49 protein-coding genes and 1 riboswitch (1 of these 50 running past the window's edge) are annotated in these 57,533 nt (G+C 72.1%); of the genes, 16 read left to right on the top strand and 33 right to left on the bottom strand.

What is annotated here, in order from left to right; all coding sequences use genetic code 11:
• The 5 genes from JW592_RS20355 to JW592_RS20335 form a co-directional block, all read left to right on the top strand.
• On the top strand, positions 1-663 hold the 3' portion of the coding sequence (locus tag JW592_RS20355) for a hydrogenase maturation protease (protein WP_307805480.1). It extends 129 nt beyond the left edge of the window; the window shows 663 of its 792 coding nt (coding positions 130-792); the start codon falls outside the window, past its left edge; it ends in the stop codon at positions 661-663.
• The gene (locus tag JW592_RS20350) at positions 656-1,345 is read left to right on the top strand and encodes a helix-turn-helix domain-containing protein (protein ID WP_209266605.1); all 690 of its coding nucleotides are present in this window, start codon (positions 656-658) and stop codon (positions 1,343-1,345) included. The genes JW592_RS20355 and JW592_RS20350 overlap by 8 nt, the downstream gene beginning before the upstream one ends.
• 73 nt (positions 1,346-1,418) lie before the next feature.
• Entirely contained in the window at positions 1,419-1,823 is a 405-nt protein-coding gene (locus tag JW592_RS20345) for a DUF302 domain-containing protein (RefSeq protein WP_209266604.1), read from the top strand.
• 99 nt (positions 1,824-1,922) lie between these two features.
• A complete protein-coding gene (locus tag JW592_RS20340) occupies positions 1,923-4,613 on the top strand; it encodes a cation-translocating P-type ATPase (RefSeq protein ID WP_209266603.1) in 2,691 nt (896 codons plus the stop codon).
• Between the two features lie 113 nt (positions 4,614-4,726).
• On the top strand, positions 4,727-5,656 hold the full coding sequence (locus JW592_RS20335; RefSeq protein ID WP_209266602.1) for a universal stress protein: 930 nt from the start codon (positions 4,727-4,729) through the stop codon (positions 5,654-5,656).
• Between the two features lie 59 nt (positions 5,657-5,715).
• Here JW592_RS20335 and JW592_RS20330 read toward each other — a convergent pair whose 3' ends face one another.
• The 5 genes from JW592_RS20330 to JW592_RS20310 all read right to left on the bottom strand — a co-directional run bounded on the left by JW592_RS20330 (position 5,716) and on the right by JW592_RS20310 (position 11,805).
• Positions 5,716-6,648, bottom strand: a complete 933-nt coding sequence (locus JW592_RS20330) for a universal stress protein (RefSeq protein WP_209266601.1) — start codon at positions 6,646-6,648, stop codon at positions 5,716-5,718.
• A gap of 61 nt (positions 6,649-6,709) precedes the next feature.
• On the bottom strand, positions 6,710-7,378 hold the full coding sequence (locus tag JW592_RS20325) for a CBS domain-containing protein (RefSeq protein ID WP_209266600.1): 669 nt from the start codon (positions 7,376-7,378) through the stop codon (positions 6,710-6,712).
• A gap of 56 nt (positions 7,379-7,434) precedes the next feature.
• Positions 7,435-8,436 (bottom strand): Acg family FMN-binding oxidoreductase, encoded by a 1,002-nt coding sequence (locus tag JW592_RS20320; protein WP_209266599.1) that lies wholly within the window; start codon positions 8,434-8,436, stop codon positions 7,435-7,437.
• Between the two features lie 171 nt (positions 8,437-8,607).
• Entirely contained in the window at positions 8,608-11,019 is a 2,412-nt protein-coding gene (locus tag JW592_RS20315) for a glycoside hydrolase family 65 protein (protein ID WP_209266598.1), read from the bottom strand.
• A 219-nt stretch (positions 11,020-11,238) separates the two neighbouring features.
• Positions 11,239-11,805, bottom strand: a complete 567-nt coding sequence (locus JW592_RS20310; RefSeq protein WP_209266597.1) for a rhodanese-like domain-containing protein — start codon at positions 11,803-11,805, stop codon at positions 11,239-11,241.
• Positions 11,806-11,888: 83 nt separating this feature from the next.
• On the opposite strand from JW592_RS20310, the gene JW592_RS20305 reads away from it, so the two are divergent.
• Entirely contained in the window at positions 11,889-12,170 is a 282-nt protein-coding gene (locus tag JW592_RS20305) for a metal-sensitive transcriptional regulator (RefSeq protein WP_209266596.1), read from the top strand.
• Positions 12,171-12,203: 33 nt separating this feature from the next.
• Here the strand turns inward: JW592_RS20305 and JW592_RS20300 are convergent, their stop codons facing one another.
• The 4 genes from JW592_RS20300 to JW592_RS20285 form a co-directional block, all read right to left on the bottom strand.
• Entirely contained in the window at positions 12,204-12,956 is a 753-nt protein-coding gene (locus tag JW592_RS20300; RefSeq protein WP_209266595.1) for a sulfite exporter TauE/SafE family protein, read from the bottom strand.
• 187 nt (positions 12,957-13,143) lie between these two features.
• Complete coding sequence (locus JW592_RS20295; RefSeq protein ID WP_209266594.1) at positions 13,144-14,532, bottom strand: MBL fold metallo-hydrolase; 1,389 nt, start codon at positions 14,530-14,532, stop codon at positions 13,144-13,146.
• A 182-nt stretch (positions 14,533-14,714) separates the two neighbouring features.
• Positions 14,715-17,057 (bottom strand): heavy metal translocating P-type ATPase, encoded by a 2,343-nt coding sequence (locus JW592_RS20290; RefSeq protein WP_209266593.1) that lies wholly within the window; start codon positions 17,055-17,057, stop codon positions 14,715-14,717.
• A gap of 219 nt (positions 17,058-17,276) precedes the next feature.
• Positions 17,277-18,686: a C39 family peptidase gene (locus JW592_RS20285; protein WP_209266592.1), complete on the bottom strand. Its 1,410-nt coding sequence runs from the start codon at positions 18,684-18,686 to the stop codon at positions 17,277-17,279.
• Between the two features lie 286 nt (positions 18,687-18,972).
• Between JW592_RS20285 and JW592_RS20280 the strand changes: the two genes are divergently transcribed.
• Together JW592_RS20280 and JW592_RS20275 are read left to right on the top strand one after the other, a co-directional pair.
• A complete protein-coding gene (locus JW592_RS20280) occupies positions 18,973-19,614 on the top strand; it encodes a uridine kinase family protein (protein WP_209266591.1) in 642 nt (213 codons plus the stop codon).
• Between the two features lie 378 nt (positions 19,615-19,992).
• Positions 19,993-22,179, top strand: a complete 2,187-nt coding sequence (locus JW592_RS20275; protein WP_209266671.1) for an AAA family ATPase — start codon at positions 19,993-19,995, stop codon at positions 22,177-22,179.
• Here JW592_RS20275 and JW592_RS20270 read toward each other — a convergent pair.
• The 10 genes from JW592_RS20270 to ribD form a co-directional block, all read right to left on the bottom strand.
• Positions 22,100-23,302, bottom strand: coding sequence for a hemolysin family protein (locus JW592_RS20270; protein ID WP_209266590.1), 1,203 nt, complete (start codon positions 23,300-23,302; stop codon positions 22,100-22,102). The two genes, JW592_RS20275 and JW592_RS20270, sit on opposite strands and share 80 nt — an antisense overlap.
• Positions 23,299-24,738 carry a hemolysin family protein gene (locus JW592_RS20265; RefSeq protein WP_209266589.1) on the bottom strand — a complete coding sequence of 480 codons (1,440 nt, stop codon included), beginning with the start codon at positions 24,736-24,738 and terminating at the stop codon, positions 23,299-23,301. The genes JW592_RS20270 and JW592_RS20265 overlap by 4 nt, the downstream gene beginning before the upstream one ends.
• A gap of 205 nt (positions 24,739-24,943) precedes the next feature.
• Entirely contained in the window at positions 24,944-25,447 is a 504-nt protein-coding gene (locus JW592_RS20260; RefSeq protein WP_209266588.1) for a PH domain-containing protein, read from the bottom strand.
• Positions 25,448-25,467: 20 nt separating this feature from the next.
• On the bottom strand, positions 25,468-26,316 hold the full coding sequence (gene hisG / locus JW592_RS20255; RefSeq protein ID WP_209266587.1) for an ATP phosphoribosyltransferase: 849 nt from the start codon (positions 26,314-26,316) through the stop codon (positions 25,468-25,470).
• A gap of 74 nt (positions 26,317-26,390) precedes the next feature.
• Complete coding sequence (locus JW592_RS20250) at positions 26,391-26,663, bottom strand: phosphoribosyl-ATP diphosphatase (protein ID WP_209266586.1); 273 nt, start codon at positions 26,661-26,663, stop codon at positions 26,391-26,393.
• 34 nt (positions 26,664-26,697) lie between these two features.
• Positions 26,698-27,183: a 6,7-dimethyl-8-ribityllumazine synthase gene (gene ribH / locus JW592_RS20245; protein ID WP_209266585.1), complete on the bottom strand. Its 486-nt coding sequence runs from the start codon at positions 27,181-27,183 to the stop codon at positions 26,698-26,700.
• A gap of 60 nt (positions 27,184-27,243) precedes the next feature.
• Positions 27,244-28,596, bottom strand: coding sequence for a bifunctional 3,4-dihydroxy-2-butanone-4-phosphate synthase/GTP cyclohydrolase II (locus tag JW592_RS20240; RefSeq protein WP_209266584.1), 1,353 nt, complete (start codon positions 28,594-28,596; stop codon positions 27,244-27,246).
• The gene (locus JW592_RS20235; protein ID WP_229376474.1) at positions 28,593-29,339 is read right to left on the bottom strand and encodes a nicotinamide mononucleotide transporter family protein; all 747 of its coding nucleotides are present in this window, start codon (positions 29,337-29,339) and stop codon (positions 28,593-28,595) included. The genes JW592_RS20240 and JW592_RS20235 overlap by 4 nt, the downstream gene beginning before the upstream one ends.
• Positions 29,336-29,971: a riboflavin synthase gene (locus JW592_RS20230; RefSeq protein WP_209266583.1), complete on the bottom strand. Its 636-nt coding sequence runs from the start codon at positions 29,969-29,971 to the stop codon at positions 29,336-29,338. Before JW592_RS20230 ends, JW592_RS20235 begins: the two co-directional genes overlap by 4 nt.
• Positions 29,972-31,183 (bottom strand): bifunctional diaminohydroxyphosphoribosylaminopyrimidine deaminase/5-amino-6-(5-phosphoribosylamino)uracil reductase RibD, encoded by a 1,212-nt coding sequence (gene ribD / locus JW592_RS20225; RefSeq protein WP_209266670.1) that lies wholly within the window; start codon positions 31,181-31,183, stop codon positions 29,972-29,974. It lies immediately after the preceding gene.
• 213 nt (positions 31,184-31,396) lie between these two features.
• A riboswitch (FMN riboswitch) is annotated at positions 31,397-31,527 on the bottom strand.
• Positions 31,528-31,749: 222 nt separating this feature from the next.
• Between ribD and JW592_RS20220 the strand changes: the two genes are divergently transcribed.
• From JW592_RS20220 to JW592_RS20210, 3 genes are all read left to right on the top strand, one after another.
• Positions 31,750-33,093, top strand: a complete 1,344-nt coding sequence (locus JW592_RS20220; protein WP_209266582.1) for an MFS transporter — start codon at positions 31,750-31,752, stop codon at positions 33,091-33,093.
• 171 nt (positions 33,094-33,264) lie between these two features.
• Positions 33,265-34,656, top strand: a complete 1,392-nt coding sequence (locus JW592_RS20215) for a uracil-xanthine permease family protein (RefSeq protein WP_209266581.1) — start codon at positions 33,265-33,267, stop codon at positions 34,654-34,656.
• Between the two features lie 101 nt (positions 34,657-34,757).
• A complete protein-coding gene (locus tag JW592_RS20210; RefSeq protein WP_209266580.1) occupies positions 34,758-35,465 on the top strand; it encodes a DUF5995 family protein in 708 nt (235 codons plus the stop codon).
• Positions 35,466-35,521: 56 nt separating this feature from the next.
• Here JW592_RS20210 and JW592_RS20205 read toward each other — a convergent pair whose 3' ends face one another.
• The 11 genes from JW592_RS20205 to fmt all read right to left on the bottom strand — a co-directional run bounded on the left by JW592_RS20205 (position 35,522) and on the right by fmt (position 47,557).
• Entirely contained in the window at positions 35,522-37,249 is a 1,728-nt protein-coding gene (locus JW592_RS20205) for a flavin monoamine oxidase family protein (RefSeq protein WP_209266579.1), read from the bottom strand.
• A 61-nt stretch (positions 37,250-37,310) separates the two neighbouring features.
• Entirely contained in the window at positions 37,311-38,099 is a 789-nt protein-coding gene (locus JW592_RS20200) for a carbon-nitrogen hydrolase family protein (RefSeq protein ID WP_209266578.1), read from the bottom strand.
• Positions 38,100-38,228: 129 nt separating this feature from the next.
• Positions 38,229-38,684 (bottom strand): Lrp/AsnC family transcriptional regulator, encoded by a 456-nt coding sequence (locus JW592_RS20195; RefSeq protein WP_209266577.1) that lies wholly within the window; start codon positions 38,682-38,684, stop codon positions 38,229-38,231.
• Positions 38,685-38,828: 144 nt separating this feature from the next.
• Positions 38,829-39,533 (bottom strand): class I SAM-dependent methyltransferase, encoded by a 705-nt coding sequence (locus JW592_RS20190; RefSeq protein WP_209266576.1) that lies wholly within the window; start codon positions 39,531-39,533, stop codon positions 38,829-38,831.
• 128 nt (positions 39,534-39,661) lie between these two features.
• Positions 39,662-41,125 (bottom strand): GuaB1 family IMP dehydrogenase-related protein, encoded by a 1,464-nt coding sequence (locus JW592_RS20185; RefSeq protein WP_209266669.1) that lies wholly within the window; start codon positions 41,123-41,125, stop codon positions 39,662-39,664.
• Positions 41,126-41,258: 133 nt separating this feature from the next.
• Positions 41,259-42,533 (bottom strand): cation:proton antiporter, encoded by a 1,275-nt coding sequence (locus JW592_RS20180; protein WP_307805479.1) that lies wholly within the window; start codon positions 42,531-42,533, stop codon positions 41,259-41,261.
• A 39-nt stretch (positions 42,534-42,572) separates the two neighbouring features.
• Entirely contained in the window at positions 42,573-43,049 is a 477-nt protein-coding gene (locus JW592_RS20175; protein ID WP_209266575.1) for a cation:proton antiporter regulatory subunit, read from the bottom strand.
• A gap of 40 nt (positions 43,050-43,089) precedes the next feature.
• Positions 43,090-44,088 carry a sugar-binding transcriptional regulator gene (locus JW592_RS20170; protein ID WP_209266574.1) on the bottom strand — a complete coding sequence of 333 codons (999 nt, stop codon included), beginning with the start codon at positions 44,086-44,088 and terminating at the stop codon, positions 43,090-43,092.
• Positions 44,089-44,221: 133 nt separating this feature from the next.
• Positions 44,222-44,914 (bottom strand): ribulose-phosphate 3-epimerase, encoded by a 693-nt coding sequence (gene rpe / locus JW592_RS20165; protein WP_209266573.1) that lies wholly within the window; start codon positions 44,912-44,914, stop codon positions 44,222-44,224.
• 34 nt (positions 44,915-44,948) lie between these two features.
• The gene (locus tag JW592_RS20160) at positions 44,949-46,430 is read right to left on the bottom strand and encodes an RsmB/NOP family class I SAM-dependent RNA methyltransferase (RefSeq protein ID WP_209266572.1); all 1,482 of its coding nucleotides are present in this window, start codon (positions 46,428-46,430) and stop codon (positions 44,949-44,951) included.
• 179 nt (positions 46,431-46,609) lie between these two features.
• A complete protein-coding gene (gene fmt / locus JW592_RS20155) occupies positions 46,610-47,557 on the bottom strand; it encodes a methionyl-tRNA formyltransferase (protein WP_209266571.1) in 948 nt (315 codons plus the stop codon).
• Between the two features lie 420 nt (positions 47,558-47,977).
• On the opposite strand from fmt, the gene JW592_RS20150 reads away from it, so the two are divergent.
• On the top strand, positions 47,978-48,646 hold the full coding sequence (locus tag JW592_RS20150) for a hypothetical protein (protein WP_209266570.1): 669 nt from the start codon (positions 47,978-47,980) through the stop codon (positions 48,644-48,646).
• Positions 48,647-48,773: 127 nt separating this feature from the next.
• On the opposite strand, the gene JW592_RS20145 is transcribed toward JW592_RS20150, so the two are convergent.
• The 3 genes from JW592_RS20145 to JW592_RS20135 are packed head-to-tail and all read right to left on the bottom strand — an operon-like array spanning position 48,774 to position 51,771.
• Positions 48,774-50,939 (bottom strand): primosomal protein N', encoded by a 2,166-nt coding sequence (locus tag JW592_RS20145; protein ID WP_209266569.1) that lies wholly within the window; start codon positions 50,937-50,939, stop codon positions 48,774-48,776.
• On the bottom strand, positions 50,936-51,133 hold the full coding sequence (locus tag JW592_RS20140) for a hypothetical protein (protein WP_209266568.1): 198 nt from the start codon (positions 51,131-51,133) through the stop codon (positions 50,936-50,938). Before JW592_RS20140 ends, JW592_RS20145 begins: the two co-directional genes overlap by 4 nt.
• Positions 51,130-51,771: a TetR/AcrR family transcriptional regulator gene (locus tag JW592_RS20135; RefSeq protein ID WP_209266567.1), complete on the bottom strand. Its 642-nt coding sequence runs from the start codon at positions 51,769-51,771 to the stop codon at positions 51,130-51,132. The genes JW592_RS20140 and JW592_RS20135 overlap by 4 nt, the downstream gene beginning before the upstream one ends.
• A 288-nt stretch (positions 51,772-52,059) precedes the next feature.
• Here JW592_RS20135 and JW592_RS20130 point away from each other — a divergent pair, with 288 nt between their 5' ends.
• The 4 genes from JW592_RS20130 (at position 52,060) to JW592_RS20115 (ending at position 57,378) form a co-directional block, all read left to right on the top strand.
• The gene (locus tag JW592_RS20130) at positions 52,060-53,370 is read left to right on the top strand and encodes an NsdA family TPR-like regulatory protein (RefSeq protein WP_209266566.1); all 1,311 of its coding nucleotides are present in this window, start codon (positions 52,060-52,062) and stop codon (positions 53,368-53,370) included.
• A gap of 69 nt (positions 53,371-53,439) precedes the next feature.
• A complete protein-coding gene (locus JW592_RS20125) occupies positions 53,440-54,180 on the top strand; it encodes a toll/interleukin-1 receptor domain-containing protein (RefSeq protein WP_209266565.1) in 741 nt (246 codons plus the stop codon).
• Entirely contained in the window at positions 54,177-56,126 is a 1,950-nt protein-coding gene (locus JW592_RS20120; protein ID WP_209266564.1) for a hypothetical protein, read from the top strand. Before JW592_RS20125 ends, JW592_RS20120 begins: the two co-directional genes overlap by 4 nt.
• Before the next feature lie 37 nt (positions 56,127-56,163).
• Positions 56,164-57,378 (top strand): hypothetical protein, encoded by a 1,215-nt coding sequence (locus JW592_RS20115; RefSeq protein ID WP_209266563.1) that lies wholly within the window; start codon positions 56,164-56,166, stop codon positions 57,376-57,378.
• Positions 57,379-57,533: the final 155 nt, after the last annotated feature.

Raw genomic sequence — 57,533 nt, 5'->3', positions numbered from 1 at the left:
TCCGTGGGGCTCCAGGTGAGCGACGGAGAGCCTGCTCGCCTGCTGGCCCTGTGGGAGAGGGCGGACTCGGTCATCGTGGTCGACGCGGTCCGGACCTCACGACCGGTTCCGGGGCGGGTCCACCGCCTGGAAGCCGACGACGTCGTGCCGCAGTGCGAGGCCGGAGCGAGCTCGCCGAGTTCGCACGGCCTCGGCCTCGGTGCCGCCCTGCGGCTCGCCCGGGCCTTGGGCCGGCTCCCCCGGCACCTCGTGGTCTACGGCGTCGAGGCTGCGGACACAGGTCTCGGCACCGGTCTGACGACCAGGACGGCAGAGGCAGTCGGGCCCTTGGCCGACCGCATCATGCGGGAGATCCGCGGCCACCGGCTCCGCGCGAGTCCCGTACCCGACGGCGAGTCGGTCTCGAACTCCCTCCGCGTCAGTGCGGACACAGCCCGGACGGCGAGCTCAAGCGCGGGCATCGACGTTCTTCCCGGGTCCGCGCCGATGCGGTTCCGAGAGCGAGCGGCTCGGGAAGGCCGCGTACGACCCCTCACCCGATCGGTCGACACCACTGGCAGCGGCCCCGGCCCTCTGCTCACCTGGAAACGGACGACTCGCGCATCGCGGACCGAGGGCGACAGCACGCAACAGGCGGCACCTGGAGGCTGGGACGATGCATAGCGACAGGCCGCGCCCAGGCGCCCCCGACGCGAACTCCGGGAGACCGGGCGACGACACGATCGCGACGCGCTGTGCCGTGCGCCGTGAGCAACTGGGGCTCTCCAGGGACGAGGTGGCGCTCCGGGCCGGGATGTCCGTCGCCTACCTGAACCACCTGGAGACCTTGAGCGACGACTTCGACCCCGCCGCGCTCATGCGCCTCGCCGCTGTGCTGGAGATGCCGTACGACGAGTTGAAGGAAGGCCCGCGCGAGCCGGAGCCCGGCCAGCAGGCCGCCGCCGCCCGTCCCGTGCTGGCACGGCTCTCGGAGGACGAGTGCTGGCAGCGGCTCGGCACCCACGGCATCGGCAGGATCGGCCTGAGCGCTGGACAGGCTCCCGTGATCCTGCCGGTGAACTTCCTGGTCGACGGCCGCACCATCGTCTACAGGACCGAGGCCGGCGGCCCCGCGGCAGCGACCGAAGGGGACCGTGTCGCCTTCGAGGCCGACCACATGGACGAACACCACAGCCGCGGCTGGAGCGTCCTGATCACCGGAACGGCCCGACACCTCACCGACCGCGGCGCGGTCGCTCTTCTCGCCGACCGGCCGGGAGCGGAGCCATGGGCCGGAGGGCGGCGCGAACTGTGGGTCCGCGTCCATCCCGAGCAGGTTACCGGCCGCACCATCCACACCCGGTAGACCACCACATCGCCCCGCTCGATGAAGCGTCGACCGGGGCGGGACCGTACTCGAGCAGGGAGGACGCGAAAAGATGGACTACGCCCGCACCCTCACCCTCGACCTGCCCTACGACCAAGCCGTCCCGAGAGTGAAGGAAGCCTTCAAGGAGCAGGGCTTCGGCACCCTCACCGAGATCGACGTGACCGCCACGCTCCGGGAGAAGCTGGGTCACACCATGGAGGACTACGTGATCCTGGGTGCCTGCAATCCGCAACTGGCTCACCGCGCCCTGGACATCGAACGTGAGATCGGCCTGCTGCTCCCGTGCAATGTCGTGGTCCGGACAGCCGAACACGGCCGGACCCTCGTACAGGCACTCGATCCCAACGTGATGGTCACCGTGCCCGGACGCACGGAGATGCAGCCGATCGCCGAGGAAGCCACCGCACGCATCCAAGCGGCCCTCGACACGCTGCGCACTGCTTCGCCGAGCTGAGGACTCCCGGCGATGTGTGACCGCCTTCACCGCTTCGCCGAGACCGGCGCGCGCGAAGTCGTCCTGGTCAGGTAGCGGACGAGCCACCGGAGTACCGTCATGCAGCCAGCCACGTCGGGGTCGGAGCAGTCAGCGCTCCCCGTGGAGGTCGATCCGCGTGAGCCGCTGACCCGCCTGCGGCAGGACCTCCGAACCGGGTCGCAAGGACTGTCCCGCCGGGAGGCGGAACGGCGGGCCGCCGTATACGGACCCAACGAGGTCCGCCGGGAGCACCGTGGCCGGCTGCGGCGTGAGTTGGGGCGCCAGTTGGTGCACCCGCTCGCCCTCTTGCTCTGGGGTGCCGGAGGGCTGGCCTTCGTGGCCGGGACGAGGGTACTGGGGGTGGCGATCGTCGCCGTCATCCTCCTCAACGCCGGGTTCGCGCTGCTCCAGGAGCGTCAGGCGGAACGCGCGGTTGAAGCGCTGGCCACCTACCTGCCTGCACATTCGCGGGTTGTGCGGGACGGCCGGGAGCAGACCGTGGAAGCGACGCAACTCGTTCCTGGCGACCTGATTCTCCTGGGCGAAGGCGACAAGATCCCGGCCGACGTGCGGCTCGTGGAAGGTGCCGTGGAGATCGACCTGTCGATGCTGACGGGCGAGTCGGCGCCTGTGGAGAGGGCTGCGACCCAGACGGTGGCCGACGCTCCGACCCTGCGCGAACCGAATCTGGCCTTCAGCGGGACCGCTTGTATCGAGGGACAGGCGAAGGCGATCGTCTTCGCGACCGGCCGGCACACCGAACTGGGACGTATCGCCGCGCTCAGCCAGCGCACCCGGCGCGAGGGCAGCCCCCTGGAGCGCCAGGTCAAGCGAGTCGCGTGGTTGATCGCGGCGGTCGCTGTCGGAATGGGCGCGGTGCTTCTGCTGATCGGGACAGCATCGGGTCTTCCGCTGGAGGACGCCCTGACCTTCGCGATCGGACTGCTGGTGGCGAACGTCCCCGAAGGGCTGCTGCCGACCATCACGCTCGCGCTGGCCCTGGGGGTGCGGCTGCTGGCGCGACAGGGCGCTGTCGTCAAACGTCTCAGTGCGGTCGAGACGCTGGGGTCGACGCACGTGATCTGCACCGACAAGACCGGGACTCTCACCCGCAACCGCATGCGCCTGCGGACTGTATGGACGCCCGGCAGCGGACGGCACGACACTGCGGACGCGGGCCGTGGCGACGACTTCGCCAGGCTCGCGTGGGCAGCGTCCGAATGCACGACAGTCACCCGCACGGAGGGCGGGGAGCTCGTCGGAGACCCCACAGAGGTCGCCCTGGTCGAGGGAGCCGCGCAGATGGGCCGGACCCCGGATCTCGACGCCCGGGACCTGCGCAGACGAGCCCTGTTCCGCTTCGATCCCCGCCTTCGGATGATGTCGGTCGCGAGCACCGGACAGAACGCACTGACGATCAGTGTCAAAGGCGCTCCCGAGGCGGTGCTGCCCCGGCTGGCCGACGGAGCGGATACCAGCGCGGCGCGCGCCGCTGTCGACGCCATGGCCCGCGACGGGCTGCGCGTTCTCGCCGTCGCCACACGGACACTGCACTCCCCCGACCTGCCGTCGCGGCGGGAAGACGTCGAGCGTGACCTGGAGCTGCTGGGTCTCGTAGGGCTCTACGACCCGCCACGTCCCGAGGTGGCCGACGCGGTACGCCGCTGTCACCGGGCCGGGCTGCGGGTGCACGTCGTCACCGGTGACAACGGCACCACCGCCGCCGCAGTGGCCCGCGAGGTGGGTATCGGCGATCCCGGGTTGAGCATGCTCGCGGATTCCGAGTCGGTCAGCGAGCAGCGGCTGGACGAGCTGCTCGCCGGGCCCGGTGAGGTGGTGTTCGCCCGGGCCTCTCCGGAGACGAAGCTGCGGGTGGCAGACGCGCTGCGCGACCAGGGGCAGATCGTAGCGATGACCGGGGACGGGGTCAACGACGCGCCCGCCCTGCACAGGGCACACATCGGTGTCGCGATGGGCCTGTCCGGCACGGACGTGGCCCGGGAAGCCTCCACGATGGTGCTCACGGACGACAACTTCGCCACCATCGTCAAGGCGGTGGAATCCGGGCGCCGGGTCTATGAGAACGTCCGCAAGTTCATCCTCTACATTTTCGCGCACGCCGTTCCGGAGATCGTGCCGTTCCTGGTGTACGCGCTCAGCGGCGGTGCGATCCCGCTCCCTCTGACCGTGTTGCAGATCCTCGCGATCGATCTCGGCACGGAGACGCTGCCCGCCCTGGCTCTGGGCCGCGAACCGGCGGAACCCGGACTGATGACAAGACCACCCAGGCGCTCCGGGCACGGCTCCGGGGTGATCACCAGAGACATGCTGGTCCGCGCGTGGGCCTTTCTCGGGCTGGTCTCCGCGGTGCTGGTGATGGGAGCCTTCTTCTACGTGCTGTGGCGGGCCGGCTGGACACCCGGCGCCGCCACCGCCGAGGGCAGCGCTCTGCACCAGGACTACCTGACCGCCACCACCGCCACCTTCGCCGGCATCGTCATGTGCCAGGTCGGCACCGCGATGGCGGCCCGCACGGACCGGGCGTCCCTGCGTGACGTGGGGCTGACGACCAACCCTCTGCTGCTGGCGGGCATCGCGTTCGAGCTTGCCTTCACGGCCGTGCTGATCTGGGCGCCGCCCTTCCAGAGCGTCTTCGGGACCGCTCCGCTGCCCTGGGACGTCGTAGCTGTGCTGCTGACGTTCCCCGTACTGGTCTGGGGCACCGACGAGCTGCGCCGTTGGCTGCGGCGACGCCGGATGGCGCGCTGAGCACCCTCTGGCCAGGCGAGTGGGTCCGGCCTCCGGTTGCCGACAGCCGGGGGATGCGCGAGCGTGCAAAGGAGCGGTTCTGACATCGGCCGAGAGCGAGGCGGTGGTATCCCGTGCAACTGCCGCTGACAGTCGTGGGCACGGACGGTTCGGCCCCGGCCAGGACCGCGGTGGAGCAGGCCGCCCGGGAGGCCGCCTGCCACGGTTCGCGGCTGAGGATCGTGCACACCGTCAACTGGGTGCCGCCTCCCGGTTTCGCCTCCTTGCTGAACGAAACCGGGGAGAAAGCCCTTCGGGAGGGCGGGGAGCGGGTGCTGGCCGAGGCCGAGACGACCGCGCGGTCCGTCGCACCCCAGGTCGAGGTCAGCACCACGCTGGCGATGGGTGACCCGCGATCGGTCCTCACTGAGCTGTCCGGGGAGGCGCTGATGACAGTCGTCGGCAGCAGCGGGACGAGCGGCATCGCCAGTGGCCTGCTCGGCTCCGTCGCCAGGCATCTGGTGACGCATGCCGAGAGCCCGGTGATGGTGGCCCGTGAGCCGTCCGCCTCTTCCGCGCCCGTCGTCGTGGGTGTCGACGGCTCTGCCGAGGCGGAGGCCGCGACGGCATTCGCCTTCGCCGAGGCGGCGGCGTGCGCAGAGCCTCTCGTTGCCCTGCACGCCTGGTCGGAGTGGAGCGTGCCGCTCTCGCCTCCGGACGATCCGTCACTGAGATACGCACGAGCCCCAGGGGAGCTCGAAGCAGGCGAGAAAAGGCTACTGGCTCAGCTGCTGGCGGGGTGGGGCGAGCGCTACCCCCAGGTCGCCGTCGAGCGTCGAACGGTGCGGGAACGGGCACGGCAGGCACTGATCGAAGCGAGCGGTTCGGCGCGGCTTCTGGTGCTCGGACGCAGAGGCAAGGGCGGCTTCGCCGGTCTCCGGCTGGGCTCGGTCAGCAACGCCGCGCTCCACCATGCGCACTGCTCGGTGGTTGTGGTCCACGGCCGGAGAACCGACTCGGCGTCCGGTGGCCAGGCGCCGCTGTTCGGAAGGCCGGCGGTCTAGAAGGCCGGCGGTCTCAGGAAAGGCAGCCCGGGGGCAAGTGACTCTCGCTGATGGGTGGATCAGCTGTGGGGGACAATCGCGACCGGGGTGCGGGAATGGTGCATGACCGCGTGCGGGACCGGCCCCACGTGCGGGCCGAGCCGGCGTGAGCGGTGCCGCCGCCCGACCACCAGCAGGGAGGCGTTCTCGGCGGCTTTCACCAACATCGGCGCCGGGTGTTCGAGCACCGCCCGCACGTCAACGTCCACACCCGGATATTTCTCGCACCACGGCCGCACCATCTTCGCCAGCGCGTCGGCACGTTCGTCCAGCAAGTCCTCCAACGCCATGGGAGCCAGGGGCATGGGGCGCGAGCCGTAGACGGGAGGCGGCTCCCAGCCGTGCCGGATGTTCAGTGTCATCGAACCGCGTTGCGCCGCCTCGAAGGCGAAGGCGAACAACTCCTCGCACGGGTGGCCGATCTCCACGCCGAGCACCATTCCCGGTGCCGTCCCTTCCCGGCCTTCCCGGCCTTCCCCGTCTTCCCGGCCTTCCCGATCCGTGGCATCGTCGGTCCGGTCCCGGGGCCCGGCCTCCGCACGGACGAGCACAACGGGGCACTGCGTATGCGCGACGGTGGGCAGCGCGACGGACCCGACCAGAAAACCTCCGAGGGTGCTGAGCCCTCGGGAACCGATGACCAGGAGCTCCGACGTCTTCGACAACTCCGTGAGCGCCCAGGCCGGCTCTCCCTCCGTCACCTCCGCGGTCACAACAAGACTCGGGAACCGCTCGGCCAGCACAGCAGTCACATCACCGACGAGCCCTTCGGCCTGCCGCCGCGGCGCATCGTCCTCCTCCGGAACCACCATCCGGTCGAGTGCGCTTTCCGCGACGCGGATGTGCGCGAGTTGCAGCGAGCAACGCCTTGCCATGGCTTCGCGAGCAGCCCAGTGGGCAGCAGCCGCGCTTTCCGGCGTTCCATCGATCCCCGCCGTGACGACACGAGCCATATCCGCTCCTCCTGACGGGAGTGACGCCTGCCTGCGACGCTTCCGCTGAAAATGACGGTCCCTAAGCGGCCCTTCCGGGAACACCGGCCACCGAGAGATCGAGTTGGACGTCGACCACGCCGTCGATGTCCCGGCAAAGCCGTTCGATCAGTGGCAGCGAGTCCTCGCTGCCGATCTCTCCATGGACTTTCACCACCCCGCCGGTGACGTAGGCCGTCACCTGTGCCCGGGACAGGCCGAGAGTCCGGCCCAGCACCTCGTCGACCACCTCGTCCTCGATGGCGCTGTCCTTGCGGAGGAAGACGCGCAGCAGGTCGGCGCGGCTCAGTACACCGATCACCCGGCCCGTCCCGCTCACCACGGGCAGCCTCTTCACACCGTGCTCCTGCATCGTCCGAGCGGCCTCCACCACCGTCCATTCCGGACTGGCGACCACCGCGGGACTCGTCATCAGGCCGTCCAACGTGCCGCTGCGCTCCCCTGTCCCGGTGCCCTTGCCGCGGCCCCTCCGCACAGTCAGCAGCAGGTCCGCCGGCTCCGGCAGCTCTGCCTGTGCGCGCAGCAGATCCCCCTCGGAAACCACCCCCAGCGGGCGGTCATCCTGGTCGGTCACGGGCAACGCGCTGATGTCGTGCTCGGCCAGCAGTCGGGCCGCGTCCTTGAGCCCTGTTCCGGGGTGCGCGCACACCGCCGGCCGGCTCATGAGGTCCCGCACTCTCCTGTGGCTCATCGGTCGAATCCTCCTCTCCCACCGAGCGCCTCCAGGTCATCGGCCACCACGAAGGATCAAGGAGCGACCTCCAGGACATCCCGTACCGCACGGCGCGGGGCACGGGCTCCCATCGGCCCGTAGCCGAGGCGAAGAATCATCTGGACAGGGCCGGCACCGCTGACCGGGTCCCGCAGCAGCCAGCGCAGATAGGGCCGCTCCAGGGCCTGGGTGGCGAAGCTGCTGGCCACATCTTCCCGAGTGGCCAGCAGCAGGACACGCTCCATGGCCTGTCCGGCGGCCAGCCACTCCTCGGGGCCGTCGTCGCGCGTCGATACGACGGCCAGCTGCGGCATACGCTCGAAGGCAGCCGAGCCCCGGTCCGTGGCCGCGTGGCCGCGGGCGAAGTCGCGTACCGGCGCCCGCCCCTCCCGCTTCCGCGCTCCGAGACTGTACTCGGGGATACCGTCCCTGGCGGTGTCCGATTCCGCCGTACCGGTACGGACCCACCGCTGCTCGTCCGGATCGCCGGTGTACTCCGACTCCGACTCGGCTTCCTCGATGACGTCGAGGATCAGCGACAGGTGCCATCCCGTGGGAAAGCTCAGGGACGCGCCCTCGGCCTCCGCCTGCGCGGTGAGGCGCTGCCGCAGCCGGTCGGGCAGCGGTTCGTCCGCGTACGGATACCGGCTGGTGTGCCGCTTACCGATCATCTCGAAGAGCCCGGCGAGGTCGTGATCGATCTCCCGGGGCGCCGCCTCGGCCAGCCGCACGGTGGCCAGAGGACCAGCGTCGTGAGATATGTCCGATGTGCCGGAGACCGTGACGTCGGGGCGCAGCCCGGCGTGCCAGGCGGCGACCCGCAGATTGAGCAGCGCGGCTCCGCAGCCGATCCGCAGCGCTCTGCCCTCCGGGTCGGCGGTCGGCATCGCCCGCAGCGGATCCGCGTACAGATCCAGTACGCGGTCCCGGCGGTGGTAGAGGAACCGCCACGGCTGGGCGTTGTGCATCGAGGGAGCCGCGACCGCATCGCCGACCAGCTCCCTCACCGTCTCCTCATTGATGGCCGTCGCCGGCATCTGTCACCTCCTGCCCTTCCCCTCCTCCTCCAGCGTGCCCCTTCGGCTCTGCGTCGGCCACCGCAGCGCACCTCACACGGATCTCACCCTCAGCGGTGCGTCGCACACCAGCTGTGACCCACCGCCCCGGCCTCAGTGACCCGGCTCCCGGCGCCGAGTCGGGCACGCGCGTCAGCTCCCGGCCGAGTTCCCGAGGCTGATGGTGCGGGTTCTCCCCGGAGGCACGGTCACGGCACGGCCGCGTACGGAGAAGCGCAGAGGCGACCTCTCCGACAGCGGGAGACCTACTTTGAGGGTGTCGCCACGGATCTGGACGCTCACCCCCCAGTGCTCGCGGAAGCGGACCGAGAAGCCATACGTGCACAACTCCGGGATGGGCGCCGGGTCGACGTGGAGTGTGTTGTCCCGGACTTCCAGCCCGGCCAGCCCTCGCTGCACGAGGTCGAGCGTGCCGCCCATGGCGCCCAGGTGGATGCCTTCGGGCGTCGTCCCACCCTGGACGTCGGCCACATCCCCCACCAGCGCTTCCTGCGTGTAGCGCCACGCGTCGGGGCGGCGTTCGCGCGAGAGCAGCCAACCGTGCACCAGACCGCTGAGCGTTGAACCGTGGCTGGTACGGGGGAGGTAGAAGTCCACCGTACGGTCCCACGTCTCGTCATCGAGGCGGTATCCCAGCCGGTGGAAGACCGCGGCCAGTTCTCTCGGCGAGAAGAGGTAGCCGAGCATCAGGGCATCTGCCTGCTTGGAGACTCGGTACCGGTTGACGGTGTCGCCCTCGGCTTCCAGGAGCCGGTCGAGCCGCCGAACCTCCCCGTAGCGGGCGCGATAGCGCTCCCAGTCCAGCTCGGCCAACGCGTGATAGCCGTCGAACTGGTCGATGACGCCGCGGTGGAAGGGGACACGCAAGCGCCGGGAGACGTCCTCCCACCGCTCCAGCTCTTCCTCGGTGAGCGCCATGTCCGCGAAGAGATGGTCTCTTCGCGGCTGCGGGAGATCGCCTGCCAACTCCAGAGCCCGGGTGAGCACCCAGGAAGCCGTCACATTGGTGTACGCGTTGTCATCGATCCCCGGCCGGTCGGAGTCGGGGTATGCCTCGTGGTATTCGTCGGGGCCCATCACTCCCCGGATGCGGTACCGCTCGTACGTGGAGTCGTATGCGGCCAGTCCGGACCAGAACCTGGCGATCTCCAGCAGCATCTCCGCACCTCTCGTGTGGAGAAACTCCCGGTCCCCGGTGGTTTCCGCGTATCGCCAGACGTTGTACGCGATCGCCGAGCCGACGTGGTGCTGCAACCGTGACCTGTCGGGCAGCCACCGTTGGGAGCGGGGGTTGAGATGCAGCGTCTGTGTTTCCTCCCGGCCGTCACTGCCGCTCTGCCACGGGTACATGGCGCCGGTGTGGCCGGCCTCGGCCGCGTTGCGCCGGGCTGCGGGCAGTCTGCGGTGGCGATAGTCGAGCAGGGCCTTGGAGACCTCGGGAAAGTGCAGGTTGAGGTAGGGGAGAACGAACAGCTCGTCCCAGAAGACGTGTCCCCGGTACGCCTCTCCGTGCAGCCCTCGGGCCGGGACACCGACGTCCAGGGCCGCCGTATGCGGAGAGAGCGTCTGGAGGATGTGGAAGAGGTGGAGCCGCAGGATACGGCCGGTCAGCCCTGGAACATCGAGGTGGGCGCGCTGCCACAGGTGCCGCCACGCCCGGTGGTGGGAGGCCAGAAGGTGCGGGAAGGCCGGAGCCCGGCCGACCGCCTCGATGGCGGCGCCGAGGGGTTCGCTGATCCCCCGGTCTCCGGACATGTACATCGCCACCGTCTTGTCCACGTGCGTGCTCACGCCGGAGCGAAGAGGCAGGCGGAGCCTTTGCCGGGCCCGCCCGTCGCAGTGCGGTCCGGGCCGTACCAAGCCCTCCCCCGCCGAACACCACAGCCGCGCCGCCTGCGCCACCGTGATGCCCGAGTTCCGCGTGCGGCAGCGGACCCACGCCACGTCATCGCCGGCCTCACCGGCCTCGCGCGACGCCAGGTGGCTCCCCTCCAGGTCCCGGTACCGTGCCACGCCGCTGTTGGTGACAGTGGCATCCAGTTCCGCCTCGACCTCCAACTCACCGGACCAGTTCTCAGCGGTGAACGTGGTACGCAGAGCAGCGAGATGCGGCTCCCCCATATGCACGACACGCTGCTGCCCAACCCGCAGCCGTCGCCCCGCCGCATCCTCCCAGAGGAGGTCTCTCGCCAGGCTTCCTCCCTTCAGGTCGAGAGACTGCCGGTACCTCAGGAGACCGCGCTGGTCCGGCGACCACCAGTCCGAGGCCCCGCCGCCTGCGTCCCGGATGCGGAAGCGCAGGGGCAACCAGTTCGGGAGGTTGACCATGTCCTCGTTCTCCACCTGATGCCCCGCCACGGCCGACTGCAGCCGGTCGTAGCAGCCCGCCGCGTAGGTGCCGGGGTAGTGGTGGCCGTCCGCGACGGACTCGGGTGCCGCTCCGCGGGTGGCGAAGTAGCCGTTTCCCAGCGTGCACAGCGCTTCGCGCAGGCGCTCCTCAGCCGGGTCGTACCCTTCGTAGACCCACGACCATTCGGCGCTCATCGCCCTCCAAGCCAGTCACCCGAGATTCAGCGGGCCTGTTGTCTCAGGCAGAAGTTACTCGTCCGACGTTGCGGGAGCAGACGACACGGCCGTGTGTCAGGGCCGGTGGCAGCCGGTCGCCGAGCAGGGGGCCAGGAGACGACTCCGTTCCGGGAAGCAGGCCGGCAGTGGCTCGTCGGCGGCGAATGCGTTCGGCTGGAGGCTGCCGCCCGACCGCTGTCAGTCGGTCAGCGCGGCAAGAGTGGCTTCCAGGTCGGTGGCCCGGGGCCGGTTGTGGGGGAGCTTGGCCAGGACACGGGCCATGCCGCAGGTGTCGGTGAGGGCGGAGAAGACCAGCCCGCCGGCGACGCCCGCGGATATCCAGCGGGTCCTGGGCCAGCGGCGGGCGGCGAGCAGTCCGGTCAGGACCAGTGTTCCGGCGGCGAGGCGGACCTGGCGTTCCATGGCCCAGGTCGCACGGGAATCCGCGGGGTGGTGGAGGGTGTGGCCGAGCCGGTTCCAGGCAGTGGTGCCGCCCGTGAGCGTAGCGGCGGTGATGCCGTGCTCGGTCAGGCGCTGGGATGCTTGCGCGGAACGTGCACCGGAGGCGCACACCAGGAGCAGGTCGCCACGGCCGGCTGCTGCCTTCAGCACGTCGAGTGCCGCATCCAGATGGTCGAGGGGGACGTTGTGGGCGCCGGGCAGGTGCCCGGAGGCATACTCGCCGGGCGTGCGCACATCGATCACGGTCAGCTTGTCCAGGCGGGCGTGTGCCTGCTCAGGGGTGAGGGCGGTGATGGCTGTCACGGGCGTCTTTCCGTTTCTCTTCGGGTGTTCCCCTCCGGGTAGAATACCCGCAGGGGTATCCAGCAGGAGCAGGAGGAGTTGCGGTGGAACTGACGATGGCGGCCGAGGAGCTGAAGAAAGCGGTCAACCGGCTGCGCAGAGCACAGGGCCAGATCGCCGGAGTGATCAAGATGATCGAAGAGGGGCGGGACTGCGAGGAAGTGGTGACGCAGCTGGCGGCCGCCTCCCGGGCGCTGGACAAGGCGGGTTTCGCGATCATCGCCACCGGCCTTCAGCACTGCATGGCGGACGTGGAGGGCTCCGCTCCCGGCGACCGGGAGGAGATGCGGGCCCGTCTGGAGAAGTTGTTCCTGTCCCTTGCCTGACCGGCCACTGCGGCCACCTCCACCGGTGCGGAATCATGTCAGGGCGTCGATGAGCATGAAGGCGGCCACGGCCAGCAGCACGACAGCGAACGTACGCCGCAGCAACGTACCGGAGATCCTGCTCGCCAGTTTCCTGCCGTCCCAGGCTCCCAGGATCGCCGCCCCGGTGAACGGCGCGATCACCGCCCACTCCAGTCCTCCCAAGGTGGCTCCGCGGGTGGCGAGGGAAGCAAGCGCGTTCGTCGAGATGACCAGCAGGCTGGTGCCGACGGCGGCCTGCATCTCGAAGGCCAGAACCGTGACCAGAGCAGGAACGGCGAGGAAACCGCCGCCCACCCCGAGCAGCCCGGTCAGGGCGCCGAGCCCCGCACCGGTGGCGGCGGCTCCGGCCGGCCGCACCGGCTGCGATTCCCGGTCGGTGGCAGTGCGGCGCGAGCGCAACATCCCCACGGCCGCGACGGCTGCGACGGCTGCGAACGCGGCCGTCAGGACCGGCTGTGGCAGGCGGCTCGCGGCGGCCCCGGCTGCCGCGGCAGGCACGAGGCCCGCTGCGGCGAACAGCGCTCCGGTTCTCCACCGTACGTTCCCCGCACGGCTGTGTGCGTAGAGAGCGGTGAGCGAAGTGACGGTGACGATGATGAGACTCGCGGTGGTGGCCGCGACCGGGGTGAAGCCGAGCAGGTAGATCAGAGCGGGCACCGCCAGCACGCTGCCGCCTCCGCCCAGCGCACCGAGGGCCAGCCCGACCACGCCACCTGCGACGAGGGCAAGGAGCAGGGCACTCACGTTATGGAACCGCTGCTCTCCCCGGTGACCGGAAGGCCGCGCTCCACCACCTGCTCGGCACGCGTGCGGTGGCGGGCCGGTGCGGGGGTGAGACGGCCGGGGCCGGGACGGAGACGACTGAGGGAAGAAGACAGGTTCAGGGAGAACAAGGTGCGCTCACTCCGGACGGGTGCTGTGAGTGGGTGTTTCAGACGGCGCTCTGGGGGCGGGTGAGGGTGAGCCCGGCGTCGGAGGCGGCATCGAAGCCGTCATCGACGGCGATCACCTCGCGGCCGACCGCGTCCAGGAGGGAGGCGGCAATCGCCGCGCGCATCCCGCTGGCGCAGTGCACCCACACCTGGCCGGGCGGCACCTCGCCGGTACGGTCGGGCAGCTGGTGGATGGGGATGTGGACCGAGCCGTCGACGTAACCGTTCGCGCGCTCCGAGTCGCGCCTCACGTCCAGCACGACCAGGTCCTTGCCCAGTTCCTTGCCGCTCTTACGCGCGTCGGCCAGGTCCGCGAAGCGGGCCCGGGGGAAGGAGGCGAGCCGGCCGGGGTCCCGGACCCAGGCGTGCGGTCCGCCGGTGGCGGCAGCGGCCGGCCGGTCGATACCCACCCGGGTCAGCTCCCGCTGCGCGTCGGCGATCTGCTCGGGAGTTTCGGCCAGCAGCGTGACGGGCTTGCCCCACGGGATCAGCCACGCGAGGTAGGTGGCCAGCTTGCCCTCGCCCTCGAAGTTGAACGACCCGGCCACATGCCCCTCGGCGAAGGCGACACGGTTGCGCAGGTCAACCACCCACTCCCCGGCCGCGAGCCGCTCGGAGATCTGCTCGGCGTCCGCCTGCCGGGGTGGTGTGAGGTCGACCGGCGCCGGCCCGGCGGCGTTGACCGGCCCCATGTGGGTGTAGTAAGCGGGCACGTCGTCCAGTCCGGCGAGCATCTCGGTGACAAACGTGTCCACGTCCTTGACCAGCGCCTCGTTCGCCCTGCGTTCCGCGCCGACGGTGGTTGTGTCCCCCTCGGCCTGGGAGCTGGAGCAGAAGCTGCCGAAGCCATGGGTGGGCAGCAACCGCACCTCGTCGTCCAGCTGGTCGGCCAGTCGGTGAGCTGAGGCGTGCTGGGCGCGGGCCAGCTGCTCGGTGAGCCTGGGCTCGACCAGGTCCGGCCGCCCGACCGTGCCGATCAGCAGTGACCCGCCGGTGAAGGCCGCCACCGCCTGTCCGTCCTGTTCCAGCACGTACGAGGTGTGGTGCGGAGTGTGACCGGGGGTGGCCACCGCACGCAGCGCCAGCCCCTCGTCCAGAGCGGCGGTGTCACCATCGTCGACGGACGTGTGCTCGAACGAAACCGAGGCGCCCCTCGGCACCAGGTATCGGGCGCCGCTCACGCGGGCCAGCTCCAGGCCGCCGGTGACGTAGTCGTTGTGCAGGTGGGTCTCGGCGACGAGGGCGATGCGCACACCGCGCCGCGCCGCCGCGGCCATGACCCGGTCGATGTCGCGAGGCGGGTCCACCACCACGGCAGCCGTCGAGCCCCCGGCCAGATAGCTGCGGTTGCCCAGGCCCTGAACTTCCAGGGTGTCGATGAAGAACACAGGCTGTGCCTCCTCTCGGTCGTGTACCCCGGGGGGTATTACGCCCCACCATAACAGGGATACGGGAGGGGGTATTCCTGCGGTGGGCATCGCCGGGCCGGCCTGGCAGCGGTCCTGCCTGGTCCCGGTGGACGCCGACACCTGTGCGCCACATCGCCGACCGCCCCGGACACGCGGGTTCCTCACGGAGCGAGGGAGAAGTAGGTCTCTTCCTCCTGTGCGAAGTGCAGGCGCAGCACGCTGTGCAGCCCGTACAGACAGGCGCGCAGGTCATCGAGTTGTTCCAGCGTCAGGCCGCCCTCAGCGGCGGCCAGTTCCAGATGGGTGGCGATGCGCCGGGTGAGGCGCTCGATCTCGGTGTGGGCGCGACTCATGGTGGCGGTCGCTTCAGGGCCGCCGAGAGCGGGTGCGAGGGCGGGGTAGAGCTGGTGCTCCTCGGCGTCCTCATGCGGCAGGAGCCGTTCGGTGAGCAGCCGGTGCACTTCGCCTACGGCCGTGAGGGCCTTCGGGCCGGAGCTGTCCGACAGCTGGTCGGCGGCGTCCCGTACGGCTTCGAGGACGTCCTGGAGGTCCTCGTGCTCGGCCGCGAGACGGTGGACGAGCGCTTCCGCCGCGGGCTGGAGCGCGGGGCCGCGCGCGGCCCGGTCGAGGCGCAGCGCACGCAGCGCGTTGAGGATGACCGCGACGTCGATACCCTCCTGAAGCAGCGCACCGACGGCGGGCGGAAGCAGACCCACGGCAGCCGCCGCCATGGCGGCAAGGGACATCAGCATGCCGCCGAGCGCGCTCTGCACGGCGATGCGACGTGCTCGCACGGCGATGGCGACAGCGTCGGCGAGGCGGTCCACACGGTCGGTGGTCAGGACGACGTCAGCGGCCTCGGAGGAGGCGGTGGAGCCGCGGGCGCCCATGGCCACGCCGACGTCCGCCGCTGCGAGCGCCGGGGCGTCGTTCACTCCGTCGCCCACCATCACTGTGACCGCGCGCTCGCGCTCGGCACGTACGGCGGCGACCTTGTCGACCGGGGTGAGTTCCGCCTGCACGTCGTCGAGGCCGAGGACCGCCGCGATCTCGCGGGCCGGTTCCGGCCGGTCGCCGGTGAGCAGCGTCAGCCGTCCGATGCCCGTCGTACGGAGTCGCCGGAGCGTCCGTGGCGCATCGCGACGCAGCGGGTCACGAAGGAGGACGGCGCCGACGGGACCGCCGTCGACAGTGAGCCAGGCGACGGCCGCCCCGTCCAGGAGCGCCCGGTTCTCGGCGGCTCGTGCCCACTCGGGCCTCTCGGAGCCGGTCTCCAGGCGGCCCACGGACATGCGGTGCCCGTCGAGCGTTGCGGTGGCGCCGCGTCCGGGTTCCTCGGTCACGTCCGCGGGAAGCGAGAGTTCCAGTCCGCGATCGCCGGCCGCTTCGACGATGGCCTGCGCGAGGACGTGCGGGGAATACTGGTCGAGCGAGGCGGCCAGCCGCAGAACGTCTGCGGGCTTCCAGCCGGGTGCGGCGACGACATCCAGGGCGCGTGGGCGTCCGCTGGTCAGGGTGCCGGTCTTGTCGAGCAGCAGGGTCCTGGCCCGGCCGAGGTTCTCCAGCGCGCCGCCGTCGCGGATCACCACACCCAGGCGGGAAGCCCGCGACAGGCCGGAGACGACAGCAACCGGTGCCGCGAGGAGCAGCGGACACGGGGTGGCGACGACCAGGACCGCCACTGCCCGTACAGCGGAACCGCTGATCAGCCAGGCCATCCCCGCCACTGCGAGGGACAGCGGCAGGAACCAGGCCGCGTAGCGATCGGCCAGCCGGACGACCGGAGCGGACTCCGCGCCGGCCTCGCGGGCCAGCCGCACGATCCCCGCGTAGGTGCTGTCCTGCGCGGTGGCGGTGGCCCGCAGTTCGAAGGCGCCACCGGCATTGACCGCGCCGCTGCGCACCGTCCCGCCCGCCGGGCGCTCCCGGGTCAGAGGCTCCCCGGTGAGTACCGACTCGTCGAGTACGGCAGTTGAGCCGACCACGCGGCCGTCGACGGGAACCACTTCGCCCGGGCCGACGACGAGCACGTCAGCGACAGCGACCTCGGCCAGCGGCACCGTCTGCACGTCACTGCCGGTACGGCGGCGGGCGGAGCGCGGCGCGTGTTCCAGGAGCGCCCGCAGATCGTGGGAGGCCCGCCGCTGTGCCGCCGCCTCAAGCGTGCGCCCGGTGGCGAGCATCAGCGCGATCAAGGCCCCGGCCAGGTACTCGCCCACGGCCAGCGTGCCGCCGAGAGCGAGTACGGCGATCAGGTCCACTCCGGCGCGGTGCTGCCGCAGCGCGCTCACCACCCATGCCACCGCAGGCCCGATGGCCGCAACGGTCCCCAGGCCCCAGCACAGGTCGGCGATACCGCGGGCGCCGACGAGCCAGGCGGCCCCGCCGGCTGCCAGGGCTGCGGCTGTCACCCACAGGAGTGCCTGCTCGAGGCGCGAGCGCGGGACCGCTGAGAACACACGACGGACGGACTCGACGGAGCTGAAGCGGCGGAGGTGATCCATGGCATTCCTCGGTCCGACGCCGACCCTGGGCCTGCTGGTCTTCCAGCACACTGCCACGGCTTGTGCCAACAGCGGGGGATGCTCCACCGACGGCGGAGCCACCCGGACGTACGGCCGGATCGTACGGCGCCCGACGCGGCACCGGGGCGCCATGGCCGGCCGGTGCGGCCGTCTGACGTATGACGGCCGCGGCCTGGGCAGGCTGCGCCCGTGGCGTGCTCAGCAGACCCCGTGCTTGTGCAGGACCCGGCGCTGGGCGCGTGTCGGGTTGACGGGCCAGTAGATGTAGCAGACGCCGCCGGTGCCGCTGAGGACCTTGCCGTCGGCGTTCTTGCGCTTGGTTCTGAGCCAGATGTTCTCGAACTGCCGGCGCTTGTAGACGTGGCGGACCGAGGGGTTGTCCGGGGAGTTGGGGTCGTTGGCGATGACGTCGCCGGACTTGGTGAAGCCGATGACGGTCATCAGGTGGCCGGAGGTGCCGTAGCCGGCGCCGTCGAGTTCGGACTCGATGAAGGACTGCGAAGTGATCAGCGGGATACCCGCGGCGACGAACTCCTCGGCGTCGTTGAGGGAGTTCAGACGGGTGACGACCGCGTTCATGTCCCGGTAGGTGCTGGCGTAGGCGCTGTTGAAGGGCCAGTTGCCGCAGCCTTCGTACTGGTAGTCGTAGGTGTAGCGGGCCGCGTGGCAGACCTGGGGGTCGGCGTAGTCGGGGTTGACCCAGGCGAGGTCCTCGGCGGTGGGTCTGCGGCCCCAGTACTCGATGATCATCTGCGAGGACGTGGGGCTGCACCATGCCTCGCCGCCGTTGTCGTACTCGGGGTACTGGCCCTTGTGGATCTCCTGCGAATAGCGCGGCACCTTCAGCTCGACCGCCCTGCCCAGGCCGGGTTCGGAGGCGGGGACCTCGAAGCGGTCGGGTACGTCGGAGCACATCACACCGGCCCGCCACACCGTGGGGGTGGCCTCGCTGCCGGGGGTGCGGCAGAGGGTCAGCCGCAGCCGGTAGGACCTCAGCCGCAGCCCGCTCGCGGAGTCGTCGATGGAGAAGGTGTCGGTCCAGACGCTGCTCTTGCCGTCCTTCTGCCCGTCGACGGAGGTGCGGCGCGGTACGTCGGCTCCGTCCCCCGAGGTCCAGATGCCCATGGTGTACCAGGGGGTGGACGTGCCGTCGGAGTAGGTGCCCCGCAGCTCGATCCGGATCCAGGTGCCCTCGGGGGTGTGAGCGTTCCAGGAGGCGATGGCCTCCCCGGCGGGTACGGCGCACTCGTGTACGGGCGAGGTCCAGGTGGCGTACTCCCAGTCGGCCTGCTTGCCGGTGTGCGGGTCCTTGTAGGAGGTGGTGCCGACGGGGGACGTCAGGACGATGCCGGGCCGCCCGATGGAGAGCACCCGAGTTCCCTTGCCGCGGCCCGAGGCCCACTCGCGCTGCGTGGCCCAGTCGTGGAACTCCACGTTTCCTGCCTTCCCGGGCCGGTGTCGCCAGGCCGGGCGGCCCGTGCCGTAGGTGCCCGTGGTTCCACCCGAGCGGGTGTCGGCCGCCAGGGCGGCGGGGGCTGCGACTGCTGAGGCCGCCGCGGCGACGGCGGCGGCCAGAACGGTACGGCGGTTGGCGGATCTGCTGGTCATGCGGAGTGCCCCCAGTCGTGGGTCGGTGCGGCGTTCGTCACAGGTGGTGCGTCGGAGCGTGGTCCAGGCGGTGGGTGGTTCCGTACGCGGTCGTACCCGGCAGTCGTACCCCGCGGTCGTACCCGGCCGTACGCGGAAGCCAACTATTACGGCTCAGCACGGTGCGTGCCAGAGCTTCGGCCGCTCGGCATGCCGTCGTCATTGGCCCGGCCAGTGACACAGCGTGGCCGGTCCCCGGGGTGAGGCGGCACCGCACACCTGTCCGAGCCGGACGTACGCTGGGGGAATGCCCGCTCCGCTCACTCTCGAAGCGCTCGCCGACCGGCTGGCCGCGCTGCCCGCTTCCTGCGGCCCGGTGCGGCTGGTGGGGCTGGACGGGCACGCGGGGTCCGGCAAGACGACGCTGGCGCGGCGGCTCTCTCAGCTGCTGGGCGGGGCGCCGGTGCTCCACCTGGACGATCTGGCCTGCCACGAGGCGCTGTTCGGCTGGATGGAGCGGCTCACCCGGCAGGTGCTCGAACCATTGGGGCGTGGCGAGCCGGCACGCTACGTGAGCTACGACTGGGTGGCGGGCGCGTATACGACCGAGGCCGTGCTGCCGCCCGCTCCGGTCGTTCTCGTCGAGGGCGTGGGAGCGGGCCGGGCAGCGCTGCGACCGCTGCTGGCCTGCCTGTTGTGGGCCGACATGGCGGCAGAGGACGCGTGGCGGCGCGGCCGACGGCGGGATGGGCCCGGTCAACGGGGCTTCTGGGCGCGGTGGGTGCCGGCGGAGCGCGCGCACTTCGCTGCCGATCCCTCGCGCCCGTTCGCGGACTTCCTGGTGCGCGAGACGGGCGAGGGGCGCACGGGGTACGAGGTACGGGGGAGCACGGGCGAGGCGCCGGACGCCCCGTTGAATATGACCCTCCGTATAACTCGTGGCAGTTGACAGCCATCCCACGGCACCGAGTGCAACCAGGCGGCTTGACCATTGGCGCCGGACCGATTACGTTTCCAACAAGCGGCCTACGCAGGCCGTCTTCATACGCGAAGCCCCCGGTTGTTCCCCCGTGACCGGGGGCTTCGTTCTGCCCTGGAACAGCCAAGCGGAATGACTTCTTTCCGTTTCTCTTACTCTTCGTAGCGCCCTTGGGGAAGCCTCCCCACCGGAACTCCCTCTCGCGCCCCGCTCGACCGCCCCGTTCCGCGCCCCGTGATGCGGCCTGCGGCGCCCTTCGACAGCGCCCTGAGCACGGGTACGATGCGAAACAGCGTGGGAACCCCGGGTGATACCCGGCAGATCGGGGGACGTTTCGTGGGGGACGTGATGAACTTCGGCACGCAGGACCCCCAGGGCCTGCACGCCCCGGCCGAACTCGCCTGGCTTCGCGGGGTGGACGCGTACACCGTCGGCGGATACGCCCAGGCCGAGGAGGAGTTCCGCACCGCAGTGCGGCTCGATCCGGGAATGGCGGACGCCTGGCTGGGGCTGCACGCGCTGCGCGCCGACACCGCGACCGCGCTGCTGCGGATGTACCACCACAGGGACCGCTTCGGTGAGCAGCGCGCCCGGCACGGGCGCACCCTCAACTCCTGGTACTGGCTGGGCTGGTGGGTTCAGCCGGTGCTCGAGTACGAGCGCGATCTGCTGCTCGCGCACGCCTCGCACTGGCTCGACGGCCGCCATGTGGCCGAACTCGACCGGGCCCTGGCCGGCTGCCCCCCGGTCGACACCGATCCGCAGGTACGGTTCCTGCACGCCTGCCGCGCCTACCTGGCCAAGGACTGGGAGGGGCTGGTCGCCCACACCGAGCCGCTGGTGGACGACCCGCTGCTGGGCATCGAGGCCGGACTGTTCGCGGGCATGGCCCGGGTGCGGCTGGAGATGTACGGACAGGCCGAGCCGCTGCTGGCCGCCGCGCTGATGCGCTGCCGCAGCGAACAGCCGCAGCGCAAGGAGCTGCGCTACTGGCTGGCCCGCGCCCGCGAGGGCACCGGCCGCAGCGCGGCGGCCCTGCCGCTGTACCGGGCCGTGCACCGTATCGACCCGACGTTCATGGACACCTCGGCCCGGCTGACGACCATCGCCGAGAACGACGGCATAGGCGGCTCGGCCGAGGATCTGGCGGCCGCTGTGCTCTCCGGCGGCCTGGGCGGGCCGGACGGCTCCAACGGCAACGCGGCCCAGGAGCTCTTCGACCGTGGCCCCGAGGCGCCCGGCGACCCGGCACAGCCCGCCGACCCGGCCGAGCCCTCCGACGGCGCCCTGCCCACCGACCGCGGCAGGCGTCTGGACGACGGGGCCTGGCAAGGGGACGGCGCGGCCCCCCGGGACGGCGCCGGGCTCCGGGACAGCGGCACCGAGCGCCGCCAGGACACCGGCGGGCCCCCGGGCGGTGGGGCGCAGGAGACGGGCGTACCGGACCCGGCCCAGGACGGACCTCCGGCGGAGCTGCGGGACGCGGCCGAATCCGCCGACCCGGTGGTGGACCCGGAGGCCGACGGACTGCGGCTGGAGGACTCCGGCGACCCGGCCGAACCGATCCGGGTGGACAGCAGTGTGCTGTTGCGGCGCGGGTCCCCGTCCGGCGACGGCAGGCTGCCCTCGGGCCCCTCCGATCCGGTGCTGCTCGCCCAGGCGCTGGAGGAGCTGGAGCGGATGGTCGGCCTGGAGCCGGTCAAACGCCAAGTACGGGCCCTGTCGGCGCAGTTGCACATGGCACGGCTGCGGGCCGGCCAGGGCCTGCCGGTGCAGCCGCCCAAGCGGCACTTCGTCTTCTCCGGCCCCTCGGGTACGGGCAAGACCACGGTGGCGCGCATCCTGGGACGGGCCTTCTACGCACTGGGGCTGCTCGACGGCGACCATTTGGTCGAGGCCCAGCGCGCCGACCTGGTAGGCGAGTTCCTGGGGCAGACCGCGGTCAAGGCCAACGAGCTGATCGACTCGGCGCTCGGCGGGGTGCTGTTCGTCGACGAAGCGTACGCGCTGTCCAACTCGGGCTACACCAAGGGTGACGCGTACGGCGACGAGGCGCTGCAGGTGCTGCTCAAGCGCGCCGAGGACAACCGGGACCAGCTGGTGGTGATCCTGGCCGGCTACCCGGAGGGGATGGACAGGCTGCTGGCGGCCAACCCGGGCCTGTCCTCCCGCTTCACCACGCGGGTCGACTTCCCCAGCTACCGGCCGCTGGAGCTGACGGCCATCGGCGAGGTGCTGGCGGCCGACAACGGCGATGTGTGGGACGAGGAGGCGCTGGAGGAGCTGCGCAGCATCAGCGGACACGTGGTCGACCAGGGCTGGATCGACGAGCTGGGCAACGGCCGCTTCCTGCGCACCCTCTACGAGAAGAGCTGCGCCTACCGCGATCTGCGGCTGTCCGGCTACGCGGGCACCCCCACCCGCGACGACCTGGCCACGCTGCGGCTGCCCGACCTCATGCAGGCGTACGGCGAGGTGCTGTCGGGGCGGGGTCCCGACGGTCCTCCTCCCGGCCCGCAGCCGCCGCTGGGCTGAAGCCGTCCGACAGGTGCCGGGCGGTGGGCAGCCCCTGTCCCGGCCCGCTCCCCGCAGGTTCCGTACGGGTGTCGGTGTGCGGGTCCGGGTGGGTGTCGGTGTGGGCGGGGTCGTGCACCTCGCCCACCAGCATCTCCAGCACGTCCTCCAGGGCCGCCAGGCCCAGCACCCGGCCCGAGGCGTCCGCGACGGCCGCCAGATGCGAGGCGCCGGCCCGCATGGCGGTGAGGGCGTCGTCCAGCGGCAGCTCGCCGCGCAACGTCGTCATCGGCCGCCAGAGCCGCTGCGGCACCGCGCGGTCCGCCTCCTCCAGGTCGAGTACGTCCTTGACGTGCAGATACCCCAGGAAACCGCCGTCGTCTGCGCGCACCGGGAAGCGGGAGTAGCCGGTGCGTACGGTCAGCTCCTCCACCTGGCGCGGGGTGACGTCGGTGCCGACGGTGACCAGCTCGGTACCGCCCAGCAGGACCTCGGTCAGCGGCCGGGAGCCCAGCTCCAGGGCGTCGGCCAGCCGTTCGTGCTCGTCGGCCTCCAGCAGCCCGGCCTGCCGGGAGTCCCGCACCAGTTGGTTGAGCTGTTCGCTGGTGAAGGCGGCGGCGACCTCGTCCTTGGGCTCGACGCGGAAGAGCCGCAGGATGACGGTCGAGCACGCCCCCAGTGCCGCGGTGACCGGGCGGGTCAGCCGCGCGAAGGCGACCAGCCCGGGGCCGAGCCACAGCGCAGTGTGCTCGGGCGCCGCCATGGCGAGGTTCTTGGGCACCATCTCGCCCACCACGAGGTGGAAGAAGACCACGACGGCCAGGGCGATCACATAGCCCACGGGGTGCACCAGCGCATGCGGCAGCCGCACGGCGTGGAAGGCGGGCTCCAGCAGGTGTGCCAGCGTGGGCTCGGCGACGGCGCCCAGGGTCAGTGAGCACACCGTGATGCCGAACTGCGCCGCCGCCATCATCTGCGGCAGCGTCTCCAGCCCGCGCAGCACGCGCCGGGCGCGCGCCGAGCCGTCGGCCGCGAGGGGTTCGATCTGGCTGCGGCGTACGGACACGAGCGCGAACTCGGCGCCGACGAAGAAGCCGTTGGCCAGCACCAGCAGCGCGGCGAACAGGAGTTGGAGGACGCTCATGACGCCGCCGCTTCCATGCTGCGGGCCGGGCGCGGGGGGTCGCCGTCCCGCCGGCCTGCGGGTCCGCCCGTGGCGGGGCCCGCGGCGCGGTCCTGGGCCACGATGCGGACCCGCTCGGCACGGTGGTGTGCCACCTGCCGCACCTTCAACTGCCACTCCCGGCCGCCGTCCCCGGTGCGGGCGTTCGGCACCCGCAGCCGTGCGGTGTCGCCGGGCGCCGGAATGCGGCCCAGCAGGTCGGCGACGAGTCCCGCCACGGTCTCGTACGGCCCTTCGGGCACCTCCAGGCCGATACCGCGCAGCGCGCCCACCCGGCAGCTGCCGTCGGCGTCCCAGGCAGGGCGGCCCTCCGGGTCGGGCGGGGCGGGGGCCAGTTCGGGCAGTTCGGCGTAGAGCTGTCCGTCGTGTTCGTCGCGTACCTCGCCGACGATCTCCTCGACGATGTCCTCCAGTGTGACGACGCCCGCGGTGCCGCCGTACTCGTCCACGACGACCGCGATGGGCTGTTCGCTGCGCAGCCGTGCCAGCAGCGGCCGCACGGGGAGGGTCTGCGGGACGTGCAGCGCGGGGACGGCGATACGGACCGCGGGGGTGTGCAGCCGCAGGTCCGCGGGGACGGCGAGGGCGTCCTTGAGGTGCACCATGCCGACGACCTCGTCGAGCGTGTCCTGGTAGACGGGGAAGCGGGACAGTCCGGTGGCGCGGGTGAGGTTGAGGACGTCCTCGGCGGTGGCCAGTGCCTGCAGAGCACTGACCCGGACCCGCGGTGTCATCACGTGCTGCGCTGTCAGCCCGCCCAGTGCCAGAGTGCGCACGAACAGGTCTGCGGTGTCCTGTTCGAGGGCGCCGGCGCGGGCCGAGTGGTGTGCCAGCGAGACGAGTTCGCCCGGGGTGCGGGCGGAGGCCAGCTCCTCGGCGGGCTGGACGCCGAAGAGCCGCACCATACGGTTGGCCGCCGCGTTCAGACCCGCGATCACGGGGCGGAACGTGCGCGAGAAGAGGCGCTGCGGCCCGGCCACGAACCTGGCCACCGCCAGCGGCCGGGAGACGGCCCAGTTCTTGGGCACCAGTTCGCCCACGACCATCTGGACGGCCGAGGCGGTCAGCATGCCGGTGCCGACGGCGACGCCGCCGACCGCGCCCGGTGGTGTCCCCACCGCGGTCAACGGGCCGTCCAGCAGCCGGGCCAGCGCGGGTTCGGCGAGCATGCCGGTGATCAGAGAGGTGAGGGTGATGCCGAGCTGTGTGCCGGAGAGCTGGAAGGACAGCTCCGGCAGGGCACGGACCACGGCGCGGGCCTTCCGGTCGCCCTGTGCGGCGGCACGTTCGGCCTCGGGTTTCTCGACGGTGACGAGCCCGAACTCCGCCGCGACGAAGAAGCCGTTGGCGAGGACGAGCAGGAACGCCACACCGAGCAGCACTAGCGGGAGGGTCATGCCACGCCCCCGTTCAGCCGGGACGCGGCGCACGTACTACAGGACGATCCGTCCATCGCTGGAGGTGGTCACTCCTCGGTTCGCAGGTGCCCGCGCGGGGGCGCGGGGCGGCTCATGCCGGTGTGCACCAGAGTAGACACTGGTCGACACCCCGCGAAGACGCGCGGCACCGTGCCGAGGGTTGCCGGACCCGGCGGCGGAGCTGCTACTTTTCGGCGTCGGTCCCGGTCTCGCCCCCGGCGCGGTCCGCCGTGCCGTTCGAGGCGTCCTGGGGCGTGCCCTTGACCTCGACGAGAGCACGCAGGGCACGCGCTTGGGCGAGCGCCTGCTGCTTGGCGATTCCCGGCTGGATGCCCATGGCGGGCAGGTTGGTGCCGTCGGCGAGGTCCAGCGAGACCCACGGGTCGCCGGGCCGCAGCCGCACGGCGAGCACCTGCGCCCATTCGAGACGCCGCTTGGTCGTGAGGTTGACGACCGTCACCCCGTCCTCGTCGGCCGTCACCCGGGGACGGCTCAACAGCACCAGCACGCCGAGGAAGAGCACGCCCGTGCAGATGAAGCTCGCCCGCTCACCGCCGCCGATCTGGAGCATCAGCGAGACGACGGTGAGGACCACGAAGGCGGCGAGTCCCGCCGTCAGGAGTACCGCGCGGGTGCGGGTGGGCCGGAATGTGACGGGAAGCGCGCAGGGCGCCGGGCTGTCGGTCATCAGTGGGCTCCGGACACGGGTCACAGGCGGCAGGCGTGGATGCCCGTGGTGAGGATGGCGCGGGCGCCCAGGTCGTAGAGGTCGTCCATGATCCGCTGCGCCTCGGTGGTACGCACCATGGAGCGTACGGCGACCCAGCCCTGGTCGTGCAGCGGGGAGATGGTCGGTGACTCCAGGCCCGGGGTGAGCGCCACGGCCTGCTCCAGGTGCTCGGCGCGGATGTCGTAGTCCATCATCACGTAGCTGCGGGCCACCAGGACGCCCTGGAGACGGCGCAGGAACTGCTGCACCTTGGGCCCGTCCGGGTCGGCTCCGGTGCGCCGGATGACGACGGCCTCGGACTGCATGATCGGCTCGCCGACGATCTCCAGACCCGCGTTCCGCAGCGAGGTGCCGGTCTCCACGACGTCCGCGATGACCTGTGCCACACCCAGTTCGATGGCGGTCTCCACGGCACCGTCCAGGTGTACGACGGAGGCGTCGATGCCCTTGTCCGCCAAGTGCTTGGCGACGATGCCCTCGTAGGAGGTGGCGACCGTCAGCCCGGTGAGGTCGTCGAGGGTATCCACGGTGCCGGGCTTGGCGGCGTAGCGGAAGGTGGAGCGGGCGAAGCCGAGGGGGAGGACCTCCTCGGCCTGCGCCCCGGAGTCCAGCAGCAGATCCCGCCCCGTGATGCCGATGTCGAGCCGGCCGGAGCTGACGTAGATCGCGATGTCGCGGGGGCGCAGGTAGAAGAACTCGACCTCGTTCTCCGGGTCCACCAGGACGAGTTCCTTGGTCGCCTTGCGCTGCTGGTACCCGGCCTCATGCAGCATCTCCCCGGCAGGGCCGGAGAGGGAACCCTTGTTGGGGACGGCGATGCGCAGCATGAGCTTCCTTTGTTCGTGAAGTGGAGCGTGAGGTGGAGGAGGAGCGGGAGGAACGGAAAGGGGAGCGACGGCGCTCAGAGATGAGCGTATACGTCGTCGAGGGACAGGCCCTTCGCGGCCATGAGCACCTGCAGATGGTAGAGGAGCTGCGAGATCTCCTCGGCGGTGCGCTCGTCGCCCTCGTGCTCGGCCGCCATCCAGACTTCCGCGGCCTCCTCCACGATCTTCTTGCCGATGGCGTGCACGCCCTGCGCGGCGAGCTCGGCGGTGCGGGAGGTGCTGGGGTCGCCGGTGGCGGCCTTGTGCTGCAGCTCGGCGAAGAGCTGCTCGAATGTCTTGTTCGCCATGGTGCCTGACAGCCTACGTGGTGGCCCGGGCCGCTCACCGCCAGGGCTCTGCGACGGTGCGCAGAGTCGCGGCCGTCGCCACGGCCGCGGTGACGGCCTCGTGGCCCTTGTCCTCGGTGGAGCCGGGCAGCCCGGCGCGGGCGATGGCCTGCTCCTCGTCGTCGCAGGTCAGCACGCCGAACCCGATGGGGACGCCGGTGCGGACCGAGACCTCGGTGAGGCCCTGGGTGACGCCCTGGCAGACGTAGTCGAAGTGCGGGGTGCCGCCCCGGACGACGACGCCGAGCGCCACGATCGCGTCGTATCCGCGGTCGGCGAGGACCTTGGCGACGACGGGCAGCTCGAAGCTGCCGGGGACGCGCAGCAGGGTGGGCTCGTCGATGCCCAGCTCGCCCAGCGCCCGCAGGGCGCCGTCGACGAGGCCGTCCATGACCTGCTGGTGCCACTGCGCGGCGACCACGGCCACGCGCAGGTCCTGGCAGTTCTTGACGGTCAGTTCGGGTGCGCCCTTGCCGCTCACGGTGCTCCTCGTGTTCGAAGTGTGGTGGTGCTGTTGTCGGTGGCCTACGGTGGCCGGTTGTTACTGCGTACCGCAGGGCGAGGTGCGGTCGGCGTCCAGCCACGGCAGGTCGTGGCCCATCCGGTCGCGCTTGGTGCGCAGATAGCGCAGGTTGTGCTCGCCCGCCTGCACCGGCATCGGCTCCCGGCCGGTGACGCGCAGCCCGTGCCGCACCATCGCGGCGGTCTTCTCCGGGTTGTTGGTCATCAGCCGCAGCGACCTGACGCCCAGGTCGGTGAGGATCTGCGCGGCGGCCGCGTAGTCGCGGGCGTCGGCGGGGAGACCCAGTTCCAGGTTGGCGTCGAGGGTGTCGCGGCCGCGCTCCTGCAGCTCGTAGGCGCGCAGCTTGGACATCAGCCCGATCCCCCGGCCCTCGTGCCCGCGCAGGTAGAGCACAACGCCCCGGCCCTCCTGTTGGACGCGCTCCAAGGACGCCTCCAGCTGGGGCCCGCAGTCGCAACGCTGGGAGCCGAAGACATCACCGGTCAGGCACTCGGAATGCACCCGTACGAGCACGTCCTCTCCGCCCGCGGGGTCGCCCGGACCAGTGAGGTCGCCGGTGACCAGGGCGATGTGCTCCACCCCGTCGACGGTCGAGCGGTAGCCGTAGGCGCGGAACTCGCCGTGCCGGGTGGGCAGCCGGGTCTCCGCCTCGCGCCGCACGGTGGGCTCGGCGGAGCGGCGGTAGGCGATCAGGTCCTCGATGGAGATGATCCGCAGCCCGTGCTTGCGCGCGAACGGCACCAGCTCGGGCAGCCGCAGCATGGTGCCGTCCTCGCCGGCGATCTCCACGATGGCGGCGGCGGGCCGCAGCCCGGCCAGCCGGGCCAGGTCCACACCCGCCTCGGTGTGCCCGGGGCGGGCGAGCACCCCGCCCGGCTTGGCGCGCAGCGGGAAGGCGTGCCCGGGGCGGACGAAGTCCTCCGGGGTGGTGTCGGGGTCGGCGAGCAGCCGGATGGTGGCGGCGCGGTCGGCGGCCGAGATGCCGGTGGTGACGCCGTGGGCGCGCGTCGCGTCGACGGTGACGGTGAACGCGGTGCCCATGGATTCGGTGTTCTCGGCGACCATCTGGGGCAGTGCGAGCCGGTCCAGGTCGGTGCCCTCCATCGGGGTGCAGATCAGGCCGCGGCACTCGCTCATCATGAAGGCGACGATCTCGGGAGTGACCAGCTCGGCGGCCATCACCAGGTCGCCCTCGTTCTCCCGGCTCTCGTCGTCGACGACCACGACCGGACGGCCCTCGCCGATGTCGCGGATCGCCTCCTCGACGGGGTCGAGCGCGAGCGCGAACGACTCGTCGGCGTCCGCCGGTTCCCCGGGGACGGGGAGGCGCGGGGCCGGCGGTGCGTCGTACCAGTTCGGCAGCGCGGTCATGGGCGTGCTCCTTCCTTGATGGTGCGCTCGGGTGGCGTGCTCCACGTCCGCTGCGCGGCGGTCGGCGTGGCCCCGGCGGAGTTGAGCGCGGGCTCCACGCGCGCTGCGGCCAGTGCGCGGGCTTCCCCGCGGGAGCGCTGCCACCAGGCGCGCAGGCCCCACAGGACGAGGCCGAGGTAGACGACGTAGACGAGGCCGGAGAAGGCCAGCCCGCTGCTGAAGGCGAGCGGCACCCCGACCACGTCCACCAGCAGCCAGGCGAACCAGAACTCGACCAGGCCGCGGGCCTGGGCCACCATCGCCGCCAGCGTGCCGACGAAGATGTAGGCGTCAGCCCAGGGGCTCCACGAGAGGGACGGGACGAGGGTGAAGAGGGTGCCGACGGCGGCGGTGCCCAGCGCGGTGCCGAGTGCGAGCAGTCCGCGTTCGCGCCAGGTGGCGAACCGTACGGCGATGGAGCCGTCCTGCGCCTGCTGGTTGCCGCGCCGCCACTGCCGCCAGCCCCACAGCGCCACCCCGATGACCAGGAGCTGCTTGCCGACCCCGCCCGCCAGATGCGCGGAGGCGAAGGCACCGACGAGTATCAGCCCGGACAGCAGCTGCGCGGGCCAGGTGCCTATGGAGCGCCGCCAGCCCAGCGCCAGGCCGAGCAGCCCCATGAGGTTGCCGAGCATGTCGGACCAGATGACGTGCTGCCCGAAGGCGGAGAACGCCTCCTGGTTCAACCAGTGGAGGCCGCTCATCGGGTCGCCCCGCTCCGGCGGAGCTCGTCGGCGAGGCCCGGCGCCGAGGCTCCCAGCAGCCGCTCGACGTACTTGGCCAGGACGTCGACCTCCAGGTTGACCGGGTCGCCGGGCTGCTTGGTGCCCAGCGTGGTGAGCGAGAGCGTGGTGGGGATGAGGGAGACGGTGAAGTGGTCGTCGGTGGCCTCCACGACCGTGAGGCTGACGCCGTCCACGGTGATGGAGCCCTTCTCGACCAGGTACCGCCCCAGCCCCTCGGGCAGCGCGACCGTGAGGACCGTGCCGCTGTCCGCGTCGTGCCGCGCGGTGATGGTGCCGGTGCCGTCGACGTGCCCCTGGACGAGGTGGCCGTCGAGCCGCCCGCCGAGCACCATCGGGCGCTCCAGGTTGACGGGCGAGCCCGCGGTGAGTACCCCGAGGCTGGAGCGGTGCAGGGTCTCGGCCATGACGTCGGCGGTGAACTCGCCGTCGCCCGTCTCCACGACGGTCAGGCACACGCCGTTGACCGCGATCGAGTCGCCGTGCCGTGCGTCGGCGGTCACGCGCGGTCCGCGCAGCCGCAGCCGGGCCGAAGCGCCCTGGTCCTCGACGGCGACGACCTCGCCCAGCTCTTCCACGATTCCGGTGAACACTCAGGACTCCTCGGGCTGCTCGGACTGCTCGGCCCGCGCGGTGGCGGGGCCGGTGGTGGTGGCGGTGCCAGTGGGGTTTGCGGTGCGCGTGCTCGCCGTGGTGCTCGCGGCGGCGGCCGTGCGCACTGTCTGCGGCGCGGTGGCGCCCACGGCGGTGATCCGCAGGTCGGGGCCGAGTCGAACGGTCTCGCTCACGGTCAGCCGCAACGCCTGTGCGATGGTGCTGATTCCGGCCTCGCCCAGAGCGGGCGGTCCCGCGCCCAGCAGTACGGGGGCGAGGTAGCCGACCACCCGGTCGACCAGTCCGGCGGCGACGAAGGAGCCCGCCAAGGTGGCGCCGCCCTCCAGCAGCACGGCACGGACATCGCGGGTCTGCAGGGCGGTCAGCAGCGCGTCCAGGTCGAGCCCCGCGCCGTCCACCGCGCGGGGCAGCCGCAGCACCTCGGCCGGGCTCGCGCCGGCTGCGGCCTCCAGCGCGGCGGTGTCCGCGTCCTGGGCGACGGCGATCACTGTGGGCGCCGCGTCGTCGAGCACGCGCGCCCCGGCCCGGACGACCGACGCCTCGGTGTCGAGGACGACGCGGAGCGGCTGGACGGCGCCGGGCACGTCCCGCACGGCCAGGTGCGGGTCGTCGGCGCGGGCGGTACCGGCACCGACCAGGACGGCGTCGGACTCGGCGCGCAGCCGGTGCACGTCGGCACGGGCCTCGGCCGAGGTGATCCAGCGGCTGGAGCCGTCGGCCGCCGCGGTTCTGCCGTCGAGGGTGGCGGCGTACTTCCAGGTCACATACGGACGGCCGTGCAGTACGGAGGTCAGCCAAGCGGCGTTGCCGGCCGCGGCCTCGTCGGCCAGCAGACCGCCCTCGACGTCGATACCGGCGGCGGCCAGTGTGAGCGCGCCGCCCGCGGCGTTCGGGCTGGGGTCGGAGACGGCGTAGACGACACGGGAGATGCCCGCGTCGATGAGCGCCTGCGCGCAGGGGCCGGTGCGCCCGGTGTGGTCGCAGGGTTCGAGAGTGACGACAGCGGTGCCGCCGCGGGCGTCCTCGCCGGCTTCGGCGAGCGCGTGTACCTCCGCGTGCGGGCCGCCTGCGCGCTGGTGCCAGCCCTCCCCCACGGTGCGTCCCGCCTGGTCGAGGACGACGCAGCCGACGACGGGATTGGGGCTGGTGGAGCCGAGCCCCCGCGCGGCGAGGGCGATGGCACGGCGCATCGCGTCGCGCTCCGCCTGCGGCGCGTACGGCGCTTGGGGGTGCGGGGCCACCGGGTCCTCCTGCCTCTTCGGGCACGGACTCCGGGGCTGCTTCGGGACTTTGTGACGGACGCGCGCCCTGGAACGACCCGGCCGGACGGAAGGGGCCCGGTTCCGGTTCTGCCTTCTCCGGAACGGGACCGCCGCCGACGGCGGTGCACCGGTTGCGGTCCGCCGCGCACTGCCTCCCATCCGGACTTTCACCGTCGGTCCAGGAATCTCACCTGGTCAACCGGCTGCTGGCTGCGGCCGGGTCGCGGACTGTAACCGCCGGTTCGGACTTTCACCGACCCCGGAGTGCGCTGACGTCACTGGTACTCCCCCAGCCTGCGGCCGGGAGGTACCCCCAGTCTGCCACGTGGCGCCGGGGACTATGCGAGCGGAGCCTGTGTGGTGACTCACAGCAGCCCCGGAGATCCCATGCGTTGCCCCATGCGTTGCCGGGCCCGCACGGGTTCGAGCGGCGGGCGAGCGGGGCACGATCTGCCGGGGGCCCGCAGGTGGCACCGGTACGGCTGGGAGGCGAGATGCGTACGGGCGAGAGCGGGCCGGAGCGGCGGGCCGGGGCGCGGACGGGTTCGAGAGCGGCGGCCGACTCGCCGTCGGGGCCCCGGGAGGAGGGCGTTCCCGCTGGGCACCCGGCCGACACCGGCAGCGACGGTCGTCCGGCGTCTGCCGTACGGGCCGCGCGTGCGGCGGTCTCCGTGAGCTTCGCGGTGCACGGGACGGCGAGCGGCACCTTCGCCACCCGGATTCCCTGGCTGCGCGAACACCTGGACCTCAGCCCCGGCTGGCTGGGCCTGGCACTGGTGTTCATGACGGCGGGCGCCTCGGCCGCCATGCCGCTCTCGGCACGGCTGGCACACCGCTACGGACCGCGTCGGGCGCTGGCCGCCGTGTCACTGGCCTGCTGCGCCGGACTGGCGCTGCCGCCGCTCGCCCCCGCGCTGGGCTGGCTGTGCCTGGCGCTGTTCGTGTACGGCTGCGGCCTCGGGCTGATGGACGTGGCGATGAACGCCCAGGGGGTGCGGGTCGAGGCCGCCTACGGCCGCTCGGTGATGTCGGGGCTGCACGGCCTGTGGAGCGTGGGCACCCTGGTGGGCGGCGCCGGAGGCGTGGTCGCCGCGCACGCCGGGCTGGACGCGCGGGTGCACCTGGGGGTGGCTGCGCCGCTGCTGGCCGCGGTGGCGGTGGTGGCGGCCCGGTGGACGCCAGGACGGGAAGACTCGGGTTCCCGGCTCCCGGACGGCGCCGACGGAACCGACGGAGCCGACGAGGCCGGGGACGACGACAGGGCCGGGGAGGCTCACGCCCCGCCCCGATTCGCGCTGCCCTCACGCGGGGTGCTGGCGATCGGTCTGCTCGGCTTCTGCGCGGTGTTCGCCGAGGGTGCCTCGATGGACTGGTCGGGCATCTACCTGGCCGATGTGACGGGCGCCGGGCCGGGTCTGGCCGCCTCCGCGTACACGGCGTTCGCCTGCACGATGGCGCTGGCGCGGCTGTGCGGGGACGCGGTGGTGCGGCGGTTCGGGCCGGTGGCGACGGTACGCGTCGGCGGGGTGCTGGCCTCGGCCGGCGCCGCGCTGGTGGTCGGCGCGCGGACGCCGCCCGCGGCCGTGGCGGGGTTCGCGCTGATCGGAGTGGGGATCGCGGTGATCGTGCCGCTGTGCTTCGCGGCGGCGGGTCGACTCTCCGCCGCCGCGCCCGGGCAGGGCATCGCGGGGGTCGCCACGCTGGCGTACGCGTCCGGGCTCGCGGCGCCGGCTGCCGTCGGGTGGATCGCCGAGTCCACGAGCCTCTCCGTGTCGTTCGCCGTGGTCACGGCGCTGCTGCTGGCGCTGCCGGCCGCCGCTCGGGTGCTCCGCACCTAGCTTCTCCGGGAGGGGGCTGCCCCTGAGGGTGCGTTGCGGGCTGCGGGTGCGTCGTGGTCGCGCGCACACCTCCCCGCGCCCCTGATGGGGCGCCCCCACCGGGCGAAGGGGCCCTGTGCGGTCGAACTAGTATGTGGGCCGATCAGAATCGGCCAACGAAACGGGAGCGACATGGGCGGGCTCGGCGTGCGATGGAAGGTGCACGGCGACGGGCGCGTCCCGGCACCCGGCGCCGTGGTGCGGCCGGACGAACGGCTGTCCTGGCCGCGTACGGCGGGACTCGGCGCCCAGCATGTGGTGGCGATGTTCGGGGCCAGCTTCGTGGCGCCGGTCTTGATGGGCCTGGACCCGAATCTGGCCATCATGATGTCCGGGCTGGCGACGATGCTCTTCCTGCTCGCCACCCGCGGCCGGGTGCCGAGCTATCTGGGGTGCAGCCTCTCCTTCGTCGGGGTCGCCGCGGTCATCCGCGGCCAGGGTGGCAGCAGCGCCACGGTGACCGGCGCGATCCTGGTGGTCGGCACCGTGCTCTTCCTCGTCGGGCTGGCCGTGCAGCGGTTCGGTGCACGGATCATCCATGCGGTGATGCCGCCGGTGGTGACCGGCGCGGTCGTCATGCTGATCGGCTTCAACCTGGCTCCCGTCACGGCGTCGACGTACTGGCCGCAGGACCAGTGGACGGCGCTGCTGACCATGCTGCTGACCGGGCTCGCCGTGGTGTGCCTGCGCGGCTTCTGGTCGCGGATCGCCATTTTACTGGGGCTGGTGGCCGGCTATCTGATGTCGTGGGCGTTCGACACCGTCTTCGGCCGGATTCATTCGCCGGACGCCGGCGGCAAGACGGTGGACCACTGGCGGCTGGATCTGTCGGGTGTGGGCAAGGCCGACTGGTTCGGGCTGCCGTCCGTGCACGCGCCCGACTTCTCCTGGTCGCCGGTGCTGGTGGCGCTTCCAGTGGTGATCGCGCTGGTGGCGGAGAACGCGGGGCATGTGAAGGCGGTCGGCGAGATGACCGGCGACCCGCTGGACGACAAGCTCGGCACGGCGATCTCCGCGGACGGTGCCGGCAGTGTCCTCTCGACGGCGTTCGGCGGCCCGGCCACGACAACGTACTCGGAGAACATCGGCGTCATGGCCGCCACCCGGGTCTACTCGACGGCCGCGTACTGGGCCGCCGCCTGCTTCGCGCTGCTCTTCGGGCTCTGCCCGAAGTTCGGCGCCGTCGTCGCGGCCATCCCCGGCGGGGTGCTGGGCGGTATCACCGTGATCCTCTACGGGATGATCGGTCTGCTCGGCGCGCAGATCTGGATCAACAACGGTGTCGACATGCGCAATCCGCTGAACCTGGTACCGGTCGCCGCGGGCATCATCATCGGGATCGGCGGCGTCGATCTGAAGATCACCGATAACTTCGAGCTCGGCGGCATCGCCCTGGGCACCCTGGTGGTGCTCACCGGCTACCACGCGCTCAAGGCACTGGCTCCGGCCCATCTCAAGGGGCAGGAGCCGCTGCTGGACGAGGGGACCAGCGGCTACGACGAGGGGTACGACGAGCCGCGCTGAGCCGACCCCGCTGGCACGGCCGCTGCGGCGCCGTCCTCCGTCCGGGGGCCGTAGCGGCCGGGCTGCCCGCACAGGGTGCGAGTGGCTGTCAGGCTGCGGGCATGACCTCAACGGACCAGGTTCCGGCGCAGCGCGCGGCCTCGTCGGCGCCCATCGCCGAAGTGACGGCCCAGATGCGCGAGATCCGGGCGACTCTGCCCAGACAGGACGGTGTGGCGGTCTTCAACCGGGTGTATCTGTCGGTGACCGAGGAGCTGGAACGGCGCCTGATCGCGGGGTATTTCGACGACCGGGCCGCCACCGGGGAGCTGGGCACCCGGTTCGCTCGGCGCTTCCTGGACGCGGTGGACGCCGAGGCCGCCGGGCTGCGGCTGCCCTCCTGCTGGCGGCCGCTCTTCCGCTTCCGGCGCCATCCCTCCGTCCACCCGCTGCAGTTCGCGCTGGCGGGTATCAACGCGCACATCTGCCACGACCTTCCGCTGGCGCTGGTGGACACCTGCCGGGCGCTGGCGGCCGTTCCCGGGGATCTGGAGGCGGATTTCGAGCGGATCGGGGAGCTGCTGACCGGGCTGGAGGAGCGCATCCGCGAGGACCTGATGCCGGGCCCCGACCTGCTGGATGTCGCCGACCCGCTCACCCATCTCGTCGGCTCGTGGAGCCTGGAGCGGGCCCGGGGCGCCGCCTGGGTCTCGTTCCGTGCGCTGTGGGGGTTGCGCGGGTGCGGGGAGCTGCTGGAGGAGATGGCGGAAGGGCTGGACGCGACGGTCGGGACGGCCGGGCGGTGCCTGCTGACGCCGCTGTGGCACTGACCTGCTGACGCCGCTGTGGCACTGAGCACGCCCGGGCACGCCCCCCGCACATCCGGTCAGTCCTCCGGGAGCCTCACCGGCTCGATCTCGTCGAACACGTCACCGGGCCCGGGGTTGACCGGGTCGGTGCTGCCGCCCAGGTGGTGCATGACGCCCCAGACGGCGTTGAGCGCGGTCTGCACGGCGCCCTCGGCCCAGCCGGCGGTCCAGGAGATGTCGTCCCCGGCGAGGAAGAGGCCCCGCCGGTCGGCGGGCAGCGTCTCCTGCATGAAGTGGGTGAACAGCCGCCGCTGGTAACGGTAGTGGCCGGGCAGGTTCGCCTTGAATGCACCCAGGAAGTAGGGCTCGTCCTCCCAGGAGACGGTCAGCGGATTGCCCGTGATGTGCTTGCGGATGTCGACCCCGGGATAGATCTCGCCCAGCGACTTGAGCATCACCTCCATCCGCTCGCCCGCGTCCAGCGGCAGCCACTTGAGGCTGTCGTCGCACCAGGTGTAGGAGAGGCAGATCACGGCCGGCTTGTCGGGGCCGTCGTCCAGCAGGTAGGTGCCGCGCGTCATCCGGTCGGTGAGCGTCATGCTCATCGTGTCGCGCCCGGTCTCGGGGTCCTTGTCCAGCCAGAACGGCCGGTCGACGGGCACGAACAGCTTGGAGGACTCCATGTAGTGGGTGCGCTCCACCGCCGTCCAGTGGTCGATGGGCAGCAGCGCGTCGTCGCAGTCGATACGGCTCAGCAGCAGCCAGGACTGCGCGGTGAAGACGGCGGCGCGGTAGGTGCGGATATCGCCGTCCGCGTCGGTGACCGTCACGCGGTTCCCGGCCGTACGGTGCAGCCTGGTGACGGCGGGCCGGTGCACGCCGCCGGGGTGCAGCGACTTGAGGCTGGTGCCCTGCGGCCAGTGGACGAGCTTGTCCGGCTCGCGCTCCCACAGCCGCAGCGGAAGCTGCTGGCAGCCGCCGACGATGCCGCGGTGGTCGTCGTCGGCGCCGGTGTAGACGACGCGCAGGATCTCCAGGATGGAGTTGGGGAAGTCGGTGTCCCAGCCACCGGTGCCGAACCCGACCTGGCCGAAGATCTCCCGGTGCCGGAAGGAGGCGAAGGCGGCCGAGTCGCACAGGAAGCCGTAGAAGGTCTGGTTGTCCAGCTTCTCCACCAGCTGGGACCAGATCTCGCGGATGCGGGGCACGTCCCGCTCGCGTATCGCCTGCTGCATCGCAGAGAAGTCGGCGCCCTCCTCCAGGCACGCGTTCCAGGCGTCCATCACCTGGTGGTAGACGGGCGGCAGGTCCTCCAGCGTGCGCGCGTAGTGCGTCTCGCCCTTGAGGTCGATGACGGTGGAGGGCGTGTCGGGTGCCAGCGGGTTGGGGAACGGCTTGGTCTCCAGGTCCACCAGGTCGATGTAGTGCTGGAGCGCGGTGGAGGACGGCGGGAACCGCATGGCGCCCATCTCCGCGTTCAGCGAGGGGTCGCCGCCCTCGAACGTGGCCGTCCGCAGCCGCCCGCCGAGCTGGTCGGCCTCGTAGACGACCGGCTTGAGCCCCATCTTCATCAGCTCGTAGGCGGCCACCAGGCCCGAAAGGCCGCCGCCGATGACGGCGACCTCGGTGCCGTGTTCGGTCGGGGGCACGGCGCCGAGACCCGCGGGGTGCGTGAGGAAGTCGTCGTAGGCGAACGGGAAGTCGGGCCCGAACATGGTCAGCGGTGGCTGCGGGCGCTGCTGGGCTTCCTGCCGCTCGTCGTGCTCGTGGGCAGCGTTGGGCACGGTGGGCACGGTGGACGTCATGAGGGGTCGGCTCCTGGGTGGTGCGGGAGTGCTTGAGGGTGTGCGCGTGAGGCTTCGGCGGCTAGCGCGGGTACAGCTCGGGGCGGCGGTCGGCCAGATACGGGTTGCGGTCGCGGGAGGCGCGCAGCGCCACCGGGTCCGCGTCGGCGACCAGCAGGGCCTCGCCGGTGCCCGGGGCGCGCACCGGCACGGTGCCGTCGGGTGCGGCCAGGCAGCTCAGTCCCGCGAAGTCGAACTCGCCCTCGCGCCCGACGCGGTTGGCGTAGGCGACGTACAGCTGGCTCTCCACCGCGCGTGCCACCACCAGCGTCTCGGCGACGGTGTCGTACGGGCGCATCAGCGCGGTGGGCACCAGCAGGACATCGGTGCCCGCCAGCGCGTGCGCGCGGACCGCCTCGGGAAACTCCACGTCGTAGCAGATCAGCAGCCCGAGCCGGACACCGTCGAGCTCGGCCTGGACGGGCAGCAGCTCGCCGGGCGTGTAGTGCTTGGCCTCGTAGGGGCCGTACAGGTGCGTCTTGCGGTAGTTGGCGAGTGCGATGCCGTCCGGGCCGACGAGCTGTGCGGAGTTGTGGACCGCGCCGTCCTCGCCCCGCTCGGGGTAGCCGTAGACGATGGCCACGCCGTGCTCGGCGGCGATCCGGGAGACGGCGGCCGCGCTGTCCCCCGCCGCCGGTTCCGCCGACCGCGCCGGGTCGTCGAGGGCGTAGCCGGCGAGGGACAGCTCCGGGGTGACCAGCAGCCGGGCACCCCGCGCCGCGGCTTGCCCGGCGGCACCGTCGAGGGAGGCCAGGCCGCCGGAGCCCGCAGTGGAGGGCTGGGCCTGGGACTGGTGAAGAGCGATTCGCACGCCTTCGACGCTACGGTCGGCTCCGGTGCGCCACAAGCGGGGGATCTTGCGAACTGACCCGCAGTCTGTTGCGTGTCAAGCCGGGATCGCGTCGATCTGTTGTGCCTCCCTGGGTGCGGATGGCACCTCTCACAGCGGCGGGCCCGCGGTGTAGCGGCGCAGCAGCGGGGAGAGCACCAGCACGGACTTGGTGCGCTCGACGAAGGGCTCCCCGGCGATCCGCTCCAGCACGGCCTCGAAGTGCCTCATATCGGCGGCGAACACCTGCACGAGGGCATCGGCCTCCCCGGTGACCGTGGAGGCCGCCACCACCTCGGGGTAGGGGGCCAGCGCCCGGTGGATATCCTCCGGCGAGGTGCGCGAGCGGCAGTACATCTCGATGAACCCCTCCGTCTGCCACCCCAGCGCCGAGGGGTCGACCCGCACGGTGAACCCGGTGATCGCGCCCCGCTCCCGCAGCCGGTCGACCCGCCGCTTCACGGCGGGCGCCGACAGGCCGACCTCGGCTCCGATGTCGGCGTACGTACGGCGGGCATCCTCGGCGAGGGCGTGGACGATGCGTTCGTCGAGATCGTTCAGTGACACGGCGCTTAGTAGAACACGGGTCATGTTCCGGCCAGGGGGTGCCACTGTTTGTTGTTTGCGGGCTGCGGGTGTCGTGTGGCTGTGGGGTACCCCCTGCTCGAAGAGCTTGGGGAGCAGTTCCCCGCGCCCCCTCGGGGCGCCGCCCTAGCCGCGTGCCGGCACCGCACGCACCCAGTCGTGCCGGTCCGTCAGCCAGCGGTCCACCTTCAGGCCCGAGGCGGCCAGCACCTCGGTGAAGACGGGTTCGGGCAGCACTCGCGAGAAGTACGTCTGTGTCCAGGTGTGTTGCTCGACCACGTACTCCACGCGGGTACGCACGACGCCGTCCCCCACGGGCTCCACCTCCGTGGTGGTGATGGACATGTCGTCGCCCCGCCAGCCGTGTCCCGGGCGTACGTCCTCGTTGCGGGTGTCGTGCTGGCGCTGGATGACCACGCAGCCGTCGTCGGCGACGTGCCGGGCGCAGGCGGACAGCAGTCCGGTGCGCTGGTCGTCGTCGGCGCTGTTGACGAGGAAGGAGGCGAGGGTCACCACGTCGAAGCGCTCACCCAGGTCGAGGTCCTTGATGGCGGAGCGCACGGTCCTGGCGTCCTCGATCAGGTCGAGCATGCCGGGCGACTCGTCCACGGCCGTGACCCGGAAGCCCTCCCGGACCAGAGCCCTGGTCATCCGGCCGGCGCCCGCGCCGAGTTCGAGCAGGGTGCGGCCACGGGGCCCCGCGACGGCAGAGGCGACGATCGCCGCCTCGCCCATGTCGGGCAGCCGGGAGTAGACCTCGACGGCACAGCCGTCCGGAGTGATCTCACCAGGACCCGTACCGGCGTTCGCATGACGCGTATATGTGCTCATGGGCGCTATCCGATCATGCAACGGGCGCCCGAGGAAGGGCAGTTGCGCAACCGGCGCCGCACCCCGTGCGGGGCGCGGCGCCGGCGTGGTGGAGCGGCGGTGGGGTCACCGGCTGGTGTGCGGGGAGGTCACCAACTGGCGTGCAGCGGCTTGCCCTCCGCGTAGCCGGCGGCGCTCTGCACGCCGACGACGGAGTTCTCGGCGAACTCGTCCAGCGTGGCGGCTCCCGCGTAGGTGCAGGCCGAGCGGACTCCGGCGATGATCGAGTCGATCAGGTCCTCGACGCCGGGACGGGCCGGGTCCAGGAACATCCGGGAGGTGGAGATCCCCTCCTCGAACAGCCCCTTGCGGGCCCGGTCGTAGGCCGAATCCTCGGCCGTACGGTTGCGTACGGCACGCGCCGAGGCCATGCCGAAGGACTCCTTGTAGAACCGCCCGTCGGCGGACTGCTGAAGGTCGCCGGGCGACTCGTAGGTGCCCGCGAACCAGGAGCCGATCATCACATTGGAGGCACCGGCGGCCAGGGCCATGGCGACATCGCGCGGGTGCCGCACGCCGCCGTCGGCCCACACGTGCTTGCCGTGCTTGCGTGCCTCGGCCGCGCACTCCAGCACGGCGGAGAACTGCGGCCTGCCGACGCCGGTCATCATGCGGGTGGTGCACATGGCGCCGGGGCCGACGCCGACCTTGACGATGTCGGCTCCCGCCTCGACGAGGTCGCGTACGCCCTCGGCGGCCACCACGTTGCCCGCCACGATCGGCACGGCCGGGTCGAGGCCGCGGACGGCCCTCAGCACCTCGAGCATGCCCTCCTGGTGCCCGTGCGCGGTGTCCACCACGAGGGTGTCGACGCCCGCGTCGAGCAGCGCCTTGGCCCGGGCCACGGCCTCGCCGTTGATGCCGACCGCGGCGGCGATGCGCAGGGCTCCGTCGGCGTCCACGGCGGGGGTGTAGAGCGTGGCCCGCAGCGCGCCCTTGCGGGTGAGGATGCCCGCGAGCCTGCCGTCGGAGTCCACGGCGGGCGCGAACTTGAAGTGCGCAGCGTCGAGCTTGTTGAAGGCGTCGCGCGGGTCGATGTCCGCGTCGAGCACCATCAGGTCGCTCGCCATGACCTCGGAGAGCTGGGTGAAGCGGTCGACGCCGGTCAGGTCCGACTCGGTGACGACGCCGACGGGCCGGCCGTCGCGGACCACGACACCGGCGCCGTGTGCCCGCTTGGGCAGCAGCGAGAGCGCGTCGGCCACGGTCTGCGTGGGGGCGAGGGTGATGGGGGTGTCGAGGACGTGGTGCCGTCGCTTGACCCAGCCGATGACCTCGGTGACGACGTCGATCGGGATGTCCTGGGGGATCACCACGAGTCCGCCCCGGCGGGCCACGGTCTCGGCCATCCGGCGCCCGGCGATGGCGGTCATGTTGGCGACCACCAGCGGGATGGTGGTACCGGTGCCGTCGGGCGAGGACAGGTCCACGCCCTGCCGGGAGCCGACCGCTGAGCGGTTCGGCACCATGAAGACATCGTCGTACGTCAGGTCGTACGGGGGCCGCTGATCATTGAGAAAACGCACGTACTTAAGTCTCCCACGTCCGCACATCCATGCGACCACGGACGATCCGCCGGAGTGCCGGGAGGGCTCTGGTGGGAACGCACAGGGCGGTTACGCACTCCGGGGTGGCCGGTGGCGAAGGGTGACCGCCTGCTGGGGCAGAGGCACGACGGGTGGCCGACTATGGCGAGTGGCCGGCGCCCGCCGCCTGGTCGTCCGGGGTGCGCTCCCCTGGCCGGGCCGCGGTGTCCTCGTGCCGGGCACCGTCCGTGGGCCCGGCCTCCCGGCGCGTACGACGGGTGTCGGCCAGGCCCTTGAGATTCCGTACGACGGGCTCCGCCCAGCGCGCTGTCAGCGGCCCGAAGATCACCAGGATCATCACATACGCGGTCGCCAGCGGAGTGATCCGTGGATCGGTGCCCGCGGCGAGCCCCGCGATGACGATGGAGAACTCGCCACGTGCCACCAGCGCCCCGCCCGCACGCAGTCTTCCCTTGCTCCCCACCCCGGCGCGGCCCGCCGCGTACCAGCCGGTGATCACCTTGGTGACGACGGTGACGACCGCCAGCGCCAGCGCGGGCAGCAGCACCGGCGGGATCTCGGCCGGCTCGGTGTTGAGCCCGAAGAAGACGAAGAACACGGCGGCGAACAGGTCGCGCAGCGGGGTCAGCAGGCTGCGCGCGTTCTCCGCCGTCTCCCCCGACAGCGCGATACCCACCAGAAAGGCCCCGACAGCCGCGGAGACCTGGAGCTTGGCTGCGATACCGGCGATCAGCAGGGTCAGCCCGAAGACGACGAGCAGCAGCATCTCGGGGGTGTCGGAGCTGACGGCGCGGCTGATGTGGCGGCCGAACCGCAGCGCCACGAACAGCACGAGGCCCGCACTGCCTACCGCGACGACCATCGTCAGGCTGGTGCCCGCCACACCGAGCCCGGCCACCAGCGCCGTCAGCAGCGGCAGGTAGAGGGCCATGGACAGGTCCTCGATCACCAGCACACCCAGGATGACGGGGGTCTCCCTGTTGCCCAGCCTGCCCAGGTCGGTGAGCACCTTGGCGATCACACCGGACGAGGAGATCCAGGTGACACCGGCCAGCGCGACGGCCGCCACCGGCCCCCAGCCCAGCAGCACGGCGGCCACCGCGCCCGGCACCGCGTTCAGCGCGAAGTCCACGAGCCCGGACGGGTACTGGGTCTTCAAGCTGGTCACCAGCTCCGAAGCGCTGTACTCCAAGCCGAGCAGCAGCAGGAGCAGGATCACCCCGATCTCCGCGCCGACTTGGATGAACTCTTCGCTGGCGGTCAGCGGGAAGAAGCCGCCGTGTCCGAAGGCAAGGCCGCCCAGCAGGTACAGCGGGATGGGGGAGAGCCCGATCCGGCCCGCGAAGCGGCCCACCAGCCCCAGGCCCAGAATGACGGCGCCGAGCTCGATCAGCAGAACGGTGGTGTCGTGCACAAAGGCCCTTTCAGTTGTCCAGCGGCTGCCTGGGCCGGGTCAGGTACCGGCGATGATCCGGGTGAGCTCCTCCACACCCTCCCGGGTGCCGACCGCGACCAGGGTGTCGCCCGCCTCCAGGCGGAAGTCGGGGCCCGGCGAGGGAACGGCACCGGTACGGCGCAGCACGGCGACGATCGAGGCACCGGTGCGGGTCCTGGCCCGGGTCGCGCCGAGGGGTTCTCCGCTGAACGGCGACTGACCGGACATCGGGATCCGGACGGTGACCAGGTCGATCTCCATCTCGCACGTCCCCAGCCTGGGATTCTCGCCCGGCGCGAGGATCTCGGCGAGTGAGGCGGCCTCCTCCTTGTCGAGTGGCACCGTCGCCTCACAGGCATCCGGGTCGTCCTCCCGGTAGAAGCCGAGGAACCGGCGACCGTCCTGGTGCGCCACCACCGACATGTGCCGGCCGGAGCGGGTGGTGATGTCGTACTGCTTGCCGAGCCCTGGCAGCTTGGTGCTCTTGGTCGTCATGGCGTGCTGCCCTTCTGAGAACCTTCCGGGACGCGAACCGCTACGAAGCGGCGGTGCTGTCCGGGTCCGTACGCTCCAACGCCGGACGGGGGCCCGGCTGTTCCTCGTTCAGCAGCCAGTCGGCGGCCGCCGTGTCCGTGACCAGGCTGGTGACCAGGCCGGAGCGGAGCACGGCACCGATGGCCGCCGCCTTGCGGTGCCCCCCGGCGATGGCGACGACCTCCGGAATCCGGCGCAGCCGCTCGGCCTCCACGGTGATGCAGCGCTCCCCCAGGTCGCGGCCGATCCGCCGGCCCTGCGCGTCGAACAGGTGGGCCGACATCTCGGCGGCCACCCCGAGTGACGAGTAGTGGTCGCGCTCCTTGTCGCTGAGCATGTCGTGCACCGTGGAGATGCCCGGCTCCCAGGAGCCGATGGAGACGGCGGCGACGGTCACCTTGTCGAAGTACTCGAAGGCGCGTGCGATGCCGGTCTGGCTGCGCAGCGCGGCCGCCGTGGCGCTGTCCGGGAGCAGCATCGGCGCGTAGATGGGGTGCGCCTCGCCCCCGGCCACCTCGGCCGCCCGCCGTACGGCCTCGACCGAGCCGCGGTCGGCCGTTCCGGCGTCGTACACCCCCGTCAGTTGTACGACCGTGCAGGGCGGCAACTGGCGTAGCGCGGTTGCCATGTGGATGGTGGAGCGGCCCCAGGCCAGCCCCAGCACGTCGCCGTCGGTCACCAGCTCGCCGAGCAGATCCGCGGCGACCTCGCCGAGGTTCTCCGGGTCCGCCGCGTCGTCCACTGCCTCGGTGGGCGACTCGACGACGACCGCGTGCCGCAGCCCGAAGCGGGCGCGCAGCGCGTCCGAACGCTCGGCGTCCAGCTCGGCGGGTACCCGGATCTCGATGCGCACCAGGTCACGTTCGAGCGCTGTCTCCAGAACCCGGGCCACCTTGAAGCGGCTCACCCCGAACTCGTCAGCGATCTGGATCTTGGATTTGCCCTCCAGGTAGAAGCGGCGCGCCATCGCCGCAGCCTGCATGAGTTCGGCGGGTCCCATTCGCGTGGCTCGCCCCGACGACACCGCTCTCACCTCACTGTCTTGCCGTGTCCGCGCTCTCGGCACAGTCGCGCCGCGCGTTCATCCTTGCAGATCCCCTGACGTGTGTGACCGCGGTCACCCAGCGTTCACCTCAGCCCTCCCGGCCCGACCCCGCCGCTTCCTCGGCCTGCCGCCGCAGCGCGCGGACGGCTGCCGCCGGATCGTCCGCGCCGTAGACGGCCGAACCCGCGACGAACACATCGGCGCCCGCCTCGGCGCAGCGCTCGATGGTGGAGGCCGAGACGCCGCCGTCGACCTGCAGCCACATCTCGAGGCCGTGCTTGTCGATGAGCTGCCGCGTCCTGCGGATCTTCGGCAGCATGATGTCCAGGAACGCCTGCCCGCCGAAGCCCGGCTCCACCGTCATCACCAGCAGCATGTCCAGCTCGGGCAGCAGGTCCTCGTACGGCTCGATCGGGGTGGCGGGCTTCAGCGCCATCGAGGCGCGCGCTCCCTTGGCACGGATCTCACGGGCCAGCCGCACCGGCGCGGCCGCGGCCTCCGCGTGGAAGGTGACCGAACCGGCCCCGGCCTCCACATAGGCGGGCGCCCAGCGGTCCGGCTCCTCGATCATCAGATGGCAGTCCAGCGGGATGTCCGTCGCCTTGCGCAGCGACTCCACCACGGGCACGCCCAGGGTCAGATTGGGCACGAAGTGGTTGTCCATCACATCGACGTGCAGCCAGTCGGCGCCGGCCGCCCCGTCGGCGCCTTCGACGCGCCGCGCCTCCTCGGCGAGGCGTGCGAAGTCGGCGGACAGGATGCTGGGGTTGATCTGAGCCATGACTACCAGTATTCCGTGTGGGTGTTCGAGGTGATCACGCGGTACGGCGCAGCAGCGCCAGATACATCGCGTCGGTGCCGTGCAGATGCGGCCACAGCTGGATGTCGGGGCCCTCCCCCAGATCCGGCACGCCCGGCAGCAGCGGGCGCGCGTCCACCCGCTCCGCGGCCGGCGTCCCCGGCTCCGCGGTCTCCCGCTCCTTCGTCAGCCCGCGCAGTACGTCGTCCACCACTGCACGGGTCTCGGCCAGATGCGGCGAGCAGGTCACATACGCCACCACGCCGCCGACCCGTGCCGCCTGAAGCGCCTGCCGCAGCAGTCCCCGCTGCAACGGCGCGAACCCCGCCAGGTCCTCAGGGGTGCGCCGCCAGCGCGCCTCGGGCCTGCGCCGCAGCGCTCCCAGCCCGGTGCAGGGCACATCGACCAGGACCCGGTCGAAACTGCCGGGCGCCCAGGCGGGCCGGGTACCGTCCGCGGCGACGACCGCCCACGGTCCCGGGTTCCCCTCCAGAGCGCGTGCAACGAGCCGGGCCCGGTGCGGCTGCTTCTCGGACGCCAGCAGCGCCGCGCCCCGCTCGGCCGCCAGCGCGCCCAGCAGGGCCGCCTTGCCGCCCGGCCCCGCACAGGAGTCCAGCCAGCGCTCGTCGGCACCCTCCAGCGGCGCCTCCGCCAGGGCGAGCGCCACAAGCTGGCTGCCCTCGTCCTGCACCCCGGCCCTGCCCTCGCGTACCGCGTCCAGCGCCCCGGGCTCGCCGCCCTCGGCCAGCCGTACCGCGTACGGTGACCAGCGGCCCGGCGCCGTCCTTCCGGTGCGGTCCGCTTCCGCGCTCAGCTCCTCGACGGTGGCCCGGCCGGGGCGGGCGACCAAGGTGACCTCGGGCCGCTCGTTGTCGGCCTCCAGCAGCGCTGTGATGTCCTTGCGCCCGCCTCCGAGCGCGTCCCACAGCGCGGAGACCACCCAGCGGGGGTGTGCGTGACGCAGCGCGAGGTGCTCCTCGGGGTCCTCGTCGTAGGGCGGTGCGATCCGGTCCAGCCAGCCGTCCAGATCGTCGGCCGTGACCCGCCGCAGCACCGCGTTGACGAACTTGGCCCGGCCGTCCCCCAGCACCACGCGGGCCAGCTCGACCGTGGCGCTGACCGCGGCGTGCTGCGGGATGCGGGTGCCCAGAAGCTGGTGGGCACCGAGCGAGAGCACGTCGAGCACGGGCGGGTCCACCTCGCGCAGCGGCCGGTCGACGCACTCGGCGAGGATCGCGTCGTAGGTGCCCTGCCTGCGCAGGGTGCCGTACACCAGCTCGGTCGCCAGCGCGGCGTCCCGCGCGTCGAGGCCGCCGTCGGCAGGGTCCTTCTCGCGGGCCTTCCGCAGCAGCGGCGGCAGTACCAGGTTGGCGTAGGCGTCCCGCTCGTCCACCGCGCGCAGCGCCTCGAAAGCGAGGATGCGGACGGGGTCCTTGCGCGGACGCCGGTACCGGTTGCCGCCCCGGCGGTTGCCGCCCCGGCGGGGTTGAGTGCTCACAGGTGAAGGTGCTCCGCAAGATGGGGGTTTCGAGACCTCCACCCTACGACCCCGCTGCCCGGAGCCGGTCACGGGTCATGCGGGCCGGGGCGGCGGACGGTCAACCGGGTCTCGTATCTCGTCCGGGGCGCCCACACGGCTCGTACGCGGAACCGAGGGCTCCGGCAGCAACCGGGGGCTCAGACAGCTGGGGCGTCGAAGCGGGCGCCCTCCTCGATACGGGTGCCGCGGGCCCAGTCGGCGGCCCGCATCGGCTTCTTGCCCTGCGGCTGCACCCACTCCAGCTCCACCGGGTGGGAGCCCGTACCGACGTGCACCGCGTTCTTGCCGACCCGCAGCTGCCCGGGCGGCAGCTCTTCGGGGCCCGCGTCCGCCGCGGGCATGAGCGAGCGGACCTTCAGTCGCTCCCCGCGGAACTCGGTCCACGCGCCGGGAGCCGGCGAGCACGCCCGCACCACCCGGTCCACGCGCAGGGCCGGCGCCGTCCAGTCGATCCTGGCGTCCTCCACCGTGATCTTCGGGGCGAGCGAGACGCCCTCCTCCGGCTGCGGCACCGCCTGCAGCGTGCCGTCGTCGATGCCGTCCATGGTGGCTGCCAGCAGCCCGGCGCCCGCGAAGGCGAGCCGGGTGAGCAGATCGCCGCTGGTGTCCCTGGGCCGCACCTGTTCGGTCACCACCCCGTAGACAGGTCCCGAGTCCAGCCCCTCCTCGATCAGGAAGGTCGTCGCCCCGCTCATCTCGTCCCCTGCCAGCAGCGCGTGCTGCACCGGCGCCGCGCCGCGCCAGGCGGGCAGCAGCGAGAAGTGCAGGTTCACCCAGCCCTTGGCCGGTACGTCCAGCGCGACGCGGGGCAGCAGCGCACCGTAGGCGACGACGGGGCAGCAGTCGGGCCCGATCTCGCGCAGCCGCGTCAGGAAGTCCTCGTCCCTGGGGCGGGTGGGCTTGAGGATCTCGATGCCTTCCTCCTCTGCCCGCTGGGCCACCGGGCTGGGCACCAGGCGCCTGCCGCGCCCCGCACGGGCGTCGGGCCGGGTGACCACGGCGGCGACCTCGTGCCGTTCGGAGGCGATCAGGGTGTCGAGCGCGGGGACGGCGACCTCGGGGGTACCTGCGAAGACGAGCCTCATCAGTGGCGAACTACCTCTCACCCGTGGGAAGTGCGGGAAACACGGAAACACCGGCGCCCGGGACCGGGAGCCCCGACGGCCGGAGCCGGAGGCCCGGAGCCGAAAGCCCGAGCCCGAGTCCGAAGCCGGAGTCCGAGCCCGGAATCCCGGAAAGCGCGGAAAGGCAGCCAGTTTACGGTCAGCGCGACCTCGCTGTCCGAGGGGGCGTGCGGGCCCCCGCGCGCCCTGTCGGTGCTCCTTCCGCGCCCCCGCAGCGTGACCAGAGAGCCCATCGCGGCGTTGGTCAAGTCAGATTGACCGAACCGAGTGCCGCCCCGCCCATCGCGCACCGCGGCCTCGCCCCCCTTTTCCCACAGCCAGTCACCCCATCCAGCACCACAGCTGAACACCCCCATGTCAGCCGGTCCGAGAGGCTTCTTCATGGCCGACCACGCAACCCACGACGCCCAGGCGCGGGCAAGCCTGCACCTTCTGGTGCGGGACATCGAGCGGGTCCGCCGGCAGGTGGACGCGCTGCGCACCCTCACCGCGCAGTTGGGCAACGTCTATCGCCCACGGCGCACCGGCCCTTCCGCGGGCTTCGTCGTCTACGGCCGCGCTCCGGCGCCGACCGTCAGGCTCGCCCAGGAACTACGCGACAGCGTCGAGACGCTGGTCACCGCGGCGGTGGACTTCGACCGCTCGCTCGGCTTCTCCTGGGACGCCGTGGGGTCGGCCCTGGGCGTCACCAAGCAGGCCGTGCACCGCAGGTACGGTTCTGCACGGCGCGGCAGCGCCCGGAACGCGCCCGAGAGCGCGGAGACCTCCCCTTCGGCTCCATCAGCCCCGGCGGCCGCTCCGGCCCCGTCGACCGCCTCGGGGGTGCCCAGGCAGCCCGAGGGCGGACCCCGGCAGCCCGAGTCCGTTCCCGCCGCTGCCGCCCGCGCCCTCCCCACGGCTCCCGGCTCGGCGACGGCGCCCCGGACGCCCGCGGTGCCCGCCGCCCGCGCGATCCCCCCACAGCAGCCGGGCCCGGCGCAGCCGTACGACTCGCGCCGCGAAGCGCGGGAGCAGCGCCCCGGCGCGCTGCCGTCCCCCCGCAACGGCTAGCCCTCCCGACGCGGGGCGCGTGGGGCGCTGGGCCCTGGGCGCAAGGCGCTGGCCCAGCATGGTGCCCGTAGCGCCGGCACGGTGCAGACACGCCGGCCACGGCGCAGCGCCCCGCGCGGTCGGGTGCTCAGCCGATATCGAGCGGGTCGATCCGTACATGGGCGATGGGCCCCTCCCGCCGGGTCAAGCGGCCCACCTGAGCCGTCTTCAGCGCCGCTGCCAGCGCCGCGCCGCTGCCGCGTGGCACCCGCACCAGCGCCCGCTCCCACAGCTCGCCGGGCGGCGGGTCGCCCGGGTTGCGGGGGCGGCCCGGCTCCGGCACGGGAAGCGGCACAGGGCCCAACACCTGTGCTTCCTCAGGCAGTCCGGCGTCCCCGGCCGCGGCCAGCAGTCCGGCGACCGCCTCCGGGGAGCCGGTGACCGCGGCCATCCGGGACACCGGCGGAAAGCCGAGCTCCGCGCGGTCGGCCAGCTCCCGCAGCGCGTGCCCCGCCGGGTCCCAGCGAACCAGGGCCTGCACCGGCCGCATCGACTCCTCCGCGACCACCACCACGCTGCCACCCTCGCCCTGCGGCCGCACCAGCGAGGCGGCGCCCAGCCAGCGGCGCAGGGCCTCCTCACCGGACCGCAGATCGGGGCGGCTCAGCAGCGCCCAGCCGTCGAGCAGCAGCGCGGCCGCGTACCCCGCCTCCCCCTCGGGCACCGGCTCGGCACCCGGCGTGGCGACGACCAGCGCGGGACGGTCCGGCACCGACTCCAGCACGTGCGCACCGCCCGACGTCCGGATGGGCACCGAGGGAAATGCCCGCCCCAGCTCCTCGGCCGTCCTGCGGGCACCGATGACGCTGCCCCGCAGCCGCGTCCCCGAGCACATCGGGCAGCGCCACTGCGGTACCTCCCTGGCGCACCAGCCGCAGCGCAGCGCGGTGCCCTCGCCCGCCGCCTCCAGCGGACCCGAGCAGTGCGTGCAGCGCGCCGGCTCCCGGCACCGCTCGCACACCAGCCGTGGCACATAGCCGCGGCGGGGCACCTGCACCAGCACCGGTCCGCGCACCAGCGCCTCCCGCGCGGTGCGCCAGGCCAGGCTCGGCAGCCGGGCGCTGCGCGCCGCCGGGTCCCGCCCCTCGTCCCCCTCGGCCGCCGTACGGACCCGGGGCATCACCGCCCGCACGGTGTCCCGGTCGGCGGCCAACGGCCGGGCGAAACCGGACTCCACGAGCTGCGCCGCCTCCACGGTGCAGCTGTGGGCGCCCAGCAGGAACGCGGCCTGCTCGGTGACCGCACGCTGGAGCAGTACTTCGCGGGCGTGCGGCTGCGGCGCCCGCTCCTCGCTGTGGCTGCTGTCCCCGTCCTCCCAGATCGCGGCGAGGCCCAGACGGCGCACGGGTGCGAACATCGCGGCTCGGGTCCCCACGACGGCCCGCACGGCGCCCCGGCTGACGGCCAGCCAGCGCCGGTAGCGCGGCTCCGGCCCGGCGTCCGCCGTCAGCAGCACATGCTGCCCCTCGCCGACGAGTGCGGTGAGCGCGGCGTCCACCCGCGCCGCCGACTTCCCGTCGGGCAGCACCGCCAGGGCGCCCCGGCCCGTCGCGAGGGTGGTGGCCATCGCGCGGGCCAGTTCGTCGGCCCAGCCGCCGGGGCCGGGCAGCGCCGTCCACACCGCGCGGGGCGCGGCCTTCTCGGCGAGCGCCCGCAGAAAGGCCGGGCCGTCCGGGTAGCGCTCCCACCCACCGGGTTCGGGCACCGGCGGCTTGGCCGGGCGGCGCTGCGAGGGCTGCTTCTCCGCCTTCGCCCGGCGCGGCGGCACGGCGAGCTGCACCACGTCGGCCAGCGAGCCCGCGTACCGGTCGGCCACCGCACGGCACAGCTGCAGCAGTTGCGGCGTAAGCACCGGTTCGGGCGACAGCACCTGGGCGATGGGCGCGAGCCGCCCGGTGAAGTCGGTGTCGGCCCGCCGCTCCACGATGAACCCGTTGATGAGCCCGCCTCCCTCGCGGCGCCCCTCGCGCTCCCCCGCCCCGAAGCGCACTCGGACCCGCACCCCGGGCTGGGCCTCCTCGTCCATCGCCGCGGGGACGGCGTAGTCGAAGTACCGGTCGAGATGGACCAGCCCTTTGTCCACCAGCACCCGCGCCACCGGCAGCCGCTCGGCCATCTCGGCGCCCCGCCAAGTACGCGGCTTGGCCCTGGGCTGCCGCTCCTTGCGCTCCCGCACGGTCTCCCGGATCAGCGCGAGCTGCTCCGGCGCATGCCGCTGCGAGCCCCCTTCACCGTTCCCATCGCCCCTGCTCACAGCCTCAGTCTCGCAAACACCACCGACACCCGCCGCCGGTCACCGCTCGTCCCCTTTCTGCCCGTCTCCCCCCTCGGGGCGGTGACATCCGCCGTCATGGCGCCGCCGTGCGAGCCGTCCGTACTGAGCGGGTCGCGCCCGCCGTACTGGACCAGCAGCGTCTGCGCGGCGACAGTGCCCGGCCGGGTGTTCATCCCTCGGCTCCCGGTTCGGCGGACTGCCCGGCCAGGGCCCCGTGCAGAAAGAGGTCGACGAGCTCGGCATCGTCCAACGGCTCCGGCGAAGGCGAACGTCCGGCGCTCATCAGCATCAACTGGAAGATCTCGGCGAGGCGCTCGGGCGCCAGTCGCAGCACCTCCCGGTCGGGCTCCAGCAACGCCGCCAACGCGGCACGCGGCGCTGCCAGCCCGGCCTCACGCTGCCGCTGCCTCTCCTCCATGTCCTTGGCCCCCGGACCGGGCGGCCGTGTCGCCTTGCCGAGGGAAGCCAGGGCCCCGGCCACGTCCCCTATCCGGTTCATATGGCCCCGCAACACCTCTGCCGCCTCGGTGAGCCGCGCGCCCAGCGGCTGGTCCAGCGAGATGCCCTCCAGGTGCGCCACGGTGTCGTCGGGTCGCAGCGCCTCATCCATACAGGCGGCGAGCAGCGCTTCCTTGTCCGTGAACACCCGGAAGATCGTCCCCTCCCCGATACCGGCGGCCCGCGCGATCTTCGCCGTCGTCACCAGCGGTCCGTACTCCACCACGAGCGGCAGCGCAGCCGAAACGATCATCGCCCGCCGCTGATCCGGATCCATCGCAGGCGCCCTGCGCCTGCCAGTCGTCTCACCCATGCCCCGAGTATACGGAGTGAGCACTCACTCCGTCAATGAGGGAGCACTCACTCCGCACCTGCGCCCTCTCGACGCGCGGGGCTCTTCCTATTTGCCTGCGCGTGGGGGCGTTGCCCGCAACGGCTCACCAGGGAGGAGAAGAGGCGAAGCCGTGAGCCGGGCGGCTGCCGGGAGGAACGAGAGGAAACGGGAAACGCCCCCCGCGCCTTGTTGGTCCGGGCGGGCGCACCCAAGCTGAAGTCCTGGCAAGGGGCCGCCTTACCGGAAGGAGACACACGGAGGTCACCAGTGCTTCGACAGGAGCAAGCCCCCCTCTTCGGTCCCGAGCTGCGCAGACTCCGCCTCGCCAGAGGGCTGACCCTCGGCCACCTGAGCGCGGCCGTCCACTACAGCAAGAGCCAGCTGAGCAAGGTCGAGCGCGGCCTCAAAGCCCCGTCGTCCGAGCTGGCTCGCCTGTGCGACGTCGCACTCCGGGCTGAGGGCACCCTGATGGCGCTGGTCCCGACTCCTCGCCCCGCACCCCCCGTATCCCCCGCGGCCCCCGCATCCGAGTCCGCTACCGACGAAGACGAGACCTGGCTGATGCATCTGGACCCGAGTGGCAGTGCCTCCTTCCAGTCCGTGCCCCGCAGAACGGTGATGGCCGCAGGCGCGGCCTCCGTCATCCCGCTGGGTCGGCCTGCACCACAGACGGACAGCGCCGCGCTTCTCCGGACGGCCCGTTCGCTGTTCACCCACTACCGCAGCCTGGGGCAGAGCGCGGGCTCCCAGCTCGTACTGCCGCCGCTCATCGCTCAGACGCACACCCTCCGTACCCTGGCCGGGCAAGCTGGACCTGGCACGCGGGAGGCCCTGTTGTCGCTGGCCTCCCGCTACGCCGAGTACATCGGCTGGCTCGTGCAGGAAACCGGGGACGACCGGGGAGCGGTGTGGTGGACCGACCGCGCAGTCGAACTCGCGGAGGCCGGTGCTGACCACGGGCTGGCCGCCTACGCGCTGGTGCGTCGTGCGCTGATCACCCTGTACCGAGGCGATGCGGCGCAGACCGTGGAACTGGCCCGCCGTGCCCAGCAGCTGGCCGACAGCGACCGGGTACGCGGCCTCGCCGCACAGCGCGAGGCGCAGGGCCATGCCCTGGCCGGCGACCACCGCTCCTGTATGCGCGGGCTCGCCGCCGCGAGGAAGCTGCTGGTCTCCGCCGAACGCCCTCCGAACAGCGACCCGCAGGCTCTCTCCCCCGTCTCTCCCGTCATCGGTCCCAGCACACTCACGGACCCGGTCTCCATGATCACTGGCTGGTGTCTGCACGACCTGGGCCGTCCGGGAGAGGCCGCCGAGGTGCTCGACCGCGAGACGGCGAAGCTTCCCCCCGGCGCCCTCAGGTCGCAGGCACGGTACGGGATACGGCGTGCGCTCGCCCACGCCACAGCAGGCGAGATCGATCACGCGTGCGCGCTGCTCCAGAGCCTCACCGGGGCTGCGGACGCTGTCGCCTCCGCGACGATCGCGACGGACCTGCGTCGCCTCGCCCATGTGCTGCGCCGCCGTCCCACCCGGGCCGTCCGGGACCTCTCTCCCTGGCTGGCCACCCACGTCTGACCGGCGTTCCGACCGCTCCAGGCCCCGTCATCGTCACTCCGCACACCCGGACCCCGACAAGGAGCCCTCATGCCGCATGTCTTCGTGAACTACCGCACCGGCGACGGCGAGCAGGCCGCCACCACCGTCGCACGCGACCTGACGCACCGGTTCGGCCCCGGGCTGGTCTTCCGTGCCAGCGAATCCATCCGTCCAGGACAGCTCTACCCGGAAGAGCTGCTGGCCGGGGTGCGCCGCAGTGACGCACTCCTGGCCCTCATCGGGCCCAACTGGCTGGAGGCACCCGACGTCTCCGACCCGGACAGCAGGGCACTGGACAACCCGGAGGACTGGGTGCGGAAGGAAATCCTCGAAGCGCTCTCCAACGGCCTTCCGGTGATCCCCGTACTGCTCGGCCGCCGTACGGAACGTCTCACCGCTGCCGCACTGCCCCGACCGCTCGCCCGCCTGGCGTATGTGCAGTCCCTGCGCTACGACCATCAGCAGGCCGGCACCGACCTCGACCGTATCGCCGAGGTGCTGAGCGAGCTGGTCCCCGGGCTGGAGGATTCCGGCACACCGGAAGAGCCCGCCGGGGCGACGCACGACACCGTCACCAACTCGCTCAGCGGCGGCGGTGACGGCCACACCCAGGCCCGGGACATCAGCGGTGGCCTCAACTCCACCGTCATCCGCGAGTCCCACGGACCCGTCAACTCCGGCTCGGGCCCGCAGAACGTGCACCAGCCGCACCTCGACGGCGACGGATCCACCTACATCAGTGGTGACAACGAGGGAGGCGTCAACCACCGGTTCGGGGGGCGACGGTGACGGCGGACACCTCTATCGACAGCTCCCACGGTCCCGTCAACTCCGGCTCGGGCCACCAGTACATCCTCTACCCGGAGATCAGGGAGTCGGCAGCGAACGACAGCAGTGGCAGAAATCCCCGCCAGGCAGGCGTGGAAGAACTCCGCGCACTGCGGCGGCGGTTCGTGCATCCGCCGGGCTGCGACCTGGCCCGGCGGTTACTGGAGGACAATCGTGCCGTTCTCCTGCGTGCTCACCCCGGCCACGGTGCTGTCACGGCCGCCAAGGTCCTCCTGTGTGAACTCCCCCAGGGGGCACAGCGGTTCCGAGAACTCGTCGACCAGGCCGTCGAAGAGGACGCCGGCCGAGCCGTCGATGCCGGCCAGGTGGAGGAGGGCGCGGCTCTTCTGCTCGACCTGTCGGAGGTACCGGAGAGGCGCTACGCCGCCTTCATGGCCGAACTTCCCGGTCTCCTCAAGATTGTGCGGGCTCGGGGCGCATGGCTCGCCGTCGTGCTGCCCCAGGAGTGGCGAGCGGGTTTCGACCACCTGTTGCAGCGGCTTGTGTCGTCCCTGGGGCGTCCTGACGCACTGCATGTGCTGCGAGCGCACCTGCGGGGACGCGGTATCTGTCCCTCACCTTCGGAACTGGCCGGGAAGGAGCTGGAACTCCTGCTGGCGAATGCCACCATGACCGGGGTGGCCGAGCTGGCCGAAGAAATCGCCTCGGGCCAGGCCGCCACGGGCGAGGCCGCCACGGGCGAGGCCGGCTTCGAAGCCCGGCTCAGCGCGGCCCTCGAAGCGCGTCGGCCCGGTATGGACGACGTCGAGAAGCACCTGGCGGCGCTGCAGAGCGGGACGCAACGCGCCCTGCTGCTGACAACGGCACTGCTGCACGGAGCGCGGACCGACACCATCCATGAGGCAGCGATTCGGTTGGTGCGGACGGCAGAGCATCCGGAAGTGGACACACCGCCCCTCCAGCACCGCACGCTCTCTGCCCGGCTCAGCGACATCAAGGCCACCGCTGACGCGGCCTCCCGCGTCCGGTTCGACGCCCCCGCATACGACGACCGGGTGCGCACCTACTTCTGGGACAACTACCCACAGCTTCGGGCTTCCCTCGGGCGCTGGGTCTCGCAGGCACCGGGCTTTCCCGCCCTGGCTGCGTCCGACCGGCTCGAACTGGTCACTCGCTTCGCCCGGGAGTGCCTGCGCACCGGGCCGCCGGAGGGCCTCACCGACCTGGCCGAGCGCTGGACCCGGCCGTCCGCCTCGAAGGAGGAGCTGTCCATGGCCGCTCGCGCTCTCGGGGAGGGGGTGGGCCACCCCCGGTACGGCAGTGTCTTCCGGCACCGGCTGTACGTCTGGGCGCAGGATGCGGCGCTGCCCGCGCCGCGTGCCAACGTCCTGATCGGGGTGTGCTCGGAAGTACTCTCCCGGCGCTTCCCCGATCAGGCGATGGTGCGGCTGCGTCATCTGAGCCGACACCACCAGCCGGGCGTACGGGAAACGGCGCGTGAGGCCCTGTCGCGCATCACTGACTCGGACCACCGTCTCTACCGCAGCCTGCTGTCCCGGCTACGGCCGGGCGCCGACCAGCGGGGCCGCCGCGACCTTGCTGTCTTCCTCCGGGTCGCCGATCCGTCGCGGCTCGTGGACGACAGCGACGTGCGCGGTCTGCTCGCCGACCACTGGACGACCGCGCTCGCCACCGTGCCGAGCACCGACTGGGAAGAGCCGCTGCGCAGGTGGCTCGACCGCGCCCACGCCCGGCCCGGGACCGGCCGGACGGCACTCAGCACCCTGGCGGAAGCGTGCGCACGGCACCGCGCGGCCTTCGGAGCCGTCTACGCCGTTGCCTGCGCCTGGGCGGGTGCTGACCCCGAGCGGATCCGCACAGTGGACGCGCTGTGGGCCACGTCCCGATCGGCGCCGGGACCCGTTCCCGCCCCGGCGTCCCATTGACCACCGGAGCAGATCCCGTGATGTGTCAGGAGATTCCATGAGTTCTGGCCACAAGACGGTGACTGGCTTCTGCACCGTCCTCCTGGGCCTTGTGCTGGTCCTGGTCGGCCTGGTACTGCGCTGGCCGGTGTGGGCATGGGCCGTTGCCGCGGTTGCCTTCGGGACCGTCGCCCTCGCGCTGCCACGGCTGACGACCCCGGCTGTGGACCCCCTCTCCCCGGAGTTCACCGCAGAGCCGGACCGGCCCACCGATCCGCCCGAGCGCCGTGAGCACACGGTGACCGACGTGGTGCTTCCCTCGGCAGCCGAGGACTACGACTTTCGCTTCTCGGCCACCGTGCGCTGGTGGCCGCAGGAACTGCCGAAGAACAGCCTGCCCTTCTCCCCCGTGGGCGTGGCCGTCAGTGCGGTGCTGGAGAGAGCGCGCGCGGTGACCGAGACCTGGCAGCCGCAACGTGCCTCACTGGCGCAGCACCGGCTGGTCGGCGAACTGGCGGTCATGCTGCCGGACTCCGACGGCCGCCTGCTCGCCATGGCGGAGAACGTGACGCTCGGCCTCGCGGAAGCCGACGCCGTACGTCTGCGCAAGCTCGCAACGGTCCGCAAGGACGAGGTCCTGTGGTCCCACGAACGCCGTTACGAACGCGACCGGCGCGAGTACCTGGGCAAGGACGTGCTCCGGGACACCGGCAGCGCCGTGGTGTGGTGGCTGGCCAAGAACGACGACCAGATCCACAAGGCCGTCGACGACCTCGGGGTGCTCGCTCAGCTCTCAGCCGCCGCCAACGACAAGGATGTCCCGGACCGCTATGCGCAACTGGTGCCGTACCGGACGCCCGCACCGGAGGTGGACGGCTCCCTCAACGGAGATCCCAGCTCCAACGGGCACCACGGCATGCCCTCCGTGAGTGGGCCCTTCTCGGTGAACGGCGCAGCGGCCCCGGCTCCCGTGGACGCGTTCGAGCGGCTGCTGGCCGCCATGGACGTGCCCGCCGGGCACGCCGACTCCGGGGTCCTGGCCCGGGCGCTGTATGAGGGGGCCGCCCAGGTCGGCCGGGAGCAGGCGTCGGCGGCCATCCGGCAGCGGTTCGATCCGGCTGCCCCCCGGGAGCCCGAGCCGGAGCCGGGGCTTGAGCCCCGGGCGGGGCTTGAGTCCGAGGCAGGGCTTGAGCCCGAGGCAGGGCTTGAGCCGGGGTCTGAGCCCTCGGGCGCGCACGGCGGCGGTGGTGGGGCGGACGTGCCCGAGGTCTGAGTCGGCTGGGGAGTGGGCGTACGCCCGGCCACTGCCTTCGGCCGCTCGGCCACGCCGCGTCGCACGGGGCGACGGCGGCGACGGGATTCGAACCCGTGAGGAGTAGGGACTCCGGTGGGAAGTATCCCCCGCCTGCGCACCGGGCACGTCCGAGA

This window comes from Streptomyces spirodelae (assembly GCF_017676385.1).
GTDB classification, from domain to species: domain Bacteria; phylum Actinomycetota; class Actinomycetes; order Streptomycetales; family Streptomycetaceae; genus Streptomyces; species Streptomyces spirodelae.
Note: the sequence above shows the minus strand (reverse complement) of the source record. Positions and strands in the feature narration are given on the sequence as shown.

Excerpts from the sequence above, each read along its gene's own strand:
- JW592_RS20350 (WP_209266605.1), top strand. The coding sequence starts at position 656 with ATGCATAGCGACAGGCCGCGCCCAGGCGCCCCCGACGCGAACTCCGGG.
- JW592_RS20345 (WP_209266604.1), top strand. The coding sequence starts at position 1,419 with ATGGACTACGCCCGCACCCTCACCCTCGACCTGCCCTACGACCAAGCC.
- JW592_RS20340 (WP_209266603.1), top strand. The coding sequence starts at position 1,923 with ATGCAGCCAGCCACGTCGGGGTCGGAGCAGTCAGCGCTCCCCGTGGAG.
- JW592_RS20330 (WP_209266601.1), bottom strand. The coding sequence starts at position 6,648 with ATGGCTCGTGTCGTCACGGCGGGGATCGATGGAACGCCGGAAAGCGCG.
- JW592_RS20325 (WP_209266600.1), bottom strand. The coding sequence starts at position 7,378 with ATGAGCCACAGGAGAGTGCGGGACCTCATGAGCCGGCCGGCGGTGTGC.
- JW592_RS20320 (WP_209266599.1), bottom strand. The coding sequence starts at position 8,436 with ATGCCGGCGACGGCCATCAATGAGGAGACGGTGAGGGAGCTGGTCGGC.
- JW592_RS20315 (WP_209266598.1), bottom strand. The coding sequence starts at position 11,019 with ATGAGCGCCGAATGGTCGTGGGTCTACGAAGGGTACGACCCGGCTGAG.
- JW592_RS20290 (WP_209266593.1), bottom strand. The coding sequence starts at position 17,057 with ATGGATCACCTCCGCCGCTTCAGCTCCGTCGAGTCCGTCCGTCGTGTG.
- JW592_RS20285 (WP_209266592.1), bottom strand. The coding sequence starts at position 18,686 with ATGACCAGCAGATCCGCCAACCGCCGTACCGTTCTGGCCGCCGCCGTC.
- JW592_RS20280 (WP_209266591.1), top strand. The coding sequence starts at position 18,973 with ATGCCCGCTCCGCTCACTCTCGAAGCGCTCGCCGACCGGCTGGCCGCG.
- JW592_RS20275 (WP_209266671.1), top strand. The coding sequence starts at position 19,993 with ATGAACTTCGGCACGCAGGACCCCCAGGGCCTGCACGCCCCGGCCGAA.
- JW592_RS20270 (WP_209266590.1), bottom strand. The coding sequence starts at position 23,302 with ATGAGCGTCCTCCAACTCCTGTTCGCCGCGCTGCTGGTGCTGGCCAAC.
- JW592_RS20265 (WP_209266589.1), bottom strand. The coding sequence starts at position 24,738 with ATGACCCTCCCGCTAGTGCTGCTCGGTGTGGCGTTCCTGCTCGTCCTC.
- JW592_RS20260 (WP_209266588.1), bottom strand. The coding sequence starts at position 25,447 with ATGACCGACAGCCCGGCGCCCTGCGCGCTTCCCGTCACATTCCGGCCC.
- hisG (WP_209266587.1), bottom strand. The coding sequence starts at position 26,316 with ATGCTGCGCATCGCCGTCCCCAACAAGGGTTCCCTCTCCGGCCCTGCC.
- JW592_RS20250 (WP_209266586.1), bottom strand. The coding sequence starts at position 26,663 with ATGGCGAACAAGACATTCGAGCAGCTCTTCGCCGAGCTGCAGCACAAG.
- JW592_RS20240 (WP_209266584.1), bottom strand. The coding sequence starts at position 28,596 with ATGACCGCGCTGCCGAACTGGTACGACGCACCGCCGGCCCCGCGCCTC.
- JW592_RS20235 (WP_229376474.1), bottom strand. The coding sequence starts at position 29,339 with ATGAGCGGCCTCCACTGGTTGAACCAGGAGGCGTTCTCCGCCTTCGGG.
- ribD (WP_209266670.1), bottom strand. The coding sequence starts at position 31,183 with ATGCGCCGTGCCATCGCCCTCGCCGCGCGGGGGCTCGGCTCCACCAGC.
- JW592_RS20220 (WP_209266582.1), top strand. The coding sequence starts at position 31,750 with ATGCGTACGGGCGAGAGCGGGCCGGAGCGGCGGGCCGGGGCGCGGACG.
- JW592_RS20215 (WP_209266581.1), top strand. The coding sequence starts at position 33,265 with ATGGGCGGGCTCGGCGTGCGATGGAAGGTGCACGGCGACGGGCGCGTC.
- JW592_RS20210 (WP_209266580.1), top strand. The coding sequence starts at position 34,758 with ATGACCTCAACGGACCAGGTTCCGGCGCAGCGCGCGGCCTCGTCGGCG.
- JW592_RS20205 (WP_209266579.1), bottom strand. The coding sequence starts at position 37,249 with ATGACGTCCACCGTGCCCACCGTGCCCAACGCTGCCCACGAGCACGAC.
- JW592_RS20190 (WP_209266576.1), bottom strand. The coding sequence starts at position 39,533 with ATGAGCACATATACGCGTCATGCGAACGCCGGTACGGGTCCTGGTGAG.
- JW592_RS20185 (WP_209266669.1), bottom strand. The coding sequence starts at position 41,125 with ATGTGCGGACGTGGGAGACTTAAGTACGTGCGTTTTCTCAATGATCAG.
- JW592_RS20175 (WP_209266575.1), bottom strand. The coding sequence starts at position 43,049 with ATGACGACCAAGAGCACCAAGCTGCCAGGGCTCGGCAAGCAGTACGAC.
- JW592_RS20170 (WP_209266574.1), bottom strand. The coding sequence starts at position 44,088 with ATGGGACCCGCCGAACTCATGCAGGCTGCGGCGATGGCGCGCCGCTTC.
- rpe (WP_209266573.1), bottom strand. The coding sequence starts at position 44,914 with ATGGCTCAGATCAACCCCAGCATCCTGTCCGCCGACTTCGCACGCCTC.
- fmt (WP_209266571.1), bottom strand. The coding sequence starts at position 47,557 with ATGAGGCTCGTCTTCGCAGGTACCCCCGAGGTCGCCGTCCCCGCGCTC.
- JW592_RS20150 (WP_209266570.1), top strand. The coding sequence starts at position 47,978 with ATGGCCGACCACGCAACCCACGACGCCCAGGCGCGGGCAAGCCTGCAC.
- JW592_RS20140 (WP_209266568.1), bottom strand. The coding sequence starts at position 51,133 with ATGAACACCCGGCCGGGCACTGTCGCCGCGCAGACGCTGCTGGTCCAG.
- JW592_RS20135 (WP_209266567.1), bottom strand. The coding sequence starts at position 51,771 with ATGGGTGAGACGACTGGCAGGCGCAGGGCGCCTGCGATGGATCCGGAT.
- JW592_RS20125 (WP_209266565.1), top strand. The coding sequence starts at position 53,440 with ATGCCGCATGTCTTCGTGAACTACCGCACCGGCGACGGCGAGCAGGCC.
- JW592_RS20115 (WP_209266563.1), top strand. The coding sequence starts at position 56,164 with ATGAGTTCTGGCCACAAGACGGTGACTGGCTTCTGCACCGTCCTCCTG.